General features: G+C 65.0%; 54 protein-coding genes, 2 tRNA genes and 1 pseudogene (2 of these 57 only partly in view). 29 read left to right on the forward strand and 28 right to left on the reverse strand.

Features of this window, described 5'->3' with window-relative positions; genetic code table 11:
• The 4 genes in view from L2D00_01010 to topA are tightly spaced (each overlapping or abutting the next) and all read right to left on the reverse strand, a layout consistent with a single transcriptional unit that may run on beyond the window.
• On the reverse strand, positions 1–32 hold the start of the coding sequence (locus tag L2D00_01010; protein ID WBQ13280.1) for a hypothetical protein. It extends 571 nt beyond the left edge of the window; 32 of the gene's 603 nt are visible here — the first part of the coding sequence; it begins with the start codon at positions 30–32; the stop codon falls past the left edge of the window.
• Complete coding sequence (locus L2D00_01015) at positions 29–721, reverse strand: NUDIX domain-containing protein (protein WBQ13281.1); 693 nt, start codon at positions 719–721, stop codon at positions 29–31. Before L2D00_01015 ends, L2D00_01010 begins: the two co-directional genes overlap by 4 nt.
• On the reverse strand, positions 702–2,966 hold the full coding sequence (rnr, locus tag L2D00_01020; protein ID WBQ13282.1) for a ribonuclease R: 2,265 nt from the start codon (positions 2,964–2,966) through the stop codon (positions 702–704). The genes L2D00_01015 and rnr overlap by 20 nt, the downstream gene beginning before the upstream one ends.
• The gene (gene topA / locus L2D00_01025) at positions 2,963–5,608 is read right to left on the reverse strand and encodes a type I DNA topoisomerase (GenBank protein WBQ13283.1); all 2,646 of its coding nucleotides are present in this window, start codon (positions 5,606–5,608) and stop codon (positions 2,963–2,965) included. The genes rnr and topA overlap by 4 nt, the downstream gene beginning before the upstream one ends.
• A 185-nt stretch (positions 5,609–5,793) precedes the next feature.
• Here topA and L2D00_01030 point away from each other — a divergent pair, with 185 nt between their 5' ends.
• The gene (locus L2D00_01030; protein ID WBQ13284.1) at positions 5,794–6,060 is read left to right on the forward strand and encodes a hypothetical protein; all 267 of its coding nucleotides are present in this window, start codon (positions 5,794–5,796) and stop codon (positions 6,058–6,060) included.
• 7 nt (positions 6,061–6,067) lie between these two features.
• On the opposite strand, the gene L2D00_01035 is transcribed toward L2D00_01030, so the two are convergent.
• The 7 genes from L2D00_01035 to L2D00_01065 are packed head-to-tail and all read right to left on the reverse strand — an operon-like array spanning position 6,068 to position 13,814.
• Positions 6,068–8,227 carry a hypothetical protein gene (locus L2D00_01035; GenBank protein WBQ13285.1) on the reverse strand — a complete coding sequence of 720 codons (2,160 nt, stop codon included), beginning with the start codon at positions 8,225–8,227 and terminating at the stop codon, positions 6,068–6,070.
• A gap of 10 nt (positions 8,228–8,237) precedes the next feature.
• The gene (locus L2D00_01040; protein ID WBQ13286.1) at positions 8,238–9,053 is read right to left on the reverse strand and encodes a hypothetical protein; all 816 of its coding nucleotides are present in this window, start codon (positions 9,051–9,053) and stop codon (positions 8,238–8,240) included.
• Positions 9,054–9,068: 15 nt separating this feature from the next.
• Positions 9,069–9,794: an ABC transporter permease gene (locus L2D00_01045; protein ID WBQ13287.1), complete on the reverse strand. Its 726-nt coding sequence runs from the start codon at positions 9,792–9,794 to the stop codon at positions 9,069–9,071.
• The gene (locus L2D00_01050; protein ID WBQ13288.1) at positions 9,784–10,671 is read right to left on the reverse strand and encodes an ABC transporter ATP-binding protein; all 888 of its coding nucleotides are present in this window, start codon (positions 10,669–10,671) and stop codon (positions 9,784–9,786) included. The genes L2D00_01045 and L2D00_01050 overlap by 11 nt, the downstream gene beginning before the upstream one ends.
• On the reverse strand, positions 10,664–11,533 hold the full coding sequence (locus tag L2D00_01055) for a SagB/ThcOx family dehydrogenase (protein ID WBQ13289.1): 870 nt from the start codon (positions 11,531–11,533) through the stop codon (positions 10,664–10,666). Before L2D00_01055 ends, L2D00_01050 begins: the two co-directional genes overlap by 8 nt.
• A gap of 25 nt (positions 11,534–11,558) precedes the next feature.
• Entirely contained in the window at positions 11,559–12,857 is a 1,299-nt protein-coding gene (locus L2D00_01060; GenBank protein WBQ13290.1) for a YcaO-like family protein, read from the reverse strand.
• Between the two features lie 3 nt (positions 12,858–12,860).
• A complete protein-coding gene (locus tag L2D00_01065) occupies positions 12,861–13,814 on the reverse strand; it encodes a TOMM precursor leader peptide-binding protein (protein WBQ13291.1) in 954 nt (317 codons plus the stop codon).
• 139 nt (positions 13,815–13,953) lie between these two features.
• Here L2D00_01065 and L2D00_01070 point away from each other — a divergent pair.
• From L2D00_01070 to L2D00_01090, 5 genes are all read left to right on the forward strand, one after another.
• Positions 13,954–14,741, forward strand: a protein-coding gene (locus L2D00_01070; protein ID WBQ13292.1) for an IS5 family transposase whose coding sequence is annotated in 2 segments (ribosomal slippage) — positions 13,954–14,287 and positions 14,287–14,741 — 789 coding nt in all. Because the reading frame shifts where the segments join, the coding sequence is not laid out codon by codon here.
• Positions 14,742–15,103: 362 nt separating this feature from the next.
• On the forward strand, positions 15,104–16,054 hold the full coding sequence (gene dusA / locus L2D00_01075; protein ID WBQ13293.1) for a tRNA dihydrouridine(20/20a) synthase DusA: 951 nt from the start codon (positions 15,104–15,106) through the stop codon (positions 16,052–16,054).
• Positions 16,051–16,866 carry a sulfite exporter TauE/SafE family protein gene (locus tag L2D00_01080; GenBank protein WBQ13294.1) on the forward strand — a complete coding sequence of 272 codons (816 nt, stop codon included), beginning with the start codon at positions 16,051–16,053 and terminating at the stop codon, positions 16,864–16,866. Before dusA ends, L2D00_01080 begins: the two co-directional genes overlap by 4 nt.
• Positions 16,867–16,910: 44 nt before the next feature.
• Positions 16,911–17,204 carry a BrnT family toxin gene (locus L2D00_01085; GenBank protein ID WBQ13295.1) on the forward strand — a complete coding sequence of 98 codons (294 nt, stop codon included), beginning with the start codon at positions 16,911–16,913 and terminating at the stop codon, positions 17,202–17,204.
• Positions 17,182–17,448, forward strand: coding sequence for a helix-turn-helix domain-containing protein (locus tag L2D00_01090; protein WBQ13296.1), 267 nt, complete (start codon positions 17,182–17,184; stop codon positions 17,446–17,448). Before L2D00_01085 ends, L2D00_01090 begins: the two co-directional genes overlap by 23 nt.
• A gap of 48 nt (positions 17,449–17,496) precedes the next feature.
• Here the strand turns inward: L2D00_01090 and L2D00_01095 are convergent, their stop codons facing one another.
• Both L2D00_01095 and L2D00_01100 read right to left on the reverse strand, forming a co-directional pair.
• On the reverse strand, positions 17,497–18,153 hold the full coding sequence (locus L2D00_01095) for a hypothetical protein (protein ID WBQ13297.1): 657 nt from the start codon (positions 18,151–18,153) through the stop codon (positions 17,497–17,499).
• Between the two features lie 220 nt (positions 18,154–18,373).
• Complete coding sequence (locus L2D00_01100; GenBank protein WBQ13298.1) at positions 18,374–18,565, reverse strand: DUF1289 domain-containing protein; 192 nt, start codon at positions 18,563–18,565, stop codon at positions 18,374–18,376.
• A 126-nt stretch (positions 18,566–18,691) separates the two neighbouring features.
• Here L2D00_01100 and L2D00_01105 point away from each other — a divergent pair, with 126 nt between their 5' ends.
• The 4 genes from L2D00_01105 (at position 18,692) to L2D00_01120 (ending at position 22,721) form a co-directional block, all read left to right on the forward strand.
• Positions 18,692–19,975 (forward strand): nucleoside transporter, encoded by a 1,284-nt coding sequence (locus L2D00_01105; GenBank protein WBQ13299.1) that lies wholly within the window; start codon positions 18,692–18,694, stop codon positions 19,973–19,975.
• 304 nt (positions 19,976–20,279) lie between these two features.
• Complete coding sequence (locus L2D00_01110) at positions 20,280–20,672, forward strand: DUF2147 domain-containing protein (GenBank protein WBQ13300.1); 393 nt, start codon at positions 20,280–20,282, stop codon at positions 20,670–20,672.
• 427 nt (positions 20,673–21,099) lie between these two features.
• On the forward strand, positions 21,100–22,314 hold the full coding sequence (locus L2D00_01115; protein ID WBQ13301.1) for an NAD(P)/FAD-dependent oxidoreductase: 1,215 nt from the start codon (positions 21,100–21,102) through the stop codon (positions 22,312–22,314).
• Between the two features lie 14 nt (positions 22,315–22,328).
• Positions 22,329–22,721 (forward strand): DUF5368 domain-containing protein, encoded by a 393-nt coding sequence (locus tag L2D00_01120; GenBank protein WBQ13302.1) that lies wholly within the window; start codon positions 22,329–22,331, stop codon positions 22,719–22,721.
• A 226-nt stretch (positions 22,722–22,947) separates the two neighbouring features.
• Here the strand turns inward: L2D00_01120 and L2D00_01125 are convergent.
• Positions 22,948–23,055: pseudogene (locus tag L2D00_01125) on the reverse strand (maltose O-acetyltransferase).
• 434 nt (positions 23,056–23,489) lie between these two features.
• Here L2D00_01125 and L2D00_01130 point away from each other — a divergent pair.
• The 7 genes from L2D00_01130 to L2D00_01160 all read left to right on the forward strand — a co-directional run bounded on the left by L2D00_01130 (position 23,490) and on the right by L2D00_01160 (position 30,276).
• Positions 23,490–23,756, forward strand: coding sequence for a DUF3253 domain-containing protein (locus L2D00_01130; GenBank protein ID WBQ13303.1), 267 nt, complete (start codon positions 23,490–23,492; stop codon positions 23,754–23,756).
• Positions 23,743–24,363: a uracil-DNA glycosylase family protein gene (locus tag L2D00_01135; GenBank protein WBQ13304.1), complete on the forward strand. Its 621-nt coding sequence runs from the start codon at positions 23,743–23,745 to the stop codon at positions 24,361–24,363. The genes L2D00_01130 and L2D00_01135 overlap by 14 nt, the downstream gene beginning before the upstream one ends.
• A 156-nt stretch (positions 24,364–24,519) precedes the next feature.
• Entirely contained in the window at positions 24,520–25,584 is a 1,065-nt protein-coding gene (locus L2D00_01140) for an amino acid dehydrogenase (protein WBQ13305.1), read from the forward strand.
• 72 nt (positions 25,585–25,656) lie between these two features.
• Positions 25,657–26,082 carry a hypothetical protein gene (locus L2D00_01145; GenBank protein WBQ13306.1) on the forward strand — a complete coding sequence of 142 codons (426 nt, stop codon included), beginning with the start codon at positions 25,657–25,659 and terminating at the stop codon, positions 26,080–26,082.
• Positions 26,083–26,198: 116 nt separating this feature from the next.
• Complete coding sequence (locus L2D00_01150) at positions 26,199–27,284, forward strand: DUF2336 domain-containing protein (protein ID WBQ13307.1); 1,086 nt, start codon at positions 26,199–26,201, stop codon at positions 27,282–27,284.
• 86 nt (positions 27,285–27,370) lie between these two features.
• Positions 27,371–28,969 carry a peptide chain release factor 3 gene (locus L2D00_01155; GenBank protein ID WBQ13308.1) on the forward strand — a complete coding sequence of 533 codons (1,599 nt, stop codon included), beginning with the start codon at positions 27,371–27,373 and terminating at the stop codon, positions 28,967–28,969.
• Entirely contained in the window at positions 28,966–30,276 is a 1,311-nt protein-coding gene (locus tag L2D00_01160) for a mechanosensitive ion channel family protein (GenBank protein ID WBQ13309.1), read from the forward strand. Before L2D00_01155 ends, L2D00_01160 begins: the two co-directional genes overlap by 4 nt.
• Before the next feature lie 33 nt (positions 30,277–30,309).
• On the opposite strand, the gene tatC is transcribed toward L2D00_01160, so the two are convergent.
• The 3 genes from tatC to L2D00_01175 are packed head-to-tail and all read right to left on the reverse strand — an operon-like array spanning position 30,310 to position 31,750.
• Positions 30,310–31,110 (reverse strand): twin-arginine translocase subunit TatC, encoded by an 801-nt coding sequence (tatC, locus tag L2D00_01165; protein ID WBQ13310.1) that lies wholly within the window; start codon positions 31,108–31,110, stop codon positions 30,310–30,312.
• 4 nt (positions 31,111–31,114) lie between these two features.
• Positions 31,115–31,501 carry a Sec-independent protein translocase protein TatB gene (gene tatB, locus L2D00_01170; GenBank protein WBQ13311.1) on the reverse strand — a complete coding sequence of 129 codons (387 nt, stop codon included), beginning with the start codon at positions 31,499–31,501 and terminating at the stop codon, positions 31,115–31,117.
• Positions 31,502–31,504: 3 nt separating this feature from the next.
• Positions 31,505–31,750 (reverse strand): Sec-independent protein translocase TatA, encoded by a 246-nt coding sequence (locus L2D00_01175; GenBank protein ID WBQ13312.1) that lies wholly within the window; start codon positions 31,748–31,750, stop codon positions 31,505–31,507.
• A gap of 167 nt (positions 31,751–31,917) precedes the next feature.
• Between L2D00_01175 and L2D00_01180 the strand changes: the two genes are divergently transcribed.
• Positions 31,918–32,769: an enoyl-CoA hydratase-related protein gene (locus tag L2D00_01180; protein WBQ13313.1), complete on the forward strand. Its 852-nt coding sequence runs from the start codon at positions 31,918–31,920 to the stop codon at positions 32,767–32,769.
• Between the two features lie 10 nt (positions 32,770–32,779).
• Here the strand turns inward: L2D00_01180 and L2D00_01185 are convergent, their stop codons facing one another.
• Entirely contained in the window at positions 32,780–33,223 is a 444-nt protein-coding gene (locus tag L2D00_01185) for a YcgN family cysteine cluster protein (GenBank protein WBQ13314.1), read from the reverse strand.
• A 92-nt stretch (positions 33,224–33,315) separates the two neighbouring features.
• On the opposite strand from L2D00_01185, the gene L2D00_01190 reads away from it, so the two are divergent.
• A complete protein-coding gene (locus L2D00_01190; GenBank protein ID WBQ13315.1) occupies positions 33,316–35,253 on the forward strand; it encodes a PBP1A family penicillin-binding protein in 1,938 nt (645 codons plus the stop codon).
• On the opposite strand, the gene L2D00_01195 is transcribed toward L2D00_01190, so the two are convergent.
• The 5 genes from L2D00_01195 to L2D00_01215 form a co-directional block, all read right to left on the reverse strand.
• The gene (locus tag L2D00_01195) at positions 35,199–36,068 is read right to left on the reverse strand and encodes an ion transporter (GenBank protein WBQ13316.1); all 870 of its coding nucleotides are present in this window, start codon (positions 36,066–36,068) and stop codon (positions 35,199–35,201) included. The genes L2D00_01190 and L2D00_01195 overlap by 55 nt on opposite strands.
• 75 nt (positions 36,069–36,143) lie before the next feature.
• Entirely contained in the window at positions 36,144–37,205 is a 1,062-nt protein-coding gene (locus L2D00_01200) for an ABC transporter ATP-binding protein (GenBank protein WBQ13317.1), read from the reverse strand.
• The gene (locus L2D00_01205) at positions 37,202–38,827 is read right to left on the reverse strand and encodes an iron ABC transporter permease (protein ID WBQ13318.1); all 1,626 of its coding nucleotides are present in this window, start codon (positions 38,825–38,827) and stop codon (positions 37,202–37,204) included. Before L2D00_01205 ends, L2D00_01200 begins: the two co-directional genes overlap by 4 nt.
• Positions 38,818–39,870 carry an extracellular solute-binding protein gene (locus L2D00_01210; GenBank protein ID WBQ13319.1) on the reverse strand — a complete coding sequence of 351 codons (1,053 nt, stop codon included), beginning with the start codon at positions 39,868–39,870 and terminating at the stop codon, positions 38,818–38,820. Before L2D00_01210 ends, L2D00_01205 begins: the two co-directional genes overlap by 10 nt.
• 201 nt (positions 39,871–40,071) lie before the next feature.
• Positions 40,072–40,146, reverse strand: a tRNA-Val gene (locus L2D00_01215).
• A gap of 233 nt (positions 40,147–40,379) precedes the next feature.
• Between L2D00_01215 and L2D00_01220 the strand changes: the two genes are divergently transcribed.
• Complete coding sequence (locus L2D00_01220; GenBank protein ID WBQ13320.1) at positions 40,380–40,598, forward strand: hypothetical protein; 219 nt, start codon at positions 40,380–40,382, stop codon at positions 40,596–40,598.
• On the opposite strand, the gene gph is transcribed toward L2D00_01220, so the two are convergent.
• Positions 40,577–41,287: a phosphoglycolate phosphatase gene (gph, locus tag L2D00_01225; GenBank protein ID WBQ13321.1), complete on the reverse strand. Its 711-nt coding sequence runs from the start codon at positions 41,285–41,287 to the stop codon at positions 40,577–40,579. The two genes, L2D00_01220 and gph, sit on opposite strands and share 22 nt — an antisense overlap.
• Positions 41,288–41,489: 202 nt before the next feature.
• Here gph and glmU point away from each other — a divergent pair, with 202 nt between their 5' ends.
• From glmU to L2D00_01260, 7 genes are all read left to right on the forward strand, one after another.
• Positions 41,490–42,842 carry a bifunctional UDP-N-acetylglucosamine diphosphorylase/glucosamine-1-phosphate N-acetyltransferase GlmU gene (gene glmU, locus L2D00_01230; protein WBQ13322.1) on the forward strand — a complete coding sequence of 451 codons (1,353 nt, stop codon included), beginning with the start codon at positions 41,490–41,492 and terminating at the stop codon, positions 42,840–42,842.
• A 2-nt stretch (positions 42,843–42,844) separates the two neighbouring features.
• A complete protein-coding gene (locus L2D00_01235; GenBank protein WBQ13323.1) occupies positions 42,845–44,320 on the forward strand; it encodes an NAD-dependent succinate-semialdehyde dehydrogenase in 1,476 nt (491 codons plus the stop codon).
• Complete coding sequence (rpiA, locus tag L2D00_01240) at positions 44,317–45,024, forward strand: ribose-5-phosphate isomerase RpiA (GenBank protein ID WBQ13324.1); 708 nt, start codon at positions 44,317–44,319, stop codon at positions 45,022–45,024. The genes L2D00_01235 and rpiA overlap by 4 nt, the downstream gene beginning before the upstream one ends.
• A 560-nt stretch (positions 45,025–45,584) precedes the next feature.
• On the forward strand, positions 45,585–47,231 hold the full coding sequence (locus L2D00_01245) for an AbgT family transporter (protein WBQ13325.1): 1,647 nt from the start codon (positions 45,585–45,587) through the stop codon (positions 47,229–47,231).
• 12 nt (positions 47,232–47,243) lie between these two features.
• Positions 47,244–48,818, forward strand: a complete 1,575-nt coding sequence (locus L2D00_01250) for an AbgT family transporter (protein ID WBQ13326.1) — start codon at positions 47,244–47,246, stop codon at positions 48,816–48,818.
• Positions 48,819–49,811 (forward strand): P1 family peptidase, encoded by a 993-nt coding sequence (locus L2D00_01255; protein WBQ13327.1) that lies wholly within the window; start codon positions 48,819–48,821, stop codon positions 49,809–49,811.
• 97 nt (positions 49,812–49,908) lie between these two features.
• Positions 49,909–49,985, forward strand: a tRNA-Arg gene (locus L2D00_01260).
• A 124-nt stretch (positions 49,986–50,109) separates the two neighbouring features.
• On the opposite strand, the gene L2D00_01265 is transcribed toward L2D00_01260, so the two are convergent.
• The gene (locus L2D00_01265; GenBank protein WBQ13328.1) at positions 50,110–50,583 is read right to left on the reverse strand and encodes a restriction endonuclease; all 474 of its coding nucleotides are present in this window, start codon (positions 50,581–50,583) and stop codon (positions 50,110–50,112) included.
• A gap of 397 nt (positions 50,584–50,980) precedes the next feature.
• Here L2D00_01265 and L2D00_01270 point away from each other — a divergent pair.
• Positions 50,981–51,768 (forward strand): IS5 family transposase gene (locus L2D00_01270; GenBank protein WBQ13329.1). Its coding sequence is split into 2 segments (ribosomal slippage): positions 50,981–51,314 and positions 51,314–51,768, totalling 789 coding nucleotides; the frame shifts between segments, so codons are not numbered across the junction.
• On the opposite strand, the gene L2D00_01275 is transcribed toward L2D00_01270, so the two are convergent.
• On the reverse strand, positions 51,727–52,263 hold the full coding sequence (locus tag L2D00_01275; GenBank protein ID WBQ13330.1) for a DUF2971 domain-containing protein: 537 nt from the start codon (positions 52,261–52,263) through the stop codon (positions 51,727–51,729). The two genes, L2D00_01270 and L2D00_01275, sit on opposite strands and share 42 nt — an antisense overlap.
• Before the next feature lie 312 nt (positions 52,264–52,575).
• A protein-coding gene (locus L2D00_01280) for an IS5 family transposase (GenBank protein ID WBQ13331.1) occupies positions 52,576–53,363 on the reverse strand; the annotation gives its coding sequence in 2 pieces (ribosomal slippage) (positions 52,576–53,030 and positions 53,030–53,363; 789 coding nt in all).
• 251 nt (positions 53,364–53,614) lie between these two features.
• Between L2D00_01280 and L2D00_01285 the strand changes: the two genes are divergently transcribed.
• Positions 53,615–55,393 carry an alpha/beta hydrolase gene (locus tag L2D00_01285; GenBank protein WBQ13332.1) on the forward strand — a complete coding sequence of 593 codons (1,779 nt, stop codon included), beginning with the start codon at positions 53,615–53,617 and terminating at the stop codon, positions 55,391–55,393.
• Positions 55,394–55,410: 17 nt separating this feature from the next.
• On the opposite strand, the gene L2D00_01290 is transcribed toward L2D00_01285, so the two are convergent.
• Positions 55,411–55,769: the 3' portion of a hypothetical protein gene (locus L2D00_01290; GenBank protein ID WBQ13333.1), read on the reverse strand. The gene runs 115 nt beyond the window's last position; the window shows 359 of its 474 coding nt (coding positions 116–474); the start codon falls outside the window, past its right edge — the gene reads right to left on this strand; the stop codon is at positions 55,411–55,413.

Consider the following 55,769-nt stretch of genomic DNA (forward strand, 5'->3'; position numbering starts at 1 on the left):
AATAGCGCAGCGGTATCGGCGGGCCGGCTCATATCTCGTCCACTCTTGGGCCCCTGGGGGTCACCCGGGCGCAGCGCACCGGCGCGTCGCGCCGCGCCATACGCGCCTCCAGCTCGGACAGGACGAAGCGGGTGATGATCGGGATATCGAGATGGCGCGCGGCGTCGAGCTCCACCCAGCGCAAATCCTCCAGCTCGCCATTGCTGACCAGGCGGCTCTCGCCATGGATCTGATCGGCTTCGGCGTGGAAGAACCAGGCGTCAAAGCGGCGCGTGCGCCCTGGCGGCGTGATTGCGCGCGCCACCAGATCAAGGGCGGCCGCGTCCGGACGCACGCCGGCTGAGGCGAAGGCCTGCCAGGCCAGGCCCGGACGCTTGATGGCCCCTGGCTGGGCGAGGAGAAGCCCGGTTTCTTCGGCGGTTTCGCGCAGCGCGGCGGCGGCAGCGGCGCGCGCGCGCCGTTCGCTCAGCACCCGGGTGAGTACGGCGCGCACATCGTCGCGCGGCTCGCGCGCCAGCGGGGCATAACCATCCGCCCGGTCCACGCGGCCGCCCGGAAACACGTATTTCTGGGGCATGAAGACATGACCGCCGGAGCGCCGGCCCAGCAGGAGCTCGACCTCGCCGTTGGCACGCTTGCGCGTCAGGATCAGCGACGCTGCCAGACGGGGGCGTTGCTTGGCAGGCGTTGAAACGCGGTTATCAGCTTTTGCGTCGGCCATGGGCTTTGTTCGGGCGGCCGCCCGGGCGGCGTTCAAAGCCTTTGCGGCCAGAACGTGCGGATGAGCGGCCCCGATTCGGATCTCCAGCTTCAGGAGGCGTCAGCATGGCGAATATCAGCCCGCCCGTCACGGGCGTGGCCTCTACCAGACGCACCTTGACGCGCATGCCAAGCCGGAAGCGCGCGCCCGTGCGCTGGCCCACCAGGGCGTGCGCGCCTTCGTCATGGGCGAAATACTCGTCGCCCAGCTGAGAGATGGGGCATAGTCCATCGGCACCGGTTTCATCCAGCCGCACAAACAGGCCGAACCGCGTGACGCCGGTGATGCGGCCGTCGAAATCTCCGCCGGTGCGCGACGACAGCCAACCGGCGATGTAGCGGTCCACGGCATCGCGCTCTGCGGCCATGGCACGGCGCTCATTGAAGGTGGTTTCCTCGGCGATGGCCTCCAGCTGGCTGCGCTCTTCATCGCTCTGCCCGTCTTCGCCCAGCTTCCAGGCGCGGATCAGCGCGCGATGGATTGTCAGGTCGGCATAGCGCCGGATCGGCGAGGTGAAGTGGGAGTAGCGCTCCAGATTGAGCCCGAAATGGCCGATATTGTTGGTGTCATAGACCGCCTGGGACTGGCTGCGCAGAACCACCTCATTGACGGTCTCGTAATGCTCGCCGCCTTCAGCCGCCTTGAGCACCACATTGAAGCGCGCAGGCGTAACCCGGTCGCCGCGCGCCCATTTCAGGCCCACCTGGGGCAGGAACTCGGCGAGGTTTTCCAGCTTCTGAGAGCCCGGCTCATCGTGAACGCGGTAAATCTGCGCGGTGCGCTTTTCTTCCAGCGCTTCGGCCGCGGCCACATTGGCCTGGATCATCATCTCTTCGATCAGCTTGTGGGCGTCGAATCGGGCGCGCAGTTTCACGCCCAGAACCGCTCCGTCCTCGCCGATGACAATCTTGCGCTCGGGGGCGTCAATCTCCAGCGGTTCGCGCCGCGTGCGCGCACGTTTCAGTGCCTCATAGGCACCCCAAAGGGGTTTGAGCACGCCGTCCAGCAGAGTCTCGGCCTTGCCCTTGCCGCGGCCGTCAATGGCGTCCTGCGCGTCCTCATAGGACAGGCTGGCGGCAGAGCGCATCCAGCCGCGGATGAAGGCATGGCCGCGCTTGTGGCCGTCCCGGTCAAACACCATGCGTACGGCCAGGCAAGGCCGCTCCTCGCCCTCTTTCAGAGAACACAAATCGTTGGACAGTCGCTCGGGCAGCATGGGCGCGACCCGGTCGGGCAGGTAGACCGAGACGCCGCGATTGCGTGCGCCCTTGTCCAGTGGCGACCCGGCGCGGACGTAGGCGGCCACATCGGCGATCGCGACCATCACCACCCAGCCGCCGCCATTCTTCGGATCGTCATCGGGTGCCGCCCAGACCGCATCGTCATGGTCGCGCGCATCGTGGGGGTCGATTGTGATCAGCGGAATGTCGCGCAGATCGGTGCGCTTGCCCATGGCTGCCGGGCGGATCGCCTCGGCCTCTTTGAGCTCGGCGTCGGAAAACCCTTCAGGCACGCCATGCTCGGCCATGGCGATGATGGAGCCGGCGCGCGGGCTGTCGGCGCGCCCGATCACCTCTTCGATGACAGCGGTCTTCAGTCCATGGCGGCGCTCAGATTCCACGCGCACGCTGACCAGATCGCCGTCGGTTGCCTTGTGAGCCTCGCCGCGGGCCGGAATCAGCTCATGACGCGCGCGCTTGTCCACCGGGATCAGGCGCGCTTCGCCGGGACCAGAGAGGCGCAGCACGCACAGTATCCGTTCGGAGGCCTGTCCCAGAACACGCATAACCTGCGCGTCATAGCCGCCTTCATCATCGGGGATCAGCTTGGCGAGTACCCGGTCGCCGACCCCGGCGGGCTGCGTCCGGCCGGACTTGCGTTCAGGTGCCAGGCGAATGACAGGGCCTTGCAGCTCGGCTTTCACGGGCCGGCACAGGAATTCGCCATCCACATCCCGGTCGTACACTTCCAATACGCTCACCGGCGGCAATCCGCCGGCGATATCGTAGGCTTTCGCCCCGGTCTTACGGATCGCCCCTTCGGCTTCCAGGGCACGCAAGGCGTCCTTGAGCCCGATCCTCTGATCGCCGGAAATCCCCAGTGCCCGGGCCAGCTCCCGCTTGGTGAAGCGGCCTTCGCCCAGCTTGATCGCCTCGATCAGGCCCTTGCGGGTGAACCCGTGTGCTTCATAGGGGTCGCGGCTCAAGATGCATCCTTCTTGGGGGCTGCGGTCTTGGCAGCGGCTTTCTTCGGGGCAGCCCTTTTCGCCGCAGGCTTTTTGGCTGCGGCCTTCTTGGCCGGGGCTTTCTTCGCTGGGGTCTTTTTGGCGGGCGCCTTCTTCGCGCCGCCGGTCTTGCCTGCCTTGGCGGCGATCAGCTCGACGGCCTGCTCCAGAGTGACCGCTTGCGGGTCCATGCCGCGGGGCAGGGTGGCGTTCGTCTTACCATGTTTGACGTACGGGCCGTAGCGCCCACTCATCACCTGGATCGGCCCGCCCTCGGACGGGTGCTCGCCCAGCTCCTTGAGCGGGGCCGCCGATGCACCGCCGCGCTGGCCGCGCCCGGCTTTTTTCTGGGCGATCAGGTCCACAGCCCGGTTCACGCCTACCTCAAACACTTCCTCGCCATTGGCGAGGTTGGCGTAGGTGGAGCCGTGGCGCACGAACGGGCCATAGCGGCCAATGCCGGCCTCGATGGGCTCGCCATCCTCCGGGTGCAGGCCGACCAGGCGCGGCAGGTCGATCAGCTTGATCGCCTGCTCCAGCGTGAGGTCAGACGGGCTCCAGCCCTTGGGCAGGGAGCCGCGGCGGGGCTTCTCCTCGCCCTCGATGGTCATTTCCAGATACGGGCCAAAGCGCCCGTCCTTGATATAGATCGTCGCCCCCGTGTCCGGGTGCTCGCCCAGTGCACCATCGCCGCCAGCGCCGGGGGGCGGCTCATTGACGCCTAGCGGGCGCGTATAGCGGCAGTCAGGATAGTTGGAGCAGCCCACGAACGCTCCGTGCTTGCCCAGGCGCAGCGATAGCGTGCCGACATTGCACGACGGGCAGATGCGCGGGTCGGACCCGTCCTCGCGCGGCGGATAGATCAGCGGTTCAAGCGCGATATTCATCGCGTCGATCACGTCGCCGATGCGCAAATCCTTGATGTCTTCCACGCTGGCCGAGAAGTCCTTCCAGAACGCGCGCAGCACGTCCTTCCAGTCCATCTCGCCGGCGGACACCTTGTCGAGCTGGTCTTCCAAAGCGGCCGTGAAATCGTATTCCACATAGCGCTTGAAGAAGTTCTCCAGGAACGCGATGACCACCCGGCCCTTATCCTCGGGCACGAAACGTTTGTCATCCATGCGCACGTATTCGCGGTCGCGCAGCACAGACAATGTCGCTGCATAGGTGGAGGGCCGCCCGATGCCGAGCTCCTCCAGCCGCTTTACCAGCGAGGCTTCGGTGAAGCGCGGCGGCGGCTGGGTGAAGTGCTGCTCTGTGAAGGTCTGCTCGGCGCGCGCCCCGGCACCTTGCGTGACGGCGGGCAGACGGCTTTCGCTCTCGTCCTCCTCGTCGTCGCGCCCTTCCTGATAGAGAGCGAAATATCCCGGGAACATCAGCACCGACCCTGTGGCGCGCAGGGCCAGCGACCCGTCCGGGTTTTCCAGATCAATGGTGGTGCGCTCAAGCCGTGCGCTTTCCATCTGGCTGGCAACGGCGCGTTTCCAGATCAGGGCGTAGAGCTTGGCCTGATCGGCTTCCAGACGCAGCGTGTCCGGGCTGCGCGTAAAGCTGGTCGGGCGGATCGCCTCGTGGGCTTCCTGGGCGTTGCGCGCTTTCGAGCTGTAAAAGCGCGGCTTCTCGGGCACGAAGTCCGGCCCATGCTCGTTCTGGATGACCGCGCGGGCTTCGGCCACCGCGCCGCCGTCCATCGTAACGCCGTCGGTTCGCATATAGGTGATCAGGCCAACCGTCTCGCCGCCGATTTCCACGCCTTCATAGAGGCGCTGGGCTGTGCGCATGGTGCGCTGGGCGTCGAAACCCAGCTTGCGAGAGGCTTCCTGCTGCAGGGTCGAGGTGGTGAAGGGCGGCGGCGGATTGCGCTTGGCCGGCTTGGCCTCCACCGCGGCGATCTTAAAGGCCGCTTCGCGAATAGCGGTCTCGGCGGCGCGGGCGCGCTTTTCTTCGCCGATGGTCAGGCGTGTGATTTTCTCGTTTTCAAAGCGCGAGAGGCGGGCGCGGAAAGTGCCTGGCGCGCCGTCGGCGCGGACATCGGCGTCAACCGACCAGTATTCCTGCGCCTTGAAGCGCTCAATCTCGCTTTCGCGCTCTGTGATCAGGCGCAACGCGACTGACTGCACCCGGCCTGCAGAGCGGGATCCGGGCAGCTTGCGCCACAGCACGGGTGACAGTGTGAACCCGACCAGATAATCCAGCGCGCGCCGGGCGAGATACGCCTGGACCAGCTCCATATCCACGTCACGCGGCTTGGCCATCGCGTCATTGATGGCCTTTTTGGTGATGGCGTTAAACGCCACACGCTGGATGCGCTTGTCTTTCAGCGCCCGGCGCTTGGTCAGCGCTTCGAGCAAATGCCAGGAGATCGCTTCACCCTCGCGATCCGGGTCAGTGGCCAAGATCAGCGTGTCGGCGTCTTTCAGGGCGTCTGCGATGGCCTTGATGCGGGTCTGAGACTTGGGATCGACCTCCCAGTCCATCGCGAAATCCTCGTCCGGACGCACCGATCCGTCCTTGGCCGGCAGATCGCGCACATGGCCGAAGCTCGCCAGCACGACATAGTCCGCGCCGAGATACTTGTTGATGGTCTTGGCCTTTGCGGGGGATTCGACGACGACAACATTCATGGGTTCTGAGCGACTCACAACGGCGCGGGATCGGTGCGCGGATCATCCGGCGCAGCGGCGGCGGAAAGTGGGTGAAGGCCTGCATGGAGTCAACAAGAGCGCGCTGACCACGCCAGCTTGCATTTAGTAGTAGTATATGCAAATAGTGCGCCTAGGGGTTGTTTTCTCGATATGGCGCAGCTGGCATGTCCGATGATTCCGAAGCCTTTCCAGATAGCTACTCGCTCCTGACCGAGCCTGCGCCAGCAGATGAAGCGGCTGGGTATCTGATCGAGATGCTCAACTCTATGGCTGCGTTTGCACATAAGAGCAACCTAAGCAATAGCTCGGTCTTCCTCAATGCCGCCGCCATACTGGTCTGGCAGGAGTGCCGCCTGCGCACAGACGGACCGCCGGAATTTCGCGAAGGGGTGGATATTGCCTGGCCCGAGGGCTTTGCGCCGCGCGAGTAAGGTCAGCTCAAAATGTCCAGGCCAGTCCAATGGTCACAGCGCGGCCTGGAAAGCTCAGCTCACGCGTTTGCGTGAAGCCGGGCTGTGGCGACAGGGCGCGCGCATTGCTCTGATTGAGCACATTGGTCAGGGCGATGAAGCCGATGGGTTTGACGTCGCCCGGCACAAAGCGCGCGAGGCTGACGACATTGACGTCAAGGCTGTGATAAGCACCCAGGCGCTCACTATTGAATGGTCCGAAGACGGGCCGGTCGAATCCCGGCACCAGTACAGACGGCTCGGCACCAGCATAGTTTGTGACCGGGACGCCAGAGCGCGCAGTATACGACAGATTGAAAAGACGGGTGGCGGTCAGGGCGTAGGACACGCTGGCGCGGGCAATGATCGGCAAATCGCTGCCGCCGGTGACTTGCCCCTGGGGGGTGTCGATGCGCTGGCGCAAATGGGTGAGGGCGAGGCTGATATCCAGGTTGGACGTGAGCTCTGCCGTCATCGACGCTTCCCCACCGGCAGACCGCACGCGTGATGACCCGTCCGTTTCGGTTTCGCTGGCGAATACTGCCAGTGATGCCGTGCCGAAGGACAGGCGGCGGGTGACGTCGAGCGCGGCTTGATCGGTACGCGCCTGACGAATGGGTCCGTCAGCGGCGAGCCGGGGAATGTCCGTGCCATAATAGCGCCCACCAGCCAGCGTGATGCGATTGCGACCGCCGTCCGGCGTCAGGCTGAGCCCGGCCTGATACCCTGTCCCGCCATCGCCGCTGACCGGTTGGCGCAGGCCGGCGAAAGTGCTGGCCACGTCACCCAGTCGCCGGGTGGCGTAGATGTAGATGTGCGCCCCTGTGGCGCTCTCGCGGCGATCAATCGGAGCGGACGGGGCTGCCGGATCGAAAACCAGCGGATCGGCCGGGCCGTCGCCATCCGAAACCAGACGCACGGATTCCAGGTCCGCTCCGAAGCGCAGTTCGAGATCCGGCGATGGCGACCCGGCGGCGTCCAGCGCCGCGAACAGATAGCGATTGCTGCTGTCAGTCGCGAGATTGCCGAAGCGCTCGCGCGTGCGTGACCCGGTCGCTGCGCCGTCAAGCTTCACCCTCCAGGTGCCAAAGACCCGTTCGGCTGAAGCGAGCGCATAGGCCCGCTGGCGCCGATTGGCGAACACGTCCTCATATCCAAACAGATTGATAGGATAAGCCCCGTCCTCGGCATCAATCTGCAACAGGCCCTGCGCCGAGACCCGGTCGGCCGCACCGGACTGGACGAACAGGCCCACGCTCTGGCTGCGGAAATGGTCGAGCGTTTGGGACAGGCCGGGATTGAGAGCCTGGGCGGGGGCCAGATCGGTGACGGTGGCGAAACCCTGCACGAATCGCGACGGACTGGACCCCGCGCGGGTGAGCGCGCCGCTGACCCCGGCGGTGGAGGCGAAGGCAAACGCGCCATCGCGGGCGATTGTGTCCGGCAGCAGGCGCAAGGCCCCTCCTGTGCTGCCCGCCAGAAAGCTGGGAGGGTTGGAGGGATGTATTTCCACCTCCGCCACGAGGCTCGGGCTGAGGACGGAACCGGAGCGGGTGATCAGATCGATCCCTGAGCCGCGCGCGGTTTCGTAGAGAGGAATGTCATTGAAATAGACACGGTTGGCGGAGGGCCGGATGCCGCGCAGCGATAGTTCGGCGGACCCTTCAGTATTGGTGGAGAAGGCGAACGCATCCACCGCCAGTACAGGATCAGCGCGCGATGCGGCACCGGTCAGAATGCTCAGCCGGTCCAGCGTGCGCGGTGCAAAGGCGCGCGAAATGCGCCGGCCGGTAACCACTACCCGGTCCACAGCCGCAGCGGACGCGGGGCGCATCGCGACCACCAGGGCGCTGGCACGCAACTCCGCCATGGTGATAGATCGGTCGGGCAGGCCTGGTGCGCGAACGATCACGCGCGCTTCGGGATCGGCCAGTTCTTCCCCGCGCAGGGTGAACCGGCCGTCCGAGCCTGCCAGGCCGACGCGACGGCCACTCTGGCTGATGACCTCCACTTCCGCAAAAGCGGCGGGGCGTCCGTCGGTCAGGATGATCTCGGCATGCGGTTCTGCGCCCGTTTCTGGCTGGATGACCGCCGCCGCAGGTGCTGTGAGCACGGCAGCCAGCGCCAGGGACCATGTCAGGGCGCGCATGACGCGCCGATCAGAAGCGCCCGGCGAGCGCTGCAAGCTCAGCACTGTCCGGGAAGCGGGCCCGCGCCGTCTCGTAGACCGCCTGCGCCTCGTCAGCCCGGTCCGTGTCGAGCAGAATGTCCACCAGCAGTGCATGCGCGAGGTCGTGACCCCAGGTCGGTGCCAGCGGGCGCGCCGCCTCTTCGGGGGCAGCCACGGCACGGCGCAGATAGGCCTCGGCGCGCTGGCGCCCGCCGAACTCGGGCGGCGTATTCCAGTCTGACAGCGCGTTGGCGTACAGGCCACGTACATTGTCCGGATCCAGCGCCAGCGCCTGGGCCAGGCTCGCATTCACATCCCCGATGGCGATCATGATCTCCTGGCGCGGCACGAATTGCAGATTGAGCCCGGCCGCCATGGCGTGCAGCGCATAGGCCTCGCTGTCGCGCGGCGTGATCTGGTCCAGCAGTGTCATGGCGCGCTGCAGCGGTGCTTGCGGATCCTCCACCCGGCCCGCGCGCTGGCGCTCGATGGAGAGCTGATAGAGCGCGTAGGCGAGCCAGTAGTCGCGATAATACGCCAGCGCCTCGGCATTCCCCGGCTCGACCGCTTCCAGTGCTGAGGTCTGGTCTTCAAGCGCGCCTGCCCGGGCGTCCGGGGCCGACGCGAGTGCGGCGGTGATCCGGTCCTGAATCCCGGCCAGCGCTCCGGGATCAGTAGATTCGAAGGCCGACGCGGCGGACGCGACGGGCGTTCTGGCTGGTCCGGCCTCGCCATTGCAGGCGGCAATGAACACGGCCGCTGCAGCAGCAGAGATCAGTCGGGGCAGGGCGTTGATCTGAACCATAGGGACCTCCATGGGCTAGGCCGCCCGGGCGAAGCGCACGCGCGACAGGATAAACAGAGCAGCGGACACGGACAGAACGGCCCAGATTGCGGCGGGCAGGAGCGCAGAGGCGTCGCCACGCATGATCTGGAGCACAGGCTTGAGGGGAAAGGCGTAGCCGACCGCGTCCAGCCAGGCGCCGCGCGCGCTCAGTACAAAATAGGCGTCGGACAGGAACATGCCGAGGAAATAATAGGCACTGATCAGGCCCTGATCGCGGCCGTCGCGGGCGCCCCAGAAGCTGATGGCCAGCGCCAGGAAGGCATAGATCGCAAAGCACAGAACGACGCCAGCTCCGTAGAGAGCCAGCGTGCCCGGGCCGGGCAGGTAGCCGAACAGCAGCGCTGACAGCGCGACCAGAAGGGCCGAAGAGATTGCCACGACCACGAGGCGGACCATGATGAAGGTGATGAACAGCCAGGCCGTGGGCACGGGATAGTTCTTGAACTCGCGCACAATCCCTTGCTGGTAATAGGCCTTGATCACGGGTCCTACCGCGAACAGCGCGTCGCTGCTGGCCATCACGCCCATCATGCCGGGCAGGAAGAACACCGCGTATTCGGCGTCGATGCGGAATACGAGCCCGAAAATCACGAACAGGAAGGAAGGCAGGATGATGGAGTAGAAGGTCGAGGCGAACGAGCGCGCCGACGCAAGCGCCTGGACTTTCAGCAGGGCGGCGAAGGCACTGCTACGAGCCATGAGCCTGCTCCGACAGCCAGTGATAAACATCGGCCAGATCAATGGGCAGCACCGAGTAGCCGGCGTTGGCCAAGCCAGCCTCGCCCAGCCAGGCGATCACGGCCTTGCGTTCAGCCTCGTCGCGGAAGAACACCAGGCTCACCCCGTCCCGTGTAACGACCTGACCGGGCGGGCGCGCAGCTTCGGGCAGGGCGGCGGTCTTGATCTTGCCCTCGAACGGCAACAGCGCCTTGAGAGTTCCGGCGGGCGCGGGCGGATGCAGGAAGCGGCCGCCGGAGATCAGGGCGATGCGGTCGTGGACGGCTTCGGCCTCATCCCACATATGGGTGGTGAGCATGATAGCCCCCGAGCGCTGCTCGATAATCCGCCAGAAGGCGGAGCGCATCATCGGATCCATGCCGTCCGTAGGTTCGTCGAGGATGGCGAAGGCCGGTGCACTGAACAGGGCGGCATACACTCCGACGCGCTTGCGTTCGCCCTTTGACAGAACGCCGAACGCCTTGCGTTCAAGTTCTGCGAGTTTCATCACCTCGTGCAGGCGCTGGTCCACCGGGTGTTTGTAAAGCGCCGACAGAAGCTTAAGCACTTCACCCACTTTGAGCATCGAAAACGTGGCGAAGCCGTCATAGGCGATGGCGCGCCGTCCGCGTGGCACATCGGCGCGCCAGCTGACTTTGCCCTGATGACGGATGTCGCCGGCCATCGCCTCGATCAGAAGGGTCTTACCGGACCCGTTCTCTCCCAGAAGGACAAAAGCCTCGTGCTCGGCGATGTCGAAGCCGATTGTGTGCAGCAGGGTCTGACCCCGGACGGTATAGGTCAGGTCCGCGACCTGGACGATCGGTCCGGTGTTCTGCTCCAGCTTGCGCTCAGCCATCGGGAATGCCCACGACCATCAGGTTCTGGACGCTTTCCAGCACACCATCTACGCCGAGAAAGGCATGGACCTCGTCGTCCAGATAGCCGCCCAGCATGCACGACCCCAGGCCCAGCGAGTGGGCGCACAGGCTGAGCTGCTGGGCCAGCAGGCCGGTTTCGATCAGCATGAATTTATAGCTGCGCTCGCCGTATTTGATGTAGAGGCGTTCGATCATCGAGGTGGTGATGATCACACCGCCCAGATGCTCCACCGGCGCGATATAGGGCTCTACGCCGCATGACCGGCGCACGAAGTCGGTAAAATCACCCGTGCGCACCCGCTCGAGAACATTGAGGTCGGGCCGGTAGTGATACAGGCCGCGTTCCAGATCGCTGCTGAGGGCGATCACATAAATCTCCGAAGCGAACAGCCCGCCCGGCGAGGGGATGGGCCGGAAGCGCCAGGGGATGCGGTCAGCGTGCAGCAGTTCGGTGCGTATCACGCCATAGCTGTTGAACAACAGTGCGCCCAAATGCATCAGTGACAGCGGCTGTGCGCCATAGTCTTTTGTGCTTTTGCGCGTGTGCACCAGTTCGCCCAGCCCTGTTCGGAGGGGCGTGTCGCGATAGTCATCCAGCGGGATCTGCGCCGCCCCCTGATATCTCTTGAAGGGCTGGGCGGCGCGCTTCTGGACGTAGGGATGGTCCATCATCGCGGTGCGAGGACCCATGCGCTTCAGGCGGTCACGGCTCAGCTTGGTGTTGACCAGCGTCTCCATGACCAGGCTGTTGTCGAATGTATCCAGCCGGTAGAGCGCATCATCACGGGCGCGCACTTCGGCGAGCAGGCGGTCCTCCGACAGGGCGTGTGCAGCGCTCATTTATCGCTCCAAGTCTCCGGGATCATCAAGGGAAGGGGTGCGGCAGCCGGTTCAGGGTCTCGAAGGTGCGCTGCACCTTGTGACCCATCAGAGCGGGTGCCTCATACAGCCGTTGACCGCCGAGATAATACGCAGAGTAATCACCATTAAGATGTATCAGGCCTGGAATGACAACCCTCTGAAGAGAAAAACCTGCATCCCTTAAATCAGGCGTGGTTTTGTCGCGAACCAGTATGCGCCGGCCCTGACGCGCGAAGCTGCGGGCGACCGATCCGAGCTGGCAGACCGGCTCCGGCTCGGCTTTGTCAGGCACGTCCACCTGCGCTTGCGCCGGCAGCCAGGGTTCAAACACACCCGCCAGATCCGGCCGCTTGATATAAAAAATGCCGTGATCGGCGAAGGTGCGTACATCCTCGAACCGCTCGAAACTGCGGTCATCGTCCACGAGGCTACGATAGTACGGGATCGACTGGCACAACTCGATCACGGTTTTGCGTGCGGCCTCCATCAATGTGAAGCGCGTTGCGGCACACACTGCGATGAACGGGCCGAAATCGTGCTCACCCCGCATCAGGCCAAGGACTGACGGCAGACCGATATCTGTCGTCATTTCCAGAAGATGGATGTCGAAATGGTGCGGGATCGTGTCCGAGATCATGCGGCCCAACGCGCCAGTGAGGCGCAGCTTTGGCAGCGGCAGCTCATTCATCCAGGCGATCATGAACGCATCGCGCTCGACCACTTCGAAAATGCCGCCCAGCGCCGCGCGCACAGGATCACCATGGGCGGCGAACCCGGTGGAGATTTGCTCGCTGATCATCACCGCGTCGGCGCGGAACGGCATGTAGACAAATACGGCCGGGCACAGGACATCCTGCCCTGTGGCCAGGTCGCGCATGCGCTCCCAGTGAATTTCCAGATCCTCGGTGAAGGGCGTGAATGGAAAGCCTTCGCGCTCATACTGGCTTGGATGGAACAGGGCGAAGGTCTCTGGCCCCGCAATCGCATGACCTTGCTTGCGCAAGTCGCGGGCGCTGGCGTGAACCAGGGCATCGCGGCGGTAAAAGCCCGAGCCATAGCGCTCCACCGCCTCACCGACAGTGGCGAGAAAGGCGGGCATCCAGCTCAGCCCGGCACCGCCGGCCTGGTGGACCAGAGCGTCATCACTGAATGCACGGGGGTCACAGGTGGTCGCCGAGTAGGACACGATGCGCGGGTCAAAGGGCTGATTGTGCCCACGCCGGAACTCACGCACGACGCCAAGCTTGCGCGAGATAAGCCGCGTGGAGCGCGCCACCTGGGCATGGAGACCGTGTATCTGCATGGCTCAGGCCGGCTCCAGCGTGATCGCGTCGAGCCAGGGAGCGGTGCGCTCTTCGAACGGACCGGCGCAGGTTTCACAAAACGGGGCCTTGTACAGCCGGTGGGCCGTCACGTTGTAGCTGCGCATATTGATGTCCAGCAGATAGCCAAAGCTCTGCGCCAGGTCGAACCCGGTGAGGAATTTCTCGATTTCCATTGCTGCGACCGCCGCAATCAGGGTCAGGAAGCTGGACGACGGCGTACTGGCTGCCTGCGACAGCCGTCCTGTCTCGTCCAGCCAGGTTTCGTAGCGTGTCAGGCTGGCCAGCCCGGCAGCATTGCTGCGCAGGCGGGCGCGGAAACAATCATAACAACCGGTTTCGCCGCCCAGAAAAAGCGGGCCGACATGTCCCGCGCCCTCGAACATGCCCTGAACGAGCAGCCAGGGCCGGCTCTGGGCGATCGCAGCCCGGTTAAAGGCTGACAGCAGCGAAGGGCTGGCCGCGGAGGCGTCAATTACCACCAGCTCATGGCGGCTGATGAAGCCGGCGAACGCGTCGGCCGCGTTGCGGCGGGCGAGGTCGAGACGCTCAGCCCTCTTCAGCACGGGCTGGGCTTTGAGGGCGTCACCCAGCGGCGAGGCGGAGATCAGTCCAATTGACCGATCGCCCAGAGCGGCAATCTCGCGGCGCAGGGCCTCGTATCCGTCCCCGGCTTCGCCACGTAACAGACCGGTCTCGTTCTCAAAGCTGATCAGACGGGCGTCGCGCAGTTTGAGGCAGAAAGCGTGGACCGCCTCGCGCCCATGATCGCGGATCAGGGCTTTCAATACGGCGGCGGGCGATTTGGATGTTTCTACCAGCGCCGCGAACATCGCCTGTTCGGCGTCATTGTCGAACGTGACTTTGGTAACGGCGTGTCCGTTGACCAGTTCATAGCCGCCCTCTGGCAGCGCAACGATATCGAAATGTCCCAGCATGGAGGGGCGGGCTCCTGGAGTGAGGCCGACAGTAAGCCCCGCCGGAACCGCGCCCGGCGGGGCCGGGCCTGTCTAGGACCTGTTGACGAAGTGGATTCCCAACCCGCCCGAAGCGTGATTCAAGACTGGCTTTTGGGAGGTGGTCTTGGTTCGCGGTTTGATGACGGACGAGGAGTGGGCGTTCTTTGCGCCTTTCGTGGTGGCGACCGGAGGCAAGCGGGGCCGCCCGCCTTCTGATCATCGCCGCGTGCTGGACGGCGTGTTCTGGATCGCGCGCACCGGCGCGCCCTGGCGTGATCTTCACGACTATTTCGGTCCGTGGACGCGGGTCTACCGCCAGTTCCGCCGCTGGACGCTGTCAGGCGTGTGGGAGGTGATGTTGGAAGCGCTGGGCGAGAGCGGGGCCGTACCCGACAGTCTTCAAATGGTCGATTCCACTATCGTTCGCGCGCACCATCAGGCTGCGGGCGCTAAAGGGGGACTCAAAAACAGGGTTTTGGGCGCTCAAAAGGTGGCTTCACGACCAAAATACACCTTCGCACCAACGCTGAAGGGCTGCCCATAGCCGCTGAGATCACCGGCGGTGAAGTCTCCGACTACAAAGGTTATGAGGCGGTGATGGCCGCGCATGGCCCAGTCCCGCGCGTCCTGCTGGCCGACAAAGGCTATGACAGCGACAATATCCGAACATCGCTGGAAGCCGCCGGCGCCGTGCCGATGATCCCGGCGCGCCGAAACCGCAAGAACCCCGTCCAGATCGACGACTTCGTCTATGGGCTGAGAAACCGCATCGAGCGGTGCTTCAACAAGCTGCGCTGCTCACGCCGCCTCGCCACACGCTACGACAAGACCGCCGACAGCTATCTCGGCTTCATCCATCTCGCTTCAATCCGCCTGTGGTTCCGGTACTTTGTCAACAGCACCTAGCAGCAGGACGAGGACGAGCTCGTGCACTTGCAGGACGTCGAGGTGCTCGTACAGATCGAGTCGATCTGGATATCGGGCGCCGCGCCGACCTCTGCGAACAGGCTGATCGTGGCAATCTGCATGGCTTTCTCCTTTCCGATGGCGAGCGCGTTTGCATGGCGCTCATCTTAAGTAGAAACAAGAATGCAACCATGAGTCAATATTGATGCGATAGAAAATATTTCAAATTGCAATTTTCCGGAGGCGACCGTCGGAGAGTCCGGCCGGACATCGCAGGATCGTTTGCCAGCATCGGCACCCTGGCCTACACCGCGCCCATGAGCATGTCCCCCGCCCCTGACCGGCGCTTTTGCGTCGCGCCCATGATGGATTGGACCGACCGGCATTGCCGGGCGTTTCACCGTGTCCTGACGCGCCGGGCGCTTCTCTACACGGAGATGGCGGTGGATCAGGCGGTTATCCATGGCGATGCGGCGCGCCTGATCGGGTTTGATCAAGCCGAGCAGCCTGTGGCGATCCAGCTGGGCGGATCGAACCCGGATCTGCTGGCGCGCGCAGCACACATCGCGCAAGAGTTTGGATACGTAGAGATCAATTTAAATGTCGGATGCCCGTCGGATCGAGTTCAGTCGGGCCGGTTTGGTGCCTGCCTGATGCGCGAGCCGGAACTGGTACGCGACTGCCTGATCGCGATGCGCGAGGCGGTGTCGGTTCCGGTGACGGTGAAGCACCGCCTGGGCGTGGATAACCAGGACCCGCGCGAGTCGTTGTTCGGCTTTGTCGATACAGTGGCGCAGTCTGACGTGACAACATTCATCGTCCATGCCCGCAAGGCCTGGCTCGACGGGCTCAGCCCGAAGGAAAACCGGGACATTCCTCCGCTGGACTATGATCTGGTGCGCGCGCTCAAGGCGGCGCGGCCGGATCTGGAAATTATTCTCAATGGCGGGCTGGCCGATCTCGATCACGCTCTGGTTGAAGGCGCCGGGCTGGACGGGGTGATGCTCGGGCGTGCCGCCTATCACACGCCCTGGATCCTGAGCGAGGTGGATGCGCGCTGCTACGGCGAGCCGGAGCGGGCGCCGGACCCGGTGGCAGCGCTCGAGGCCTACCGGCCGTATGTCGAGGCGCGCCTCGCGGACGGCGTGCGATTGAACGCCATAACGCGCCATATGCTCGGCCTGTTTTCAGGCCTGCCCGGCGCGCGCCAGTGGCGGCGCGTCCTGTCAGAGAACGCCCACAGGCCGGGAGCAGACTGGACGGTGGTGGAGGCGGCGATGCAAGCCGTCGCGGAGGCGCGCGAAGCGGCATGATCGAGACCTATGGACTGTTCATTCTGGCGCTCATCGCTGTGGGCGCCTTTGCGGGGCTGATCGCCGGCCTGTTCGGTATTGGCGGCGGGGTCGTGATGGTCCCGGCCATGTATTACACGCTGAAGCTCCTAGGCTATCCCGACTACGCCATGCACGCCGCGGTGGGCACATCGCTGGCGGTCATCGTCGTCACCTCGCTGCGATCGGTCGCCGCCCATGCGGGCCGGGGCGCGGTGGATTTCAAGGTTTTGCGCCAGTGGGCCCCCTGGATCGTGCTGGGCGCGCTGGGCGGATCGGCGCTGGCGGGTGCCATCCCGACGCGCGGACTGGTGATTGTGTTTGCGGTCACCGCCTTCATTCTAAGCGCGCAATTCTTTTTCGGACGGGCCGACTGGCGGTTGGGCGACGAGCTGCCCGGCCAGCCCTGGCGTGCGGGCCTTGCCGGGTTCATCGGCGTGCTGTCGGCGCTGATGGGCATTGGCGGCGGCGTGTTCGGCGTGACGCTGCTGACGGTGTTCGGACGCCCCATCCATACCGCCGTGGCCACGGCGGCCGGGTTTGGCGTGGCCATCGGGGCACCGGCGGCTCTGGGTTTCGTCATCACCGGCTGGGCGGTCGAGGGGCGGGCGCCCCTGTCGCTGGGTTTTGTCAGCCTGCCCGGCTTCGTCATTCTCGCGGCTGCAGCGGTGTTCGTGGCCCCGATGGGTGCCGCTTTGGCCCACCGGCTCAACGCGGCGCGGCTGCGCCAGGCGTTTGCCGTCGGCCTGGCGCTGGTGGCCGCCAACATGATCCGCTCCGCGATCTGGGGGTAGGGGTCAGACCTTCTGGCCTGTGGAGGGTTGAAGGGGGTGCGGCAATGCCGTATATTCAGCTCAAGTTGGAATACGATCCTGATAAGGATGACGCGAACCGCGACAAGCATGGCGTGTCGCTTGGCTTTGCGTTGGAGGTGCTGGCTGACCCCGGCCGGGTCGATGTTCTCGACACCCGGTTTGACTATGGCGAGGAGCGCTTCGTGACATACGGGTTCGCTGAAGGACGGGTCTGGGTTTGCGTCCATGCATCACGCAGCGGCGCAGCCCGCATTATTTCGGTCAGGAAAGCCAATGAGCGCGAAACCCAAAGATATGAAGGCGAAAACCGCCCCTGATCCCGATGCCCCTCTGTCCGATGAGGAATTCCAGCAGGGACGTTTCGCGGTGCTGGCCCGCACCGCGCGGGCGGCTACGGGTTTAAGCCAGCCGGAATTCGCCAGGCGCTATGGCGTGCCGGTGGCGAGCCTGCGCGACTGGGAGCAAGGCAGGCGCAAGCCCGACGCAGCCACCCGCAATTATCTGCGTGTGATCGCCTCCATGCCCGACGCAGTGGCGCGCGCGCTGGATGGCGCAGCCTGAACCAGGGTCAGTCCCGGCCAATATGATCCGCTCGGGGGCGGTGAGCTATTAGAAAGGAATGTCGTCAAACTTTACTTCGATCGTGAAATCTTTCGTTATTGTGCCCTCCGACGTGGCAATATCCAATCGAACAACACCTTTCGAATGGTAATCCTCTTGCTCTGGCTCTCCAGAGAATTTCGACCAAAGACGTCGCTTGAATTTTATTTTCAATTTCATGAACGCATTGGGTAAAAGTCGACGCACGCTTGGAGTTATCTGATGATTTCGACGCTTTTTTCCATCTTCATCAATTTCAATCGCGGGGCATTCTTTTTCATCTAAATATAATGTCCATAGTGGTTGAGTTCGAATGTATAAGCTATCAATTTCGGGACTCCGGTTGTCCGAGTTATTTTTAAGTTCAAGAGAGAGGTCAAAGGTCCCGAAATGATAATATGTCTCTTTATCTAGCAAGCCATCGGACGCCTTTGCGCTGACGCTAATCGTCTCAGTTTTGCGGCGCTTTGCCTCGGATGCAAGCCACTCGATCTTCGGAGTAAGTTTTGAAGCCAAATCGGAGGCAGTTCCATCGTAAATCACATGAGAATGATGTTTGAGGTCAAATGGGATGTCGTGCGCATTTTGAGTAACGAGGGCGCACAGTTTGTTTTTAGCATGTGCATAACCAACTTCATAAAATACATTTGGATTTTTTCCTGTCATTTCATCAATTATAAAATCAGCATTTTAAATTTGACGGTATACGCGCTCTAAAATTGTCTCCGAGAAATGTTGTTCGTCTACACGCTCCGCAACGACGCCGATCTCGTTAGCAACAGATTTTATTCCAAATTTATATATATCTTTAAATTTCTCATCGAATGGCATTAGCACAAAAGCGAAGGGCTTTAGCTCACTCATGTTGGGGCGCTCCCTTTCAGGTTCACTTGCTGCCAGTTGCCAAGTAAGCAGATTCCCGCTGCCTCAGCTTCGGCTTCACAGCCTCGCGTTCGGCATCGCTCATGCGCGTCCAGCGGCCCAGCTCCTCCATCGTACGGAAGCAGCCCACGCAGATGTTCTGCGCCGGATCGACAAAGCAGACTTTGATGCAGGGCGTCCAGATCGGGGCGGTCATGGCCGCTTGATGACCTGCCTGCGCACGGGACGCAAGGGCGTCTGGCCAAGCGCGCGTGTTTCGGTATGTTGCGATCTCATGACGGGGAGCGCGCGTGGCGCGCCGTGATCGGGGATGTGTCCGGGCATGATCGAAGATTTCGGCCTGCAGCTGCGCAGCTTTCTGGGCGTGTTCGCCTTCCTCGCGCTCGCCTGGGTGCTTGGCCCGCGCAAGTCCATCCCCTGGGCCCTGATCGCTGGCGCAGTGGCCGTTCAGTACGTGATTGCCGTGGCGCTATTCAGTTTCGCGCCCACACGCGCCTTCCTGTCCTCGCTGACGGGCGTGGTGGAGGTGCTGCAGGCGGCCACCACCCAGGGCACCAGCTTCGTGTTCGGCTATCTGGGCGGCGGCGAAAGCCCCTTCGTGGTGCGCGAGGGGGGTGAGCGCTTCCTGTTCTCCTTCGCCTTTCAGGCCCTGCCCATGGTGATCGTGCTGTCCGCGCTGTCCGCGCTGCTGTGGCGCTGGCGGGTTCTGGAGTTCGCGGTGCGCGGATTCGCGCTGATGTTCCGGCGCATCCTCAATCTCTCCGGCGCGGCGTCACTGGGCGCGGCGGCGAATATCTTCCTGGGCATGACCGAAAGCCCGGTGCTGATCCGGCCGCGCCTGCCCACCATTTCCAAATCTGATCTGTTCCTGATCATGACGGTGGGCTTCTCCACCGTCGCAGGCTCGGTGATGGCGATCTATGTCAGTCAGTTGACCGGCATTCTGCCTGACGCTGCGGGCCACATCCTGACCGCCTCGCTGATCTCGGTGCCGGCGGCGGTCGTGCTTGCCCGTCTGATGCATCCGCAAGACGAGGAAGAGGGCGTTGCGGGGACCGAGAAAATCCCGGTCAATCTCTACCATTCCTCCATGGACGCGCTGACCACCGGCGTGTCGGACGGCGTGCGCCTGTTCATCAATATCATCGCCATGCTGCTGGTGTTTACCGCGCTGATCGCCCTGCTCAACTTCGCGCTCGGCGGATTTCCCGATGTGTTCGGCGCGCCGTTGACCGTGGAGCGGGCGCTGGGCTGGCTGTTCGCGCCGCTGGTGTGGCTGGCCGGGGTGCCGTGGGCCGAATCCCAGGTGGCCGGGTCGATCATGGGGTTCAAGACGGCGCTGAACGAGATTTTCGCTTATGACGCGCTGGCCCGCTTCGCCGAGGACATGAGCCCTCGCACCCGGCTCATCATGACCTATGCGGTGTGCGGATTTGCCAACTTCTCCTCGGTGGGCATCCTGATCGGCGGCCTGATCGCGGTGGCACCCAGCCGGCGCGAGGACATCCTCAAGCTGGCCCCGCGGGCGTTGATCTCCGGCACCTTGGCGACGCTGATGACGGGTGCCGTGATCGGTGCCCTGCCGATGGCGCTCTTCGGGGCCTGAACCGGGGGCGATGGCAGTCTGGCGCAGCGCGTCACGGATAGACTTCCGAATCTGCGATCTGGCGCCGGCATGCCGGCGATTTCGGGATTCTTCGCCTTCAACCCGCCGCCATCTGACACGTGACAGGCGTACGCACTGGCCATTCTGGAACGCGATGGCGCGGCAAAGCATCAAGGCAGGCCTCGAAGGGCACACACACGGATCGGCTTGGGCCAGTCTTTGCGCCAGACTTCCGTTGCGCAACCACACCGCTTGCGCAAATCGTGGCGGCGGTGGAGATTGAGTGTCCAAGGAGGACACCATCATGAAATCCAGTGCATTCGCAGCGGTGTTCTTGGCCGCCGCAATTACTTTCCCGGCGCAAGCCGATCCGGTTCATGGCCTCTGGCGCACTGCGCCGGACGATAACGGCAACACTGGCATCGTCGAGATCACCGCCTGCGGCAACCGGATCTGTGGTGCCCTTGTCGAAGCTCATGACAGCCAGCAGCAGGTCGTGAGCTCGCCCAATGTCGGGCGCCAGATCGTCTTGGACATGGAACCGCGTGGCAGCGGTCAGTATCGTAACGGCCGGGTATGGGCGCCCGACCGCGACCGTACCTACAACGCCCGGATGGAGCTGCGGGGCGACCAGCTCGCGGTCTCGGGTTGCGTGCTGATGGTCTGCCGCGACGCGCTCTGGACCAGGGCGCATTGAACGCAGGCCCGGTTGCGCCTTTTCCTGGCGGTGCTGCACGCGCCAGATGGCTGGACGGCGGAGTGCGGCGCAGTGCCGTGATCCTGCGGGTCAGCCGGGCACCCAATCCGTGCGCCCGGCTGTCTGGCGCGCAACGGAAAAGCGATCGCGCCGCCAAGTTCATTGCCCTTGGCTTCGGTCAGCAATGGTCCAGTCGCTTCAGTGCGGCGATTTGTGTTGGCCGGGAAGCGCATTATCCGGTAATATAGCCATAAATAAAATAGGGTCGGGAGCACGAATAGTGGACCAGTCAGACAGGTTGAGGACGGAACCGCCGCAAGTACAAGATCAGCTGGCTGACGCATCCCGGAGGCGTTTCCTCACTCTGGGCGCGGGCGGCCTGGCCGCCGCCTCTGCTCTTGCGGCCTGTTCGCCGCGATCATCCAAGGTGCAAACCCGGGCCCACATTGTGATCGCCGGGGCAGGGGCAGCCGGCCTGACGGTCGCCAACCAGCTGGCGCAGCGCCTGGACGGGGCGCGCATCACCCTGATTGATCCGCGTGCGCGCCATCTTTATCAGCCCGGCTTCACTCTGGTCGCAGCCGGTCTGGAGCCTGCAAACTATCCGGTGAGCCGGACCGGTGATTACATTCCACGCGACGCCGACTGGATTGAGGAAGGGGTCGCCGCGTTCGATCCCGATTCCAACGCTGTCGTGACCAGTTCGGGGCGGCGGGTGGCCTACGACTATCTCGTTGCGGCGGTCGGCATTGATCTCGACTATGACGCCATTGAAGGCATGGATGTCGGCCAGATCGGCCAGAACGGCCTGGGCAGCGTCTATCACAGCCCTGAAGCCGCGCAGGCGACCTGGCAGGCGATGTCTGGTTTTGCCGACGCGGGCGGTGACGCCTTGTTCATGCGCCCCGCCACGGAAATGAAATGCGCAGGCGCGCCGCTCAAATACACCTTCATCACCGATGATGTGCTCAGGCGGCGGGGCAATCGCGGCCGGGCACGTCTGACCTATGCGGCGCACAATAATGCGCTGTTCAGCGTGCCGATCGTGTCGGAAAAAGTGCGCATGCTGTATCAGGACCGTGGCGTGGATACGGTGTACAGCCATGTGCTCAAGTCCATCGATATCGGCGCGCGCCGCGCCGTGTTCGATACGCCGGCCGGCGAGACCGAGCTGGGCTATGATTTCATCAATGTCATCCCGCCCATGCGGGCTGCACGGGCGCTGCGCGACAGCCCGCTGGCGTGGGGCAGCGGACCGTTGGCGGCGGACGGCTGGGCGGAAGTCGATCGCCACACCATGCGCCACGTGCGCTATCCCAATGTGTTCGTCGTCGGCGATGCGGCCGGTGTGCCCAAAGGCAAGACCGCAGCCAGTGTGAAATGGCAGGCGCCGGTGGCGGCCGATCATATCGCAGCCGATCTGGCGGGCGGAACCAGCGACAGCCAGTTCAATGGCTACACCTCGTGTCCGCTGATCACCCGGCTGGGCCGGGCGATGCTGGTGGAGTTCGACTATCAGGACAATCTCACACCGTCCTTCCCCGGCGTTATCGCGCCGCTGGAAGAGCTCTGGATTTCGTGGGTCATGAAAACAATCGCGCTCAAGCCAACCTATGTGGCGATGCTGCGCGGCGACGCTTAGGAAGGCGCCAGACCATGCAAGAACTCGATCCGGCGGTTCTCGTCGCGGTATTGCTGGAAATGATGGGGGTCTGGTTCTGGCTCCTCCTTCTGCTGGCACTGGCTGGCCTTTGCGGTTTCGGCTGGGTCGTGTGGCGCGAACGCACCGTTTCCAGCGCCCGTCTTGTGCGCGCCCAGGCATTTGCGCTGCTGGCCGGAGCGGGCGCTCTTGTGCTGATGGCCCATGTCACCCGCTCCGGGTTCACCGATGCCGGCGGGCCGGTGGACTGGCTCCTGATCGGGGTGATCTTTGCGGCTGGTTGGATTGGCGGAACAATCCTGCTGTATGCGGCGATCGGGCTGTGGCCTGTGCTGCCAGGGCGGGCGCGCCTCGAGGTGCTGCTGGCCCGCAAACCGGCGGTCAGCTGATCCGGCTTGGCTGCAGGACAGGCTAGTCCCCCCGCCGCGGCCACACCTTGCTGCGCAGCCAGCCGAGAGTGGAATTGCCTTTCAGCGCGTCCTTGTAGGCGTTCTCCATGAAGGCATTCAGGCCTTCGGGGTCGCCCAGCATGTCCATGCGCGTCTTGTACGGCCCGTCCGGGTCCAGCGTTTTCACCGGTGCGGCAGGAATACCGGCGGCGACCGTGTTGGCGGGAATGTCTTTGGTGACGACGGCGCGGGCGGCGATGACGGCATTGTCGCCAATGGTCACGCCCTTGCCCACAAAGGCGCCGTCGCCGATCCAGACATTGCGTCCGATCACAATCGGCGCGCTGGCCGGGCGCGGATCGATGCGGTCATAGAGATCATGCCAGTCGCTGTCGGACAGGGTGACATTGCGCGCGATCAGCGCGCCGTCGCCGATCGTGATCGCCTGCGCGGCCAGGACGCGCACGCCGCCGGCAAAGAAGCAGCAATCGCCGATCTCGATCCGGCCCGGCGCATCCTGCGGCGACCAGACGGTGAAGCTGACGGGCTGGTCACGCCGGCTGACAATGTGGATCGCGCGCCCGGCGCGCACATTGGGTCCGAACACCTCCACATTCCACGGGCGCACGATTTTGGGATGGGGGCCCAGCGCCTCGAAATGCGGGGCGAGGAAGCGGCCGGCCCAGGCGTTCTCGAACGCCTCCCACAATGCGTGCATCCAGTAAGGGCGGTGGTCACGGCGCATGGGGCGGGCTATCCGTTTCAGGCATGAGCGACGATCTGATTGAAAACGCGATTCTCACCCTCGCCGAGCAGCGCGGGCCTGGCAAATCGATTTGCCCGTCGGAAGCCGCGCGCGAGGCGTTCGCTGAAGACTGGCAAGGGCGCATGCGCCATGTGCGCGCCGCCGCCGTGCATCTGGCCCGCCAGGGACAGGTGATGATCCTGCGCAAGGGCAAGCCGGTGGATCCGGAAAACTTCAAGGGGGTCTACCGCATCGCTATCGCGCCGGTGGCGGGCGATGAGCCGGGCTGAATACAGCACCGCACCCGAATCCATCGAGGCCGTGCTGGCCGCAGCGCGGGCCTGCCGGGTCTGCCAGGGTGCGCTGGCCCATCCGTGCCGGCCTGTGGCGCAGGCGCACGCCACTGCGCGCATCCGCATTGTCGGCCAGGCACCCGGCGTGCGGGTTCAGGCCAGCGGGCGGCCGTTTACCGATCCGTCCGGTGTGCGGCTGCGCGACTGGATGGGGGTGGACGAGGCTGAGTTTTACAACCCGGCCCACATCGCCGTCACGCCCATGGGGTTGTGCTTTCCCGGCCTCGACGCCAAGGGCGCTGACAAGCCGCCGCGCCGCGAGTGCGCGCCGCTCTGGCAAGACCGGTTCACCCGCGCGCTTCCCGACGTGCGTCTGACCCTTCTGGTGGGCGCCCATGCCCAGCGCTGGCATCTGGGTGCAGCGGCGGACCGCACGCTCACGCAAACGGTTTTGCACTGGCGAACGCATGCGCCTGAGTTTGTTGCGCTGCCACACCCGAGCTGGCGCAACAATGCCTGGCTGGCGCGTAACCCGTGGTTCGCGCAGGAGCTTTTGCCCTGGCTGAGGACGCGCGTGCGCAGCATTCTCGATGGTGGCGATTGACCGGACAAATCGCCAGCGGTTTCCAAGGCTTGCGCGCAGGTGCCCCGCCTTGTATCCCGCCCGCGCATATTTCCAGACGCGCATTTACAGTCGGCGAGCCAAGACCGGCGGCGCGTCCGGCTCCCGTTCCTGAGGCCGCATGAAGGACTCCCCCCTATGAGCGTGTTTGAGCATTCCGCCTTTGACGATCACGAAAAAGTCCTGTTCGCCACCGACCCGGCGACCGGGCTGAAAGCCATTCTGGCGGTGCACTCCACCGCCCGCGGCCCCGCTGTCGGCGGCTGCCGCATGTGGAGCTATCCCAGCTCGGTGGAAGCGCTGACCGACGTGCTGCGCCTGTCCCAGGGCATGAGCTACAAGAACATCATGGCTGACCTGCCCATTGGCGGCGGCAAGAGCGTGATCATGCGCCCCGAGGGCGAATTTGACCGCGAGGCCTTGTTCGAAGCGTTCGGGCGTGCGCTGGAATCGTTGAACGGCCAATACATTTCGGCTGAAGACGTCGGCGTGTCACCGGCCGACATGGTCGCGGCCCGTCGCACCACGCGCCATGTGGTCGGCCTGCCGGACGGCACGGGCGACCCTTCGCCGGTGACCGCCAAGGGCGTGTTCCTGGGCATCCAGGCCTGCGTCGAGCGCGGACTGGGCAAGGCTGACCTGAACGGCGTGCGCATCGCGGTGCAGGGGGCTACCGGTCATGTCGGTGCCTATCTGTGCCGTCACCTGGCCGACGCGGGTGCCGATCTGTTCCTGACCGACATCAAGGCCGAGCCCCTGGCCGAGCTCGCGCGCGAACTGGGTGCGACGGTCGTCTCGGATCCGGGTGCCATTTACGATGTGGATGCCGACGTGTTCGCGCCCTGTGCGCTGGGTGCCGTAATCAATCCGTCCACCATCGGCCGGCTGAAGGTGAAGATCGTCGCCGGCGCGGCCAATAATCAGCTGGAAACCCGCGATATGGGCCAGGCGCTGATGGATCGCGGCATTCTTTATGCGCCCGATTACGTCATCAATGCCGGCGGCATCATCAATGTGATGGGCGAGCTGGACGCGCGCTTTGACGCCAAATGGGTCGAGGGCAAGCTGGTCACGCTCAAGCAGACGCTGGGCGAAATCATCGACGCGGCGGCCAGCGAAGGCCGTCCTGCCAACATGGCTGCTGACCAGCTGGCGCGCGAGCGCCTGGCCGAAGCGGCGCTGGCGCGCAAGCAGGCCGCCTGAATATGCTGATCTGACGCTGGCAGGCTGAAGCCGGCAACACAATTGCAATGAGTTGAGGGGCAGGATCGGACCATGATTGGTCTCATCCTGCCCTTTTTTCTGTTGATCGCCGCTCCCGGCCTGCCGGCCGGGGCGATGCTGAGCGATCATGAACGTCAAGGTGCTGTGATCGCGAGCCCGGACGGGTTGGCCGAAGCCAGCGCGAACGCCTGCGCGGCGGTGTGCGGCCTGCGTGAAGCCTGCATGGCCTGGAGCTGGCGCCCTGCAGTGGGTCAACGCCCTGGACGCTGCGTTTTGCTCGGCGCTGTACGTCCTGCCACGCCATCGCCTGGGTCGGTGACCGGCCTTTCGCCGGCTCTGGCGGCGCAGATCGAGGCGGCGGGGAACCGCGCGCCCAACGCCCGCGAGCGCGCGGCGCTGCAAGCCCTGGACGCCGCTGACGCACGGCACCCGCCCCTGCGAAGGCCGGACCGAGAGCCCGGACTGGCCGGGGGTTAACGTCTGGGCAAGGGTGTTGCCCGGTTTCTCTGGTGCAGGTCACGCAGCCACGGATTCTTTACCTGACCATGTCATATTGCCGGTCTCGTATTCCGTGTCACGGAGTCCCGTTACGCATGTCCACCTCGTCCCGATTGCACAAGCTGGCTGACCTGGCGCGTGAGAAATCATCAGAACGCCGGCGCATGCTGCTGCGTGAGGTGACCGACCTGTTCTTCGAGGCCCCGCCTGCACCCGCAAGCCAGACCCAGGCGGAATTTGATACCGTGCTGCAGACCCTGGCCGCCCAGACCGCCCAGAGCGCGCGCGCTGAACTCGCCGAGCGATTCGCCGACAGCGCCATGGCACCGCGTGGTCTTTTGTTGCAGCTGGCGCTGGATGCCATCGAAGTGGCCGCGCCGATCCTTTCGCGGTCCACCGTTCTGAAAGACGAGGACCTTGTCGCCATCGTCCATGAGCGCGGGCAGGACCATATTCGCGCCATTGCCGGACGCGCGCAGGTGGGCGAGCGGCTGTCGAGCGCCATTGTGGAGCGCGCCGACGATAGCAGCGTTGCCACGCTTGTCAGCAATCCCGGTTCGCGCCTTACCCGTCAGACATTCGAAGCCGTTACCCAGCGCGCCGAAACCAGCCCGGTCCTGCAGGCTCCTCTGGTTCAGCGCGCCGACACCCCGGCAGATCTGCTCGGCGATCTGATGAGCGTGGTGGAGAGCCATCTGCGCGACCAGATCACGGCGCGCTTTGAGTCTCTGGAGCCTGGCGTGCTCGAGGCGGCGCTGGCGGCCTCGCACCAGAGGCTGGCGTCCCGCATGGCTGAAGACAGTGAACTGGCCGAGGCGCGCCGCTTCATTGCCGCCAAGCGCATGCGCAAGGAACTTGATGGCGCACTGCTGGTCCGGCTGCTGCGCGAAAAGAAGCGGGTGCATTTCTGTGCCGGTTTCGCCGAGATGACCGGCGTGGACTATGTCGCCGCCCGCCGTGCGCTTGAGCATGACAGCGCAGATGGCCTGGCCATGATCTGCAAGGCGGCTGGGCTGGATAAAGCGCTATTCGTCACAGTGGCGGTGCTGCGCGGTTCCGCCAGGGATCACGCCTTCGCCGAGGCGCGCGATCTGGGCAAGATTTACGATGCACTTGATCCGGAAAGCGCGCGGCGCGCGCTGCGCTTCATGAAGCTGCGCAAGGACGCCGAAGCGGCGTAGGTCAGGCGGACTCCAGAGGTCTGCCAACCTTGCCAGCGGTCGCGTGCTCGGCTACCTCGCGTCGGCTGAAGCACTAAGGACCCGCCATGACCGCCGAACCTGCTGGGCCCGAATGGGCGCGCCGGCGCACATACGCCATCATCTCCCATCCTGACGCCGGTAAAACCACGCTGACAGAAACCCTGTTGCTGGAAGCGGGGGCCATCCGGCTGGCCGGGCAGGTCAAGGCGCGTGGCCAGAACCGGCGCACGCAATCAGACTGGATGAAGATCGAGCGCGAGCGCGGCATTTCGGTGTCGGCCTCGGTGATGACCTACGACTACAAGGGCCTGTTGTTCAACCTGCTCGACACGCCCGGTCACGAAGACTTCTCCGAAGACACCTATCGCACCCTCACCGCCGCCGACTGCGCCATCATGGTGCTGGACGCGGCCAAGGGCGTGGAGCCGCGCACGCTGAAGCTCGTCGAGGTGTGCCGTCTGCGCGATATCCCGATCATCACCTTCATCAACAAGATGGACCGTGAGGCGATGGAGGTGACCGACCTCCTCGATGACATCCAGGACAAGCTGGCGCTCGACGCCACGCCCATGCAGTGGCCATGCGGGTCCGGTCAGCGCTTCCGTGGCGTTGCGGACATGGCGCGCGATGAGTTCATCCTCTACCGCCGCCCCTCAGCCGACGATCAGGAACCGGTTCAGTCCGAGCGCTTTTCCCTGACCGGCAATTCGATCGCAGGAGAGCTCTCGGATGACGAGCTCGGGGAATTGCGCGAGGGGGTCGAAATGGCCCGCGAGCTTTGCCCGCCCTTTATCGAGCAGAGCTTCCGCGAAGGCCATCTGACGCCGGTCTATTTCGGCTCGGCCCTGCGCCGGTTCGGCGTGCGCGAACTGCTCGACGCGGTCGCCGCGATCGCCCCCGGACCCCAGCCCCAGGCTGCGTCCGGCCCGGCGGAGACGCTGGAGCCTGGCGGCAAGGAGGTGGCGGGCTTCGTATTCAAGGTGCAGGCCAATATGGACCCCAATCATCGCGACCGGGTGGCGTTTGTGCGCCTGGTCTCGGGCTCTTTCCGGCGCGGCATGAAGCTCAAGACCGACCATGGCAAGCAGCTCACCGTGTCGAACCCGATCCTGTTCTTCGCTTCGGATCGCGAAATCGCCGATGAAGCCTTCGCCGGGGATGTGATGGGGGTGCCGAACCATGGCGTTCTGCGTGTCGGCGATACATTGTCCGAGAGCGGAAAATGGCGGGTGGCAGGCATCCCGAATTTCGCGCCCGAAATGCTTCGGCGAGCGCGCCTGAAGGATCCGCTCAAAGCCAAGCATCTGAAAAAGGCGCTGGAATCACTAGCCGAAGAGGGCGTCACGCAACTCTTCCGCCTGCAGGTGGGCGGGGAGTTCGTTATCGGAGCCGTTGGCGCGCTGCAGATCGATGTGATGGCGCAGCGCGTGGCGGACGAATACGGCATCGAGGTCGTGTTCGAGACCTGCCCGTTTGAGACTGCCCGCTGGCTCCAGGGCCCGCAAGACAAGATCGATGCCTTCATTGACCGCCACAAGACAGCCATCGCCGAGGACATCGACGGGGCCGTGGTGTTCCTCGCCAAATCGCCCTGGGAGGTCGGCTACTCTCAGGAGAAATGGCCTGACGTGATCTTCGCCAACACGCGCGAGCGTGCAACATGACGGCGAACGCGCAGAGCGATGCTGCCGGCAACGATCTGATCGCCCGGGCCGAAACGCTGTGGGAGATCGTCGTCCGCGTCTGGGAGACGAGTTTCGCCGGCTATAATGTGGGCGACGGGCTGGTGGCGATCGGCGTTCTGGCGCTGGCCTTTCTGGTGCGCGGCCTGTTTTCCCACCTGGTCCTGCGCCGCCTGATCGAGTTCGCCGACCGCAGCGACAACAATCTCGACGGCAAGGTGATCAACGCCCTCAAAGGGCCGATCAAGCTGATCCCCGTGATTGTCGGGGTCTATATCGCGTTCACGATCCTCGACCTCCACGCTCAGAACGCGCCGATCAACGGTACGCAACTGGTCGAGACGCTGGTGGTGATCGCCCTGTTCTGGGCGCTTCATAATGTCGTGGTGCCGGTTTCCTATCTGATGGGGGCGCTGCGCAAGGCATTGACCCCGGTGATGGTGGACTGGCTCGCCAAATTCCTGCGCATCCTGTTCGTTGTCATCGGGGCCGCCGCCGTCCTGCAGATATGGGGCATACCGGTAGCGCCCGTTATTGGCGGTCTCGGCCTTCTTGGCGTTGCCATCGGTCTGGGCGCACAGGACCTGTTCCGCAACCTGATTGCCGGGCTTCTGATCCTGACGGAAAAGCGCTTCGTGCCGGGCGAATGGATCCTGGTGGACGGTGTGGTGGAGGGTACTGTGGTGGAGATCAATTTCCGCTCCACCCTAGTGCGCCGGTTTGATCGCAGTCCGGTCTACGTGCCCAATTCCAAGCTGGCCGATAACGCCGTGACCAATTTCACCCGTATGACCCACCGCCGTATCCGCTGGATCATCGGAGTGGAGTACAAGACCACCACCGCGCAGCTGCAATACATCCGCGACAAGGTGCTGGACTATATCCAGAGCCATCCTGAATTCGCCAAACCGCCCGAAGTGCCGACCTTCATGCATGTGGACAGTTTCGGGCCGTCCTCGATCGACTACCTGCTGTACTGCTTCACGATCACGACCAATTGGGGCGAGTGGCTTAAAATCAAGGAAGAGCTGGCCTTCGAGCTCAAGAAGATTGTTGAGGAGGCCGGTACGAGCTTCGCCTTCCCGTCCACCAGCGTATACATGGGCGATGGTGCCGAAATCTTCGTGCCGCCTGCGGTGCGCACCCATGCGGGCGAACCGGGTGACACAGCGCCATTGCCCGAGCCAGCAGCGCGCGGCACCGCTGACGCCAACGAAGCCGGCACAAGCGAAACGGCTTCGGGCGAACCGGCTTCGGGCGAGGCGGAAAGCGGCGAAAGCGGGCGTTAGCGCGCCCGTCGCCTCAGACTGATAGCGCTGGCGTCAGGCCTCGTCGTCGAGCGGCTTGGGCTCGACCATCTTCACCGCGATGATGGATATGCCGTAAAGACCGAACATCGCCGCGCCCAGGAAGATCTGGCTGATCGGGTCAGGCGGGGTGACGAAGGCGGCGAAGGCGGCAATGCCTACGAGGGCGTATTTCCACGATTTGATCAGTGTTTCGCTGGTCAGCAGTCCCGCCTTGCCCAGCAGGGACAGCAGGACAGGCAGCTGGAAACTGACCCCGAAGGCGAGCGTCAGCGTGGTGACCAGGTTGAGGTATTCCGACACCCGGGTCAGGAGCTGTATGCTGGCGCGTCCCTCGACCGGTGCCTGCTCCTGGCCGAGCGCGAAGCTCATCACAAAAGGCAGGATGATGTAGTAGACAAAGGCCATGCCGGCGGTGAACAGCACCGGCGCGGCAACCAGGAAGGGCGCAAAGGCAAGACGCTCATTCTTGTACAGGCCGGGCCGCACGAAGGCCCAGACCTGATAGGCCAGTACCGGGAAGGCGAGCACAATCGCCCCGAACAAGGCGAGCTTGAGCTTGACGAAGAAAAACTCAAGCGGTGCGGTAAAGATCAGCTGCAGCTCCAGCTCGTCGCCCCGCACCTGGCGGGCCGCAGTTTCGAACGGCACAAGGAGAAAATTATAGATCGCCTCGGCGGCAATGAAGCAGATCACAAAGCCGACGGTCAAAGCGCCCAGCGTCACGATCAGGCGCGAGCGCAGCTCTTCCAGATGCGCCATCAGGGGCGCGCGCGAGGCTTCAACCTCGTCTTCAGGGTCCGTCGGCGCGCCCATGATGCTAGTCCGTCTGTCCGGGGTCTTGCGCCGGTGCCGTCGGACGGGCGCGGCCCGCCAGGCGCGGGTGTTCGCGAATATCCGCCGGGCGCGGCTCGGACTGCGGGCCGGATTCGGCCAGAGCTTCGGCCTCGGCCTTTTTCAACTCGGCACGAATTTCGTTGACCGGATTGGATTTCTTGAGGGCTTCGATTTCCTCGCGCAGTTCCGACAGCTCTGCCTCGCGGCCCAACTCGTCAAAACTGCGCTGAAAATCACGCGCCATGGCGCGCATCTTGCCCATGAAGCGCCCCGCCTTTCGCACCATGAGGGGCAGGTCCTTGGGGCCCACCACCACCAGTGCGAGGATGATAAGGATCAGAAGCTCAGGTGCGCCAATCCCCGGGTTCATCGCCTAGCTCCCGGTGCGTTCGTCCTCGCGGCGCGGCTCGGCCGTGCGGCCCGCCTCCGAGCCGAGGGCGCCGGAGGGAGGGGTGGTTTCGTCGCGGTCAGCGGGTTTGTCCTCGTCCTTGAGGCCCTTGCGGAAGGCGGTTATGCCCTTGGCCATGTCGCCCATCAGCGCGGATATCTTGCCGCGCCCGCCAAACAGCACGAGCAGCAGCAGCGCCACGACGATCAGGCCTGTCCAGTGCGCACCCATGAAGCCGTCTCCTTGACACCAGGTCCGCGCGCCGCAGCGCGCTCTCATGAGTTCTAGAGGATAATCACCGCCCGGTCCAATGGCGCGGGCACCCGCATGCGCGCTTGAAACCTGCGCCGGACCGGACAAAGCTCGCCGCCGAAACACGTCCCAGCTCAGGAGTGCCCATGGCCTGGACCAGCTTCGCCGTCACCCAGGACGGCCCGATCGCCCGCCTTACCCTCAACCGCCCGGACAAGCGCAACACCATGACGCCGGCCTTCTGGCGCGAGCTGCCCGAGGCGGTGATGGCGCTGTCTGATGAAGGACGCACGCGGGTGCTGATCCTGGAGGCTGAAGGGCCGGTGTTCAGCGCCGGCATGGACATTGCCGTGTTCACCGATCCCGGTGCCCTGTCGACCGGCAGCGCGGATGCGCGCGAAGCCTTTCTGACCGCCGCGACCGCCCTGCAGGACGCGTTCACGGCGTTCGAGCGGGCGCGCTTTCCCGTCATCGCCGCCGTGCAGGGGCCGTGCGTGGGCGGGGCGGTGGACATGATCACGGCCTGCGATCTGCGTTACGGGACGGATGCAGCGTGGCTGAGCATCGAGGAGACCAATATCGCCATGTTCGCCGATGTCGGCACGCTGCAGCGCCTGCCCAAGCTGATTCCCGAAGGCGTGGCGCGCGAACTGGCCTATACCGGTGGCCGGCTGGAAGCCGAGCGGGCCGAGCGCCTCGGTCTGTACAATCGCGTCCTCGACACGCCGGACGCCCTGCGCCAGCACGTGGATTCTGTGGCGCACGAGATCGCCGCCAAGGCACCGCTGGCCATCAGCGGGGTGAAGCGGTCCTTCCTCTATGCGCGCGACCATGCGGTGAGTGACGCGCTGGAACAGGCCATGGTGCTGCAGGCGAGCCTGTGGAATCCGGCTGATATCATGGAGGCGATCACGGCGCGCGCCGAAAAGCGCGCGGGCAGCTATCAGGCGCTGGCACCGGTGCGGCGCATGGGCCGCCGCGCGCCGGACACAGACTGATCCAGATGGGTCAGAGCACCCGGTCTGTGATGTAGTCTTCCTGCTCGTCCTCATCGACCAGCGCCTCGCTGATCAGCGTGCCTTTGACGCTGACGCCGGCGGCAATGACGCTGGCCGGATCTCCGGTGCGCAAGGGGTGCCAGCCGGGCAGGGGTTTGCCTTCAGCCAGCAGGCGGTACGCGCAGGTGTCGGGCATCCAGCCGAGCTTGCCGATACTGTCCGGCGTGAGCTTCACGCAGCCTGGAACCTTTGCATGGCGATTGGCGTAGTCACCGCAGCGCACGGTCTTGAGGTCGAGCAGGCGGCAGGCGAGCGAGGTGCGCCAGACAGATCCGTCTTCATCCTCCAGAAGCAGGGTGCAGCAACGCCCGCAGCCGTCGCACAGCGATTCCCACTCGGCTTGCGTCATTTGCGCCAGCGTCTTTGTCTCGTAAAACGGTTCGGTGGGAGCCATCGCCCGAATTTAGCCGCGAAAGCGCGCTGTTAACAGCGTGCTGCCGCACAGGGACACAGGAGTGCGAGATCATCTTCCGGGCTGATGAAACCGTGCCGATTGGCCTGCGCCTTCGCCGCGCGGCGCTGCCGATTGCGGCCGGCGTCCTGCTGCTGCTGGTCTGTGCCGGCGCAGTCGCCGGAGCCGTCACCTGGCGCTGGGCGTTCCATGACCTGCCTGAGTTGCCTGACAATATCGACGCCCTGTGGGACGTGCGCATGGAGCCGTCGGTCACGGTGCTGGCCGATGACGGGACGGTGATGGCGGTGCGCGGTCCGCTCTATGGCCGTAGGGTGCGTCTGGAAGAGATGCCCGCTCATTTGCCGCAAGCCTTCCTGGCCATCGAGGACCGCCGCTTCTTCGACCATAGCGGCGTGGACCTGCACGGGCTGGCGCGGTCTTTCTGGGTCAATCTGCGCGCCGGACGCACCGAGCAGGGCGGCTCCACCCTGACCATGCAGCTGGTGAAAAACCTGGTCCTGACGCCCGAGCGCAGCCTGCGCCGCAAGCTTCAGGAAATCCGCCTGGCGCGCCGGCTGGAGCGCAGGTTGAGCAAGCAGGAAATCCTCGAACTCTACCTCAACCGGGTTTATCTGGGCGAGCAGGCCTATGGCGTGGAAGCGGCGGCGCGGCGCTATTTCCAGACGACGACGGCTGAGCTCACCCTTCAGGAAGCCGCCTTGCTGGCGTCCCTGCCCAAGGCACCCACGCGTCTCGCCCCGACCGAGAACATGGAGGCGGCACTGGCGCGCACACGCCTGGTGCTGGCATCCATGCTGGACGAGGGCTTCATTGATCCCATCGCCTTCATGACCGCATCGGCGATCCCGGCGGAGGTGGCTGAAGCGCTGCTGGTGCCCGGTGACGCGCAGGCCTCCGGCCACCCGTTCGACGCCGCTGTGGCCGAAGCGCTCGCCATCCTGGGCGAGGACCGGGCCATTCCTGACCTGGTTATCACGACGACCATCGATCTGCCGCTGCAGCGCGCGGCCCAAGCCGCGCTCAACGGCGTGCTGGACGACCAGGGCGAAGCCCGCTCGGCGGGTGAGGGCGCTCTGGTGGCGCTGGGGCCTGACGGTCAGGTGCGCGCGCTTGTGGGCGGGCGCGACTATCGTGTGAGCCAGTTCAATCGCGCGACCCAGGCGCGCCGTCAGCCCGGATCGGCCTTCAAGCCGATCGTGTTCGCCGCGGCCTTCGAGGCGGGCATGAACCCGGCCACGACCTTCAATGACGGTCCCATCGATATTGATGGCTGGAGCCCGGTGAATTTCGGCGGTCAGTTCCTGGGCCGCATCACCATCGCGGACGCTCTGAAGCGCTCGGTCAACACCGTGGCGGCGCAGGCCGGCGTGGGGGCCGGCATGACCAATGTCACCGGGCTGGCGGCGCGCATGGGATTGAGCACCCCCATGATGCCGGTGCCCGCCATGACGCTGGGCGCGGGCGAGGTGCAGCTACTGGAGCTGACCGGTGTCTACGCCGTGTTTGCGCGCGATGGCCGGCGGCGCGACCCCTATCTTGTGCGCGAGATTCGCAGCGCCCGTGGCGAGCTGATCTGGGAAGCCGACCGGGCGAACGCAGGCGAGCCGGTGCTCAGCGTGGAACATGCCCGCTGGGTCAGCACCATGCTGCAAAGTGTGATCATCGACGGTACCGGCACACGCGCGCGGGTTCCCGGCCACACGGCGGCGGGCAAGACCGGCACCAGCCAGAACAGCCGCGACGCCTGGTTCCTGGGCTATACCGCTCACCTCACCACCGGTGTCTGGGTTGGCAATGACGATGATACCCCGATGGACGGGGTGACCGGCGGGCAGCTGCCAGCCGAGATATGGAGGCGGTTCATGATTGCGGCCCATGAGGGCGTCGAGCCTGCACCCCTGGCCGCGCCCGCCCCGCGCCGGCGCAGCGCGCGTGACGAGCAGCTGGCGGCGTTCTACTCGTCGCTGTCAGCGCGCTTTGACGCCGAGCTGGACGCCTCGGGCGGCTGAGCGCGCAAGGCGGATCGCAATTCAGCCATCTCGGTGCGCAGCGCGCGCACTTCATCGAGCAGCTGAATGCGTTCGTCATGAGCAACCTGCTGGCGTTGATCCTCGGCATCGAAATGCTTGGACTGCATGGAGTCCACGATCACGGCGATGAACAGGTTCAGCACCGCAAAGCTGGTCAGCACGATAAAGCCGACAAAGAATATCCAGGCGAACGGATGCTCGGCAATCACCGGACGGGCCACGCCCATGGACCAGCTTTCCAGCGTCATCACCTGGAACAGGGTGAAGGCCGAAGCACCAAGATTCTCAAAGAATTGCGGATGAGTGCCGGCGAACAGCTTGGAGCCCATCACCGCGCCGACATAGAAAATCACGGTCAGCACCAGGATGATGGCACCCATGCCGGGGATCGCTTTGCCCAGCGCTTCCACCACGCGGCGCATCTCGGGCACCACCGAGAACAGGCGGAACAAGCGCAGCACCCGCAGCGCGCGCAGGACGGTGAACGCGCCCGCATCGGGAATGAGCGACAGGGCCACCACCGAAAAATCGAACCAGTTCCAGCCCGACCGGAAGAAATTCTCGCGCTGGACGAGCAGCTTGAGGGCGATCTCGATGACGAACACCGCGATAATGGCGCGGTCTGTCCAGTCGAGCACAGTGACCACGCCGGCGGGCAGGTCATAGGTCAGAAGACCCAGGATCGCTGCGTTGATCAGGATCAGAGTGGTGATCGTGTTGCGAAAGCCCGCACTGGCCACAAACCGGGCGATGCGTCCTTCAGGCTGCGGGGCAGGGTCGAGGGCAAGGGTCATGGCGCGGACCAGTCTGTCTGGGGGTGGGCGGGACGGGACAGTTAGGGTGCGCCGGGGCGCGCTGCAATCGCCTGATCACGCTGCGCTGGCGGCAATGACGTGGATGGCGTCCGGGTCGAGAGACAGGCGCACCGCGTCGCCCTGGCGGTGGCGTGCCGACAGGAGCGTGCGTGCCATGATCTCGCGGTCACCGTCGGCCAGATGACAGACCAGACGCAGCTGGCCCACACCCGCCCGGCGCTCGGTAATGGTGGCCAGCGCGCCTTCGGCGTCGGCGCGTCCGACCTGAACCGATTCAGGGCGCACCAGCACACAAACCCTGGAGCCGTCCGCGAAACCTGCCGCCGGCGCATCGCCCAGCGGCGTGGCGGCACGGCCGCCAGACACGGCGGTATCAAACACCTCCACCTCGCCCAGAAGCCGGGCCGCGGTGAGCGAATCGGGGCGCAGATAGAGCGAGTCCGGCGTGCCGGTCTGGATAATGCGGCCCTCGCTCATCAGCGCGATCGTGTCGGCCAGCGCCAGGGCCTCTTCGGCGTCATGGGTGACCAGCAACGTGGCCGCCTCGCTCTCGCGCAACGCGCGGGCTGTGGTCTCGCGCAATTCAGCGCGCAGACGCCGGTCGAGGCCGGAGAATGGTTCGTCCATCAGAACGACATCGGGGTGAGGGGCCAGAGCCCGGGCGAGCGCCACGCGCTGCTGCTCGCCACCGGATAGCTGGTGGGGGAAGGCGTGCGCTCTCCGCTCCAGCTCAACCGACTTGAGGCGCGCCATTGCCTGTGCGCGCCGGTGCGCACGGTCACCGGCGCGCAGGCCGAAGGCCGTGTTGTCCAGCGCCGACAGGTGAGGAAACAGCGCGTAGTCCTGAAACACCACGCCGCAGCGGCGCTCTTCAGGCGGAACATGCACGCCCGGTCCGCTCCAGACCTTGTTCTCGAAACGTATCTCGCCGCTATCGAGGCGTTCCAGCCCGGCGATGGCGCGCAAAAGCGAGGATTTTCCCGAACCCGACGCACCCAGAAGCGCTGTGACCCGCCCGCAGGTCAGGCGCAGATCGGCACCGTCCACCGCCGGGCGGCCCGGCGCGAACCGGACCGTGGCCGCGCGCACATCCAGGACACGGTCATCGAGGATCACCGCCCGGCCTCCGCATGCACAGCGTTCTCGCGCCCGTCTTCCTGGCGAACGATGCGCCGGGCGATCCAGATCATCGGGGGCAGGGCCACAGCGGCGATCAGCAAGGCGGGCAAGGCCGCTTCGCCCAGTCGCTCGTCAGATGCGTAATTGTGAGCAATCACAGCCAGGGTGTCGAAATTGAAGGGCCTCAGGATCATCGTTGCGGGCAGTTCTTTAAGCACTTCAACGAAAACCAGAAGGGCGGCCAGCAGCGCGCCCTGCATGATCAGTGGCCAGTGCACGCGCCGGGCGGTCTCGCGCGCACCGGCACCCAACGTGCGCGCCGCGCCGTCCAGGGCTGGCGTCACTCTGGACAGCGCACTATCGGCCGGGCCAATCGCGGCGGCAGCGAAGCGCGACAGATAGGCAAAGATCAGGGCGGCGATCCCGCCGGTGAGCATGACCGGGAAGACCGCGCCGAACAGTCCGGTCCAGGCCGCATCGATCCAGGTCTGCAACAGGCCGAGAATTGCCAGAACACCCATGGCGGCCACCGCGCCGGGTACAGCATAGCCGAGCCCGGCGACACGCGCCGCCACGGCACCGCGGCGCGTGCCGCTGCGCAGGGCGTAGGCGGCGGCGAGGCCCAGCACGGCGGCCAGAACCCCGGCGATTACGGCGAGCAGGACGGCGTTCTGGGCGGCGCTCGCAAGGTCACGGGTCACCGGCGCATTCAAGGCCCGGTAGCCCAGACGGCCCAGCGGGATCACCATGCCCAGGAGCACAGGTGACAGGCACAGGGCGGCTGCCGCCAGACCGCGCAGGGGCGCCAGGACGATGCGCCGGGACGGCCGCCTGCGGCCTGATGCGCTGGTCTGTCGGGCGCGGGCGCGCTGGGCGCGCTCCAGCGCAAAGATCAGGAAGGCGATGGCGACCAGGATGAGGGCGAGGCGCGCGGCGTCGGCCGTGGCCCCTTCACCCGCCCAGGCACGGATCAGGCCCACGGTGAGGGTCGGCGCGCCCAGATGGGCCACTGCGCCGAAATCGGCCAGCGTCTCCATCACCACCAGCGCCAGTCCGGCGGCAATCGCGGGACGGGCCATGGGCATGGCGGCGCGCAGGAAGGCTTCGCGCGGACGGGCCCCCAGCGTGCGGGCGGCTTCATAGGCGTCAGAGGACTGACCGGCGAACGCTTCGCGCGCTAGGAGGTAGACATAAGGATACAGCGTCAGGCCCAGGACCAGCCCTGCGCCGGTGGCACCGCGCACCGTGGGCAACATGCCCAGCGGTCCGGCGGCCTGGGTCAGATCAAACCAGCCATAGGCGGCGGCGTAGGCGGGCACGGCCAGCGGCAGGGCCAGCAACCATTCAAACACGCTGCGCCCGGCGAACTCGTAACGCGCCACCAGCCAGGCGAGACCTGAGCCCAGCACGACCGCCAGGCTGCCCGAGATGAGCGTCACCTGGAGGGTGTTGATGAGATAGACCGGCAGGCGGGTGGACCAGAGATGGGCGAGATAGCCCGACCATTCGCCTGAAACAGCGAGCGCCGCCACCGCAGCAAGCGGGGCGGCGCAGGCGATGGCGGCGATCAGGGCGGGCCAGACCGGATAGGCCTGGCGCAATCGCGCGATTACGGCCATCCGACACGGTCAAAGATGCGTTGTGCGGCAGTGGCGTTCTCGCCCAGCCGGTTGACGTTCACCGGATCGGGCGTGATCTGCGGATAGCCGGCGAGGACGTCATTGTCGTAGGCAACCCCCGCCACGACCGGGAACTCATTGGTCAGCTCTGCGAACTGGCGCTGGCCCTGATCGGTCAGCAGGAAAGCCAGAAAGGCCAGGGCATTGTCGCGATTGGGGGCGTTCGCCGCCAGACCGGCACCGGAAATGTTGAACGGGGCGCCGCGACCAGCCAGGGAGGGGAAGGCGATGTCGACCGCCTCGGCCACGGCGCGGTCAGCCGGATCCCCGGTGCGCTGGAGCCGGGCGAGGTAATAGTGGTTCACAATGGCGATGTCGCATTCCCCTGCCGCCACGGCGCGGATCTGGTCGGTATCCCCGCCCTGGGGGGTGCGCGCGATGTTGGCGGCGATTCCGGCGGCCCAGCTTTCGGCTTGCTCAGGGCCCACCGCATCGATCAGGCCGGCCAGAAGCGATTGATTGTAGACATTGTTGGATGAGCGCACGCACAGGCGGCCGCGCCAGCGTTCGTCGGCGACATCGAGAAAGTCGGTGATCTCGCTGGCATCCACCCGGTCACGGGCGAAGACGACGACCCTGACCCGGCTGGCGAAACCGAACCAGTGGCCGTCGGGATGGCGCAGATTGGCCGGCACGGCATCCAGCGTATCGCCGAGCTCGGGCGCAGGCTGGAACAGGCCGGCCTGATCGGCGCGCCAGAGGCGGCCTGCGTCCACCGTGATCACGACATCGGCCTGGGAGCGGGCACCCTCGGCGCGCATGCGCTCGATGAGCTGGTCGGCGGGGGCTTCCAGGACATTGACCCGGATACCGGTCTCTTCGGTGAAGGCCGCATAGACCGCCGCATCAGAGGCGTAGTGGCGCGCGGTGAACAGGTTGACCTCGCCCGCGTCAGCGGCGCTGGAGACCTCTGCGGCCTCGGGCGCGCAGGCGGACAGAGACAGGGCGGCGACGGCACCAGCAGCGAAGAGGCGTTTCAACATGGCGGGCATTCCCCGGAACAGATGACAGGGCGCACAGCCCTCTGCCATGCGCGTGACGTCTGTCTGGCATTTTTGAGAACGCTTCGCAAGAGCATGCAGCGCGTGTGCGGCACCTGGACGCGGCCCGCGCGCCCCAGGGGCCTCTCCGATCGTCCGTTTGACCTCACAATAGCGTGATCGCCATGGGTGAAAGAAGGGGAGTGGTGGGCGGCACAAGGATCGAACTTGTGACCCCTTCGGTGTGAACGAAGTGCTCTACCGCTGAGCTAGCCGCCCGAAAAGAGGCAGGTCGTATACGTTGGCACCTCTGCGCGGTCAAGCGGACGGACGCAGACGCAGGTGGGGATAAAAATATTTACCGCCTTGCCCTCGTCACACTTCCGTCAAGAAGAAATATCACCTATAGACCCATGCAGCGCCTGAACGACACAGGTCTGTTCCGGTCGTTTCCTTTTCAACAACGAACCCGCCGCGCGTGACTGGTGACGCGTGGATAAGGAGGTCTCCCCATGGCCAGCAATGATTTTTGCACCCGCGAAGGCGCTCTCCGGCTCAAAGAGCGCATCGAAGCCTATTGGAAAGAGCGTGGCTACGACGTGTCCGTCGAGCTGCAGGAAGCCGGCTTCATGCCGGCGATGCGCTCGGCGCGCACCGATGTGCGCTCCAACATGGTCAATGGCATGCCCCGGCCTGCCAATGACCGCGGTCAGGAACGCCGCAGCGCCTGACGCTGCGTGATCAGCCCGGCGGTCAGTGCCGGCAGATCCTCAAATGAACTGAAAAGCCGGTCCGCGCCCAGCGTGCGGACCGGCTTTTCGTCATAGCCGTTTTCAAACAGGATGATGCCGGCCCCCGCGGCGCGCGCGGCTTCGAAATCGACGCTGGAATCGCCCACCAGTATGTCGCCCGCCTCAACCGGTGCGCCGCCCAGAGCCGTCAGCACATGAGCCGGGTCGGGTTTCTTGGCGGGCGAATCCTCAGCTCCGACAATGCGTTCGAAGCGGTCTGCCAGGTCCAGCGCCTGCAGCAGCGGCACCGCCAGCCAGCCGGGCTTGTTGGTGCACACCGACAGGCGCGCGCCTGCCCTTGCCAGATCGTCCAGCGCCGCCGTCACGCCGGGGAAGGGCCGCGACAGATCGGCGATCCCTTCGCGATACACCGACAGGAAAAGCTCAAGCGCGCCAGCCAGTTCGTCTTCGGGCGGCGCAGTGCGGCCGGCATTGGCAAAGGCGCGTTCGATGAGGGCGCGGGCACCGCGGCCCACCATGGCGCGCACGTCTGACAGGGGGACAGGGCCGAGGCCGGCCGGGGCGATGGCGGCGTTCAGGGCGCGCACCAGGTCCGGCGCTGTATCCACAAGGGTGCCGTCCAGGTCGAAGGCGATTCGGGCGCCGGATAGTGATGAATGGTCCTTCATGGCTATCCCCCTATTGAGAGCCGAGCCTATCCCCGCATTTTGAGGGTCATCAAAACCCGTGACGGAGACATGAGCCAGCCGGACGGGGACATAAATCAGGTCCCAAGGCTCATCACCCCGGCGATGTGGTCGCACAGCGCGCGCAGGTGCGCTATAGGGCGGCTCAGAGGCGGCGCGCCGCCAGCCTGCCACAGGAGACGTGATGACACACCGAGCGCGCGCCGCCGTAATTCTCGCCGCCGGACAGGGCACCCGCATGAAGTCGGCTCTGGCCAAACCGCTGCATGCGGTCGCCGGACGCGCCATGCTGGACTGGAGCCTGGATCTGGCGCGCGCTGCCCGGACGGAGCGAATCGTCACCGTCTGGGGCGCGCACAGCCCGGCGGTACGCGAGCGGGCCGGCGGTGCAGGGGCGCTGACCGTGCTGCAGGACCCGCCTCTGGGCACCGGCCATGCCGTGCGCCAGGCGCAGGCCGTGCTGAACGGATTTGAGGGCGATGTGATCGTGCTCTACGCCGACACGCCGCTGATTCGGCCTGAAACCGTGGAAGCGGTGTTCGGGGCGCTGGATGAGGCCGCTGTCGCAGTGCTGGGCTTCGAGCCGGATGCGCCGGGCGGATATGGCCGGCTGATCGAGTCTGCCCCCGGCGTTCTGGAAGCCATCGTGGAAGCCAAGGACGCCAGCGCGGCGCAGCGCGCGGTGCGGCTGTGCAATTCCGGTGTGATCGCCTGCCGGGCCGAGCATCTCTGGGGCTGGCTGGCGGCGCTGAAGAATGACAACGCCAAGGGCGAATATTATCTCACCGACATTGTCGCGATGGCGCGCGCCGACGGGCTGGAGGCGCGCGTTGTACGGGCCGATGCGGGCGAGGTGCTGGGCGTGAACGACCGGGCCGATCTGGCCGCCGCCGAAGCGGCCTTCCAGACACGCCGGCGCACTGAAGCCATGATGGCCGGTGTGACACTGATTGCGCCCGGCACCGTCTTTTTCAGCCACGACACCCGGATTGAAGCCGATGTGGTGATCGAGCCTCATGTGGTGTTCGGCCCTGGCGTGAGCGTGGCGGGCGGCGCGGTGATCCGGGCCTTCAGCCATCTTGAAGGCGCTGATGTGGGCCCGGGCTGCGAGGTTGGTCCCTATGCCCGCCTGCGCCCCGGCGCGGTGCTGGAGGCGGCGGCGAAAGTGGGCAATTTCGTCGAAGTGAAAAAATCCCGCCTGGGGGAGGGCGCAAAAGCCAATCACCTCGCCTATATCGGAGATAGCGATGTGGGCGCGAAGGCCAATATCGGTGCCGGTACGATCACCTGCAATTATGACGGCTTCTTCAAGCACCGCACGGTGATCGGGGAGGGCGCCTTCATCGGCTCGAACTCGTCACTGGTGGCACCGGTGGAGATCGGGGCCGGGGCGATGACCGGGTCAGGATCGGTGATCACCGCCGATGTGCCCGCCGACGCGCTGGGCCTCGCCCGCCCGCGTCAGGAGACCAAGCCCGGATGGGCTGCCAGATTCCGCGCCGCCATGAGCGCGAAAAAGACCAAAGCCAAGGAATGAGCATGACCGATCTGAAAAGCCGCCTCACGGACCCGACCCTTCTGAAAAGCGCCTCCTTCATTGATGGCGGCTGGGTGGACAGCTCTGACACGTTCGAGGTGCGCAACCCGGCTGACCGCTCGCTGGTGGCCAAGGTGGCCGATATCGGCGCAGGCGGCGCGCACCGGGCGATCGACGCGGCGGCGCGCGCCTTCCAGACCTGGAAGACGACTTCGGTCTTCGAGCGCGCGAGGATTGTGCGGCGCTGGCATGAGCTGATCATCGAGCACGCTTCGGATCTGGGTGCCATCATCACCGCGGAAATGGGCAAGCCATACAAGGAAGCGCGCGGCGAGGTGGTCTACGGGGCCGGCTTCGTCAACTGGTCGGCGGAAGAAGCCATGCGGATGCATGGCGAGACCCTGCCGACCCAGCCGCCGGGCTCGCGCGGCTGGACGTTGCGTCAGCCGGTGGGGGTGGTGGCCTGCATCACGCCCTGGAATTTCCCGTCCGCCATGATCACGCGCAAATGCGGGCCCGCCCTGGCGGCAGGCTGCACCGTGGTGGTCAAGCCCGCGCCTGAAACGCCGTTGTCGGCGCTGGCGCTGGCGGAGCTGGCCAAGCGGGCCGGCTTCCCGGCCGGCGTGTTCAATGTGATCAATGGCAAGGCCGAAGTGCTGGGCCCGGTGATGACCGGCGCACCGGCCGTGCGCATGATCGGCTTCACCGGTTCGACCGAAGTGGGCAAGCTGCTGATGCGTCAGGCTGCCGACGGGATCAAACGCGTCTCGCTGGAGCTGGGCGGCAATGCGCCCTTCATGGTGATGGATGACGCGGATGTGGAGCTGGCCGCTGACGGGATCATGGCCAGCAAGTTCCGTGCTGCGGGCCAGACCTGCGTGTCGGCCAACCGGATCATCGTGCAGGAGGGCGTCGCCGAGGCCCTGATCAAGGCGCTCAAGCGCCGGGTCGAGAAGCTGAAGGTTGGTTCCGGGTTTGACGAGCGGACCAATGTGGGCCCGCTGATCCATGAGGACGCCGTCGAGCATGTCTCTGCCCTGGTCGAGGATGCCCGGGCCCGCGGCGCGAAGGTGCTGGTGGGCGGCCAGTCCCTGTCGGCCAAGATGGGCGGGGCCTTCTACGCGCCGACCCTGATCGAGGCGGGCGATGACCAGGCACTGGACATGGCCACGAGCGAGATTTTCGGTCCCGTGGCCACGGTCTACCGCGTCGCAGACGAGGCCGGCATGATCCGCATGGCCAATGACACCCGCTATGGGCTGGCAGCCTATCTCTACACCAATGATGTGGGCCGGGTGCACCGCATGAGCGAGGCGCTGGAGTTCGGCATGGTAGGCGTCAACGCGCCCCTGGTGGGCTCGCCCTCCACACCGTTCGGCGGGGTGAAGGAATCGGGCATTGGCCGTGAAGGCGGCAAATGGGGCGTCGAGGAGTTCACCGAGCTGAAATTCGTGCTCCTGGGCGGTGTGGACCGATGAGCGCGTCGGCGATGAAGGCCCAGGCGGCGCAGGCCGCGCTGGACTATGTGGAAAGCGGCATGACGCTGGGCCTGGGCTCGGGCTCCACAGCCGAGATTTTCATCGCCCGGCTGGGCGAGGTCATCAAGGCCGGTGCCCTGACCGGCATCCGCGCCGTGCCCACCTCGGAGGCCACGGCGCGCGCGGCGCAGGCCGCCGGCGTGCCACTGATCCCGGTGGATCAGGCGGTGCGCATCGACCTGACCGTGGACGGCGCGGACGAGGTGGATGGCCGTTTCCGCCTGATCAAGGGCGGGGGCGGGTGCCTGTTGCGCGAGAAGATCATCGCCCACGCCTCTGACCGGATGATCGTGGTGATCGACGAGACCAAGCTGGTCGAAACCCTGGGCGCGTTCGCGCTGCCGGTGGAAGTGGATCCGTTCGGCTTCACCATCACCGCCAAGAAAGTCTTCGACGCCCTGCGCGCGTCGGGCGCGCCGCGCTGCGATGTCGCCCTGCGCCGCCGCGGCGACGGGCTGGAGCCCTTCGTGACCGATGGCGGGCACTATATTCTTGACTGCGCTTGCGGCGAACTGCCTGACCCGGAAGGGGCTGCACGCCGCCTGGTCGCCATCCCCGGCGTGGTGGAGCACGGCCTGTTCATTGGCCTGGCCCGCACCGTGATCGTGGGCGAGGAAGACGGCGCGCAGGTGCTGGAGATTTAGGGGGTCTTTCTTTTCCCTCCCCTTGATGGGGAGGGTGGGCCGGTGCGCAGCGCCGGGCCCGGTGGGGGGATGGTGCCGCCTGGTGCATAGTTTTGATCGCCGCCTTCGGCGGCGCCCCCCACCCCAACCCTCGCCCGGCGGGGGAGGGAGTAAGCTTCTGAAGCTGCTTCTACTTTCCCTCCCCTTGAGGGGAGGGTCAGGGTGGGGTGATGGCACGGCCCGCTGCAGGACTTAGCGTTGCCGCCTTGCGGCGGTGCCCGCACCCGGCTTCGCTTTGCGCTGCTCCCTCTCCTCAAGGGGGGAGCGTTTTGCGATCCGCGATGCATCCCGGAACATTTGAACCGGCTTGGCAGCGGACCCTCTCGGTGGATGGATCCCGGCGCTCCCTGCGGTCGGCCGGGAAAACAAGGTTGTGACCCGGCTACATGCGGGCGGGGAGGGTGCTCGCCACAATCCCTGCGTCTTCGGCCTATGGCGCCGGGCGGGTTTCCAGACGGGCTGTGGCGCGCTAATCCTTTGGCAACCATGCGCGGACATGCGCGGACCGGAGGGGGAGCTTGATGAGCGAACATGCGCGCAGCGATGGCGGCGGCGAGCGTCAGACCGGGATTCTCGGACTGATCGAGCGGGCCGGTAACCGGCTCCCGGACCCGGCTTTCATCTTCTTCTATCTGATTATCTTCATGGCGGTGATGTCGACCATCGCCTATTTCCTGGGCTGGTCGGTGGACCACCCCACCTTGCGCGATGCGGACGGCGCGCCGCAGGCGGTCAACGCCATCAGCGCCCTGCACCCGGACTCGCTGCGCCATCTTCTGGTGGACATGCCGCGCATTTTCACCAGCTTCCACCCGCTGGGCTATGTGCTGGTGGTGATGCTGGGCGCGGGCGTGGCCGAGCGCGCGGGCCTGTTTGGCACGGCCATGCGCGCAGCCGTGCGCGACGTGCCGCGCCTTCTGCTCACCCCGGCGGTGGCGCTGGCGGCGATGATGGGCAATCTGGCCGCCGACGCGGCCTATGTGGTGCTGATCCCGCTGGCCGCCGTGATCTACGCCGCTGCCGGCCGTCACCCCATCGCGGGCATTACCGCGGCGTTCGCGGGCGTGTCGGGCGGCTTCTCGGCCAACCTTCTGCCCGGCCAGCTGGACGCGCTGCTGTTCGGCATCACCGAAGCCACGGTGCTGGCGCTCGATCCCACCTGGACGATGAATATCGCGGGCAACTGGTATTTCATCGCGGCGATGACGGTCATCTTTCTGCCGGTGATCTGGTTTGTCACCGACCGCATTGTGGAGCCCCGGCTGGGCAAGTGGGCCGGCGGCACGGTGGCGGGCGGGGCGCCGAAGACCGGCGATGAAGACCCCGAAGGCGAAACCACGCCGGCGCAAAAAAAGGGCCTGGCCCATGCCGGCCTCGCCGTGCTGGCGGTCTGTTTTGTCTGGCTGTTCATGACGGTGGACTTGGTCAGCCTGATCACGCTGGGATCGTTCTCGCTCTATGGCGGCAATGTGCCGCTTTATCTGGGCGATCCCGAACTTGAGGTCGCGGAAAATCTGGTGCCCTTCTTCTCGTCCCTGGTGGCGGGTTTCATGATCCTGTTCATCTTTGCCGGCATCGCCTATGGCCGCGCGGCGGGCACGATCAAGGACCATCGCGACATCGTGGACATGATGGCCGGCGCCATGAAGGACATGGGCTATTATCTCGTACTGGCCTTCTTCGCCGCCTATTTCGTGGAAATGTTCAGCCAGTCCCAGCTGGGCCTGATCTCGGCGGTGAACGGCGCCAACGCCATCGAAAGCTCGGGCCTGCCCTTGCCGATCGTGCTGGGCCTGATCGTGGTGTTCGCCGGCGTGCTCAACCTGTTCGTGGGCTCGGCCAGCGCCAAATGGGCGCTGATGGCGCCGGTGCTGGTGCCGATGCTGATGCTGCTCAATGTCAGTCCGGAAATGGCCACGGCGGCCTACCGCGTGGGCGACAGCGCCACCAATATCATCACGCCGCTGATGGTGTATTTCCCGCTGGTGCTGGTGTTTGCGCGCCGCTGGGTGCCCGAGTTCGGCATCGGATCGCTGACCTCGGCGATGATCCCGTATTCGATCTGGCTTCTGATCGCGGGCATCGTGATGACGGTCGGGTGGGTGTATCTCGGCCTGCCGCTGGGTCCGGGCGCGGATGTCGCCTATACCCTGCCGGTTGCCGGCTAGGAGGGCGTTGTCATGGCCAAGTCAGACACCAGCGAACGCCGCGGCGGGTTCCTGGACGCGGTGGAGCGCTTCGGCGACCGCCTGCCCGATCCGGTCTTCATCTTCGTCTGGCTGATCGGCATCCTGATGGTGATGTCGGCGGTGGCGGCGTTCGCGCAGTTCACCGCGGTCAATCCGATCACCGGCGAAACGCTGATGGCCCAGTCGCTGTTCTCGCGCGACAATATCCAGCGCCTGCTCACCTCCATGCCCGACACGCTCACCGGCTTCACCCCGCTGGGGCTGACGCTGGTGATCATGTTGGGCGCGGGCGTGGCCGAGCGCTCGGGCCTGTTCTCCGCCGCGCTGCGCGCGGGCCTGCGCAATGCGCCCAAGGCGGCGATGACGCCCATCGTCATGCTGCTGGCGCTGGTGGCCACGCATTCGTCGGATGCCGCCTATGTGGTGCTGATCCCGCTGTCGGGCGTGATCTATGCGTCCGTGGGCCGCCACCCCATTGCCGGGATCGCGGCGGCGTTTGCGGGCGTGTCGGGCGGGTTTTCGGCCAATTTCATGCCCGGCCCCATCGACGCGCTGATCCTGGGCGTGACCGAGCCGGCGGTGCACATCATCGATCCCAGCTGGACGGTGAATGTGGCGGGCAACTGGTTCTTCATCCTGGGCATGGCGATCGTGTTCTTCCCCATCGGCTGGTTCATCACCGACAAGATCATCGAGCCGCGCCTGGGCACCTATACCCCTACCGGCGACACGCCGCTGTCGAGCCAGAAGGGCGACAGCCAGTTGACGCCGCAAGAGCGCAAGGGGCTGTGGCTGGCGCTGATCGGCTTCCTCGGCGTGACGGGCCTGTGGCTGCTCCTCACCTTCGGGCCGGGCCAGTATCTGCAGATCCAGGACGCGCCCTGGTCTGAGCGGCTGAACCCGATGCTGGACAGCCTGATCGCGTATTTCTTCCTGTTATTCCTCATCTGCGGGGTGTGCTTCGGCATTCCCACCGGCACGGTGAAAAGCCATCGCGACGTGGTGCGCATGTCCACCGAGGCGATGAAGGACATGGCCGGCTATATCGTGCTGGCGTTTACCGCCGCGCACTTCGTGGTGATGCTCAACTGGACCGGGCTGGGCGCGATCACGGCCATTCATGGCGCCGAGGCCGTGCAGTCGGCCGGCCTGCCCGCGCCGCTTCTGCTGGCGGTGATGGTGCTGCTGGCCGCCACACTCAATCTGGTGGTCGGATCGGCCAGCGCCAAATGGGCGTTCATGGCACCCTTCCTGGTGCCGATGCTGATGATCCTGGGCATCAGCCCGGAAATGACCACGGCGGCCTATCGTGTGGGCGACAGCGTGACCAATATCATCACGCCGCTGATGGTGTATTTCCCGATGGTGCTGGCCTTCTGCCGGCGCTGGAACCCCGAGTTCGGCATGGGCGGGCTCCTGTCGAACATGCTGCCCTATTCGCTCGCCTTCCTGATTGGCGGACTGGCGCTGACCATTTTCTGGGTCTGGGTTGGCCTTCCAGTGGGGCCGGGCGCGCCCATCGGCTATGTCATGCCCGAGGGCGTCACGCCCGCGATTGGCGGCTAGATGGCCGGGCGCGGCCCGCGCAATGATCTCACGGACGTGGCCGGGCTGCGCGTCGGCCAGGCCGAAGCCACAGGCGTGCGCACCGGCGTGACGCTGGTGCTGTGCGATGCACCCGCCACCGCCTCGGTCGATGTGCGCGGCGGCGGGCCGGGCACGCGCGAAACCGATCTGCTGGGTCCCGGCGCGCTGGTGGAGCAGGTGGACGCCATCGCCCTGTCGGGCGGCTCGGTCTATGGCCTGGCGGCTGCGGACGGCGTGTGCGCGGGGCTGGGCGCGCGCGGGCGCGGCTATGGCCTGATGGACCTGCCCGGCGTGCCCAGAAGCCCCATCGTGCCCGGCGCCATCCTCTATGATCTGGCCAATGGCGGCGACAAGGCGTGGGGCGCGGACCCGCCCTATCGCGCGCTGGGTCTGCAGGCGCTGGACGATGCGGGTGGCGGCGCGCCGGTGCGGCTGGGCCGGGCCGGGGCGGGCTATGGCGCGCGCGCCGGGTCGCTGGCGGGCGGCACGGGCAGCGCCAGCTATGTGACGGACGATTTGATCACCGTGGCGGCGCTGGCCTGCGTGAACAGTTTCGGCGCGGTGCAGATGCCCGGCAGCGACGCCTATTGGGCCTGGCCGTTCGAGATCGATGGCGAGTTTGGCGGCGCAAGGCCTGATCCTGCCCGCGCCATTACCGCTGAAGACTGGGGCGTGGCCAAGATGGATCCCAGGCTCCTGGCCAACACCACGCTGTGCGTGGTGGCCACCGATGCGGCCCTGACCAAGGACCAGGCCCGGCGCCTGGCCGTGATGGCGCAGGACGGGCTGGCGCGCGCCATCCGCCCGGCCCACGCGCCGTTCGACGGCGACGTGGTGTTCGCCCTGTCGACGGCGGCGCGCCCCCTGCCGGACCCGGCGCCGGTGTCACTTACCCGGCTGGGCTCCATCGCCGCGGATTGCCTCGCCCGCGCCATCGCGCGCGGCGTGCATGCGGCGCAGGGAGAGGGCTGACAACACGGCTGCATCACGCCGCCGCGCGCGCTTGCCAAGCGCGACGGCCCCCGCTAGTTTCCGCCCTCTCGTGATCGGGGCCACCCCGATCCGACAGGCGCCCGTAGCTCAGCTGGATAGAGCACCAGACTACGAATCTGGGGGTCAGAGGTTCGAATCCTTTCGGGCGCGCCATCTTCTCATTGAAATAATTGAATATTCTGCGGCCGCGCCGGGGCGGCTACCCGCGTGACCTGCTCGGCGGGCTTTCATCTGTCCGCCAGGTCTCCGGGCAGAACCTCGACTTCCTCGACCTTTTTTACCCGGACCCCAAGACCCCAAGGCCAATCTCCTTTAGCAATTCGCAAAAGCCCTCACCGTCCACCAGGTCAATGGCTGGTGCGCCGTCGCGTGTCGCCTCCCGGCTGGCCTCGGTGCCGAAGCGGGCGGTTGTTATGATCAGGCCCTTGTCAGCGCGTCCGACCATCGCGCCGCGAAAATCACGCACCACACTGGCGCCGACAGACCCTTTCCAGCGTTTTGCCTGAAAGATGACCTGGAAGGACAAAAGATTGACGCGCAGCACGCCCTGGCCGTCGATGCCGCCATCGCCGCCGCGCCCCGCCACCTCGACCTTGGTGAAGCCTTTCTCCCGGAGGATGCGCTGGCACAGCCGCTCAAACGCATCAACGCCTCTCCCACTTTTTCGCCAGTTCCTCAAGTCCCTGATAGTAACTCTCAAGCATCCCGTAACTGTCCAGGATGCGGAGTGGGTTGCCGCGAGCCGCCTCATGAGCTTCATCCAGCGTGATGCTGCACCACGGACAATTGCTCGTGTCCGATGAAACCGGTTCTGAACAGCGTCGGCAAATCTTCTCTGTCGGGCTAATTTCCGCGCCATCGAACACGGCGCGCGCGCCAGTCTCTGTTTCCATGAATGGCTGTGCCATTGATTTCCCAATGACGGCACGAAACCAGCGCATGCCGCCTTGGGCTGCGATGTCCTTCGTACGCGAGAGGGTCTCTTGTGTGGCGTTCTTACCGACAATGAGAGCGGTGCAGCAGGCTATCGGCACTTGCAGAATCTTATGACCGGCGACCGTCTCACAGTATTTTTCCTGATCTAGGACCTGTTGACGAAGTGGATTCCCAACCCGCCCGAAGCGTGATTCAAGACTGGCTTTTGGGAGGTGGTCTTGGTTCGCGGTTTGATGACGGACGAGGAGTGGGCGTTCTTTGCGCCTTTCGTGGTGGCGACCGGAGGCAAGCGGGGCCGCCCGCCTTCTGATCATCGCCGCGTGCTGGACGGCGTGTTCTGGATCGCGCGCACCGGCGCGCCCTGGCGTGATCTTCACGACTATTTCGGTCCGTGGACGCGGGTCTACCGCCAGTTCCGCCGCTGGACGCTGTCAGGCGTGTGGGAGGTGATGTTGGAAGCGCTGGGCGAGAGCGGGGCCGTACCCGACAGTCTTCAAATGGTCGATTCCACTATCGTTCGCGCGCACCATCAGGCTGCGGGCGCTAAAGGGGGACTCAAAAACAGGGTTTTGGGCGCTCAAAAGGTGGCTTCACGACCAAAATACACCTTCGCACCAACGCTGAAGGGCTGCCCATAGCCGCTGAGATCACCGGCGGTGAAGTCTCCGACTACAAAGGTTATGAGGCGGTGATGGCCGCGCATGGCCCAGTCCCGCGCGTCCTGCTGGCCGACAAAGGCTATGACAGCGACAATATCCGAACATCGCTGGAAGCCGCCGGCGCCGTGCCGATGATCCCGGCGCGCCGAAACCGCAAGAACCCCGTCCAGATCGACGACTTCGTCTATGGGCTGAGAAACCGCATCGAGCGGTGCTTCAACAAGCTGCGCTGCTCACGCCGCCTCGCCACACGCTACGACAAGACCGCCGACAGCTATCTCGGCTTCATCCATCTCGCTTCAATCCGCCTGTGGTTCCGGTACTTTGTCAACAGCACCTAGCAGTCGGCACTCCTGCTCATAACTCCAAGCGACGTCTTTGGAGAAATAAGCCGATGCCAAAACGGTCTGCTGCAGAAAGTAGGCGTGCCGCGGCTTCTTGGTCCCAGCTGCACGTTGCAATTGTTCGGCAAGCTGCTCACTTGGGCCCGTCCGATAGGTCACATCCTTAATGACGATGTCCGGATATGCCGCCTTTAGTGCATCGATGTCGAACTCGACGACGAATCCCGAATGGTTCTCACCATAGTGAGCCCACATCGGAGTAATTATTGGGGACTTAGAGAAGCAAGATGTTGGGTGCTGCGGCAGCTCGGTCACCAGTTCGCGGTAAGTGGCCAACAAATACGGCGTGACCGTTAGATCCACTCCGAGGAACAATTCGAATGGGTCATTATAATCTTTTGGCAGCGAAAATTTTATGCCGCAGTAATTCTGTCGCGTGAACACGAGATCCAGCACACCAGACGAGAAATACTTGTAGATTTTTTTCCCCATGTGCTTCTAGCCATTTCTTTCGGTGTTTTTTCGCTCTCTGTCGGTTAATAAAGCCGCTCACTTCAAGAGCCAAGGGGGTGGGTAATTTATTTTAGAAAGAGCTCGCAATCGATTGCCTAAAATTCGAACTCTTAATTGGTTGGATCTCAGGTCACGGGCTGTGTCGGCCATAGTGTTTTCTCCCCACTATAGGCTTCTGATATCCGATCACAGGGAAGACGGACCGTGCCCGGCTGACTTTTGGCAATGGGCTCGACAGTCCAGGATGCGTAGAAAATTACTATTTTCCGATAACGTAGAACAAATGTTATCTTAGGTGCTGTTGACAAAGTACCGGAACCACAGGCGGATTGAAGCGAGATGGATGAAGCCGAGATAGCTGTCGGCGGTCTTGTCGTAGCGTGTGGCGAGGCGGCGTGAGCAGCGCAGCTTGTTGAAGCACCGCTCGATGCGGTTTCTCAGCCCATAGACGAAGTCGTCGATCTGGACGGGGTTCTTGCGGTTTCGGCGCGCCGGGATCATCGGCACTGCGCCGGCGGCTTCCAGCGATGTTCGGATATTGTCGCTGTCATAGCCTTTGTCGGCCAGCAGGACGCGCGGGACTGAGCCATGCGCGGCCATTACCGCCTCATAACCTTTGTAGTCGGAGACTTCACCGCCGGTGATCTCAGCGGCTATGGGCAGCCCTTCAGCGTTGGTGCGAAGGTGTATTTTGGTCGTGAAGCCACCTTTTGAGCGCCCAAAACCCTGTTTTTGAGTCCCCCTTTAGCGCCCGCAGCCTGATGGTGCGCGCGAACGATAGTGGAATCGACCATTTGAAGACTGTCGGGTACGGCCCCGCTCTCGCCCAGCGCTTCCAACATCACCTCCCACACGCCTGACAGCGTCCAGCGGCGGAACTGGCGGTAGACCCGCGTCCACGGACCGAAATAGTCGTGAAGATCACGCCAGGGCGCGCCGGTGCGCGCGATCCAGAACACGCCGTCCAGCACGCGGCGATGATCAGAAGGCGGGCGGCCCCGCTTGCCTCCGGTCGCCACCACGAAAGGCGCAAAGAACGCCCACTCCTCGTCCGTCATCAAACCGCGAACCAAGACCACCTCCCAAAAGCCAGTCTTGAATCACGCTTCGGGCGGGTTGGGAATCCACTTCGTCAACAGGTCCTAAGGGTGAACGCTATGGGGAAGTTACTATCTATCTCTTCCCGTGCGTGCCATTATGACACAAGGCCTCCCCCGCATCAGCTGGGCCGCCAAGGCGCGCCATTTTTTTCTTGTCATGTTTCTTGTCGCCTCCTAAGCGCTGAGCATCGCGGGTCTTCGGGTCCGGTGCTGAGCTGAGGGGACGCAGTATGAGCCGATCGGGGTCTGTGCTGGCGCTGAGCGCCATGGTGTTGTTGATCTCATCGTGCTCGACGGCCCAGAGTGCAGAGCCCGACCCCGGTCAAGCCGGGCGCGTGTTGGCGCACCTCTCCGATGCATACGATGACACAAGCGACCAGCGCCTCAGCGCCGCTATTGACGCCTATAATGCTCAAGCGGCCTTAAGAGACGTTCTGACCCCTGTCGAGCACGCGGACGTGCTGATCTCGATTTCGCAGATATTTCTGGAGTCCGGTTGCCCCGCCGGCGCTGTTGACGCCGCCCGGCTGGCGCAGGAGGACATCAACCCCCGCCTGTCGCAATCGAGGGCGCAGGTGACCCGGTCGCGCTCGGACCGGGCTCTGCGGGCGGACTACACGGCCTATACCGGAACGTCTGCCAGCATCCACCAGGCGCTGATGGCGGCGCGCAATTCAGACCTGGATGCGCGCAACCGCCCTGATCGCGCCTGCGCGGATATACGGCTCCAGTCTGCAGCCAGTCTTCAGGCGGCGGCGCCGTCCGGCTCCCGGCCCGGCCGCCGGCCGGGCGCGAACCCGCCGCCCATAGCCAGCGCGCCGCCGCCCCTTCCCGATATGGGGCCGGAGTATCAGGGCATGTTCGAGACCGTGCGCCTGTTCTGGGGCACCAATCGCGGGATTGAAGGGCCTGATCCCGAGCGCAACTTCAATAACCGGCGATCGGAGTTGCAGTTCGGCGATATCGAGGTGTCCGTGCCCCATGATCGCACGCCCGGATCAATACCGCGGCCGGGCACGCTGGATTTTCGAGGCGCGCGCGACGGCATTCATATGGTGCTGCGGCCTGCGCGCACACTTGGCCCTTCCGGGTTTGACGGGGCGCTTGGCGGCGCGCTGGCCGACGGTGAGGCGGACGACATGTTCGTGTTCATCCATGGCCATGCCGTCACTTTCGCCCAGGCCGCCTTGCAGACCGCACAGCTGGCCGTCGACCTGGATATGAGGGCTGGTGCCACGTTCTTTTCCTGGCCGAACGGCCATTCCGTCGCCTCCTATCAGGTCAGCCAGAACGGCGTTGATCCCTCGGCCCTGGCGCTGGACCGGTTCCTGACCGAGGTGATCGCCGAGGCGGACGGGCGGCGCGTGCATGTTATCGCCCACTCCATGGGCGCGCGCGTGCTGTTGCGCGCGCTGGAGCGTCTGTCGGCGAGGGGCGCGTTCAGTGACGGCCCGCTGCTGGGAGAGGTAATCTGGGCGTCGCCTGATGTGGACGCGGAGTATTTCGGACAGGCCCTGAGCGAATTGCCCGTGATGGCAAGTGGCATGACTGCCTATATGTCGCGTCATGACCGGGCCTTGCAATTGTCGAACTTGCTGGGCGGGCAGTTCCAGCGGGCCGGGCAATCAATCCCCTTGCCGTCCATCGCCCAAGTTGTCGTTGCGGTGGATACCAGCGATGTGTCTTCCGGAATCGGGCATGGCGACTTTGCCGCCGGCGCGCTCAATGACCTGAAGGCCATTGTTTGGCTGAGCCTGCCGCCGGAAGGCAGGTGCATCCTGGCGGTCGAACAAATCGATCAGGACGCGCAATTCTGGCGGGCGGTGGATAACCGTCCGGACTGTGACCCGGCGCTGTTCTCGGAAACCCTGAGGCAGGTGCGGATGCGGGGCGTGTCAGACACCATAGCCGCGGTTGAACAGGATCTGGCCAGTCAGGGGGAGGACTCGCCGATGCGGGCCAGAGCCCAAACCATGAGGGCCATTCTGGAACGGTTCCGCGTTCAATAAGCGGCGCGCACCACCCCTTACGGCAGTCCGCGCCGGAAGATATTCGGGCTGGGGATGCAGGGCTGGCCGTTCACTGACGATGTGAACGTGCCGTACTGAACGCGGCCGCCAAAACCGGATGTGGTGCTGGAAAAGCCATAACCCTGGTTGGCCCAGCTGGGGCAGGGGTAGGCGGCGGGCGCGTAGCTGGGCGTGCTGTAGGTGCCATAACCATAGCCGCGCGGGGGATGGGGCCGGTGCGGCGCGCGCGCAGCCGGGGCGTAGTGCGGTTTGCCGTCCTGGCTGAAGTGGCGAATGGCGGCGCGCTGGCGTTCCAGGCAGGCGCTGTCATACCCGGCGAAACCGCCATCGGGGCGGTAGACCGAGCAGCGCTCGA

The organism is Hyphomonadaceae bacterium BL14 (assembly GCA_027627705.1).
In the GTDB taxonomy this organism is placed as follows: Bacteria; Pseudomonadota; Alphaproteobacteria; order Caulobacterales; family Maricaulaceae; genus Oceanicaulis.

Excerpts from the sequence above, each read along its gene's own strand:
- L2D00_01015 (WBQ13281.1), bottom strand. The coding sequence starts at position 721 with ATGGCCGACGCAAAAGCTGATAACCGCGTTTCAACGCCTGCCAAGCAA.
- topA (WBQ13283.1), bottom strand. The coding sequence starts at position 5,608 with ATGAATGTTGTCGTCGTCGAATCCCCCGCAAAGGCCAAGACCATCAAC.
- L2D00_01030 (WBQ13284.1), top strand. The coding sequence starts at position 5,794 with ATGTCCGATGATTCCGAAGCCTTTCCAGATAGCTACTCGCTCCTGACC.
- L2D00_01035 (WBQ13285.1), bottom strand. The coding sequence starts at position 8,227 with ATGCGCGCCCTGACATGGTCCCTGGCGCTGGCTGCCGTGCTCACAGCA.
- L2D00_01040 (WBQ13286.1), bottom strand. The coding sequence starts at position 9,053 with ATGGTTCAGATCAACGCCCTGCCCCGACTGATCTCTGCTGCTGCAGCG.
- L2D00_01045 (WBQ13287.1), bottom strand. The coding sequence starts at position 9,794 with ATGGCTCGTAGCAGTGCCTTCGCCGCCCTGCTGAAAGTCCAGGCGCTT.
- L2D00_01050 (WBQ13288.1), bottom strand. The coding sequence starts at position 10,671 with ATGGCTGAGCGCAAGCTGGAGCAGAACACCGGACCGATCGTCCAGGTC.
- L2D00_01055 (WBQ13289.1), bottom strand. The coding sequence starts at position 11,533 with ATGAGCGCTGCACACGCCCTGTCGGAGGACCGCCTGCTCGCCGAAGTG.
- L2D00_01060 (WBQ13290.1), bottom strand. The coding sequence starts at position 12,857 with ATGCAGATACACGGTCTCCATGCCCAGGTGGCGCGCTCCACGCGGCTT.
- L2D00_01065 (WBQ13291.1), bottom strand. The coding sequence starts at position 13,814 with ATGCTGGGACATTTCGATATCGTTGCGCTGCCAGAGGGCGGCTATGAA.
- dusA (WBQ13293.1), top strand. The coding sequence starts at position 15,104 with ATGATGGATTGGACCGACCGGCATTGCCGGGCGTTTCACCGTGTCCTG.
- L2D00_01080 (WBQ13294.1), top strand. The coding sequence starts at position 16,051 with ATGATCGAGACCTATGGACTGTTCATTCTGGCGCTCATCGCTGTGGGC.
- L2D00_01085 (WBQ13295.1), top strand. The coding sequence starts at position 16,911 with ATGCCGTATATTCAGCTCAAGTTGGAATACGATCCTGATAAGGATGAC.
- L2D00_01090 (WBQ13296.1), top strand. The coding sequence starts at position 17,182 with ATGAAGGCGAAAACCGCCCCTGATCCCGATGCCCCTCTGTCCGATGAG.
- L2D00_01095 (WBQ13297.1), bottom strand. The coding sequence starts at position 18,153 with ATGACAGGAAAAAATCCAAATGTATTTTATGAAGTTGGTTATGCACAT.
- L2D00_01100 (WBQ13298.1), bottom strand. The coding sequence starts at position 18,565 with ATGACCGCCCCGATCTGGACGCCCTGCATCAAAGTCTGCTTTGTCGAT.
- L2D00_01105 (WBQ13299.1), top strand. The coding sequence starts at position 18,692 with ATGATCGAAGATTTCGGCCTGCAGCTGCGCAGCTTTCTGGGCGTGTTC.
- L2D00_01110 (WBQ13300.1), top strand. The coding sequence starts at position 20,280 with ATGAAATCCAGTGCATTCGCAGCGGTGTTCTTGGCCGCCGCAATTACT.
- L2D00_01120 (WBQ13302.1), top strand. The coding sequence starts at position 22,329 with ATGCAAGAACTCGATCCGGCGGTTCTCGTCGCGGTATTGCTGGAAATG.
- L2D00_01130 (WBQ13303.1), top strand. The coding sequence starts at position 23,490 with ATGAGCGACGATCTGATTGAAAACGCGATTCTCACCCTCGCCGAGCAG.
- L2D00_01135 (WBQ13304.1), top strand. The coding sequence starts at position 23,743 with ATGAGCCGGGCTGAATACAGCACCGCACCCGAATCCATCGAGGCCGTG.
- L2D00_01140 (WBQ13305.1), top strand. The coding sequence starts at position 24,520 with ATGAGCGTGTTTGAGCATTCCGCCTTTGACGATCACGAAAAAGTCCTG.
- L2D00_01145 (WBQ13306.1), top strand. The coding sequence starts at position 25,657 with ATGATTGGTCTCATCCTGCCCTTTTTTCTGTTGATCGCCGCTCCCGGC.
- L2D00_01150 (WBQ13307.1), top strand. The coding sequence starts at position 26,199 with ATGTCCACCTCGTCCCGATTGCACAAGCTGGCTGACCTGGCGCGTGAG.
- L2D00_01155 (WBQ13308.1), top strand. The coding sequence starts at position 27,371 with ATGACCGCCGAACCTGCTGGGCCCGAATGGGCGCGCCGGCGCACATAC.
- L2D00_01160 (WBQ13309.1), top strand. The coding sequence starts at position 28,966 with ATGACGGCGAACGCGCAGAGCGATGCTGCCGGCAACGATCTGATCGCC.
- tatC (WBQ13310.1), bottom strand. The coding sequence starts at position 31,110 with ATGGGCGCGCCGACGGACCCTGAAGACGAGGTTGAAGCCTCGCGCGCG.
- tatB (WBQ13311.1), bottom strand. The coding sequence starts at position 31,501 with ATGAACCCGGGGATTGGCGCACCTGAGCTTCTGATCCTTATCATCCTC.
- L2D00_01175 (WBQ13312.1), bottom strand. The coding sequence starts at position 31,750 with ATGGGTGCGCACTGGACAGGCCTGATCGTCGTGGCGCTGCTGCTGCTC.
- L2D00_01180 (WBQ13313.1), top strand. The coding sequence starts at position 31,918 with ATGGCCTGGACCAGCTTCGCCGTCACCCAGGACGGCCCGATCGCCCGC.
- L2D00_01185 (WBQ13314.1), bottom strand. The coding sequence starts at position 33,223 with ATGGCTCCCACCGAACCGTTTTACGAGACAAAGACGCTGGCGCAAATG.
- L2D00_01195 (WBQ13316.1), bottom strand. The coding sequence starts at position 36,068 with ATGACCCTTGCCCTCGACCCTGCCCCGCAGCCTGAAGGACGCATCGCC.
- L2D00_01205 (WBQ13318.1), bottom strand. The coding sequence starts at position 38,827 with ATGGCCGTAATCGCGCGATTGCGCCAGGCCTATCCGGTCTGGCCCGCC.
- L2D00_01210 (WBQ13319.1), bottom strand. The coding sequence starts at position 39,870 with ATGTTGAAACGCCTCTTCGCTGCTGGTGCCGTCGCCGCCCTGTCTCTG.
- L2D00_01220 (WBQ13320.1), top strand. The coding sequence starts at position 40,380 with ATGGCCAGCAATGATTTTTGCACCCGCGAAGGCGCTCTCCGGCTCAAA.
- gph (WBQ13321.1), bottom strand. The coding sequence starts at position 41,287 with ATGAAGGACCATTCATCACTATCCGGCGCCCGAATCGCCTTCGACCTG.
- glmU (WBQ13322.1), top strand. The coding sequence starts at position 41,490 with ATGACACACCGAGCGCGCGCCGCCGTAATTCTCGCCGCCGGACAGGGC.
- L2D00_01235 (WBQ13323.1), top strand. The coding sequence starts at position 42,845 with ATGACCGATCTGAAAAGCCGCCTCACGGACCCGACCCTTCTGAAAAGC.
- rpiA (WBQ13324.1), top strand. The coding sequence starts at position 44,317 with ATGAGCGCGTCGGCGATGAAGGCCCAGGCGGCGCAGGCCGCGCTGGAC.
- L2D00_01245 (WBQ13325.1), top strand. The coding sequence starts at position 45,585 with ATGAGCGAACATGCGCGCAGCGATGGCGGCGGCGAGCGTCAGACCGGG.
- L2D00_01250 (WBQ13326.1), top strand. The coding sequence starts at position 47,244 with ATGGCCAAGTCAGACACCAGCGAACGCCGCGGCGGGTTCCTGGACGCG.
- L2D00_01255 (WBQ13327.1), top strand. The coding sequence starts at position 48,819 with ATGGCCGGGCGCGGCCCGCGCAATGATCTCACGGACGTGGCCGGGCTG.
- L2D00_01265 (WBQ13328.1), bottom strand. The coding sequence starts at position 50,583 with ATGAGGCGGCTCGCGGCAACCCACTCCGCATCCTGGACAGTTACGGGA.
- L2D00_01275 (WBQ13330.1), bottom strand. The coding sequence starts at position 52,263 with ATGGGGAAAAAAATCTACAAGTATTTCTCGTCTGGTGTGCTGGATCTC.
- L2D00_01285 (WBQ13332.1), top strand. The coding sequence starts at position 53,615 with ATGAGCCGATCGGGGTCTGTGCTGGCGCTGAGCGCCATGGTGTTGTTG.